Source organism: Cupriavidus sp. USMAHM13, assembly GCF_001854285.1.
Taxonomy (GTDB): domain Bacteria; phylum Pseudomonadota; class Gammaproteobacteria; order Burkholderiales; family Burkholderiaceae; genus Cupriavidus; species Cupriavidus malaysiensis.
In genome coordinates this window covers 2202140-2259810 of the sequence record NZ_CP017752.1, presented here as the reverse complement: position 1 = coordinate 2259810, position 57671 = coordinate 2202140, and the positions used below count along the sequence as shown (strand labels likewise).

Annotated in this window: 49 protein-coding genes, 2 pseudogenes and 1 riboswitch (2 of these 52 running past the window's edge); of the genes and pseudogenes, 42 read left to right on the top strand and 9 right to left on the bottom strand. The window is 65.8% G+C overall.

What is annotated here, in order from left to right:
* Both BKK81_RS28230 and BKK81_RS28225 read left to right on the top strand, forming a co-directional pair.
* Positions 1–907 carry the 3' portion of an alpha/beta fold hydrolase gene (locus BKK81_RS28230; RefSeq protein WP_071019761.1) on the top strand. 65 nt of this gene lie to the left of the window's left edge, so only the last 907 of its 972 coding nucleotides appear in the window; its start codon lies beyond the left edge, outside the window; the stop codon is at positions 905–907.
* Positions 908–1068: 161 nt separating this feature from the next.
* Entirely contained in the window at positions 1069–1953 is an 885-nt protein-coding gene (locus tag BKK81_RS28225) for an MBL fold metallo-hydrolase (protein ID WP_071022490.1), read from the top strand.
* A gap of 56 nt (positions 1954–2009) precedes the next feature.
* Here BKK81_RS28225 and BKK81_RS28220 read toward each other — a convergent pair whose 3' ends face one another.
* Positions 2010–4142 (bottom strand): sigma-54-dependent Fis family transcriptional regulator, encoded by a 2133-nt coding sequence (locus tag BKK81_RS28220; RefSeq protein ID WP_083384788.1) that lies wholly within the window; start codon positions 4140–4142, stop codon positions 2010–2012.
* Between the two features lie 321 nt (positions 4143–4463).
* On the opposite strand from BKK81_RS28220, the gene pedF reads away from it, so the two are divergent.
* The 11 genes from pedF (at position 4464) to BKK81_RS28165 (ending at position 14194) form a co-directional block, all read left to right on the top strand.
* Positions 4464–4952, top strand: a complete 489-nt coding sequence (pedF, locus tag BKK81_RS28215; RefSeq protein WP_071019758.1) for a cytochrome c-550 PedF — start codon at positions 4464–4466, stop codon at positions 4950–4952.
* Between the two features lie 104 nt (positions 4953–5056).
* Complete coding sequence (locus BKK81_RS28210; RefSeq protein WP_071019756.1) at positions 5057–5497, top strand: thioesterase family protein; 441 nt, start codon at positions 5057–5059, stop codon at positions 5495–5497.
* Between the two features lie 364 nt (positions 5498–5861).
* Positions 5862–7427 (top strand): L,D-transpeptidase family protein, encoded by a 1566-nt coding sequence (locus BKK81_RS28205; protein ID WP_083384786.1) that lies wholly within the window; start codon positions 5862–5864, stop codon positions 7425–7427.
* 73 nt (positions 7428–7500) lie between these two features.
* The gene (locus tag BKK81_RS28200; protein ID WP_071019750.1) at positions 7501–8067 is read left to right on the top strand and encodes a YcbK family protein; all 567 of its coding nucleotides are present in this window, start codon (positions 7501–7503) and stop codon (positions 8065–8067) included.
* Between the two features lie 390 nt (positions 8068–8457).
* Complete coding sequence (locus BKK81_RS28195; protein ID WP_231908114.1) at positions 8458–9699, top strand: amine dehydrogenase large subunit; 1242 nt, start codon at positions 8458–8460, stop codon at positions 9697–9699.
* Positions 9696–10289: a MauE/DoxX family redox-associated membrane protein gene (locus tag BKK81_RS28190; RefSeq protein WP_071019748.1), complete on the top strand. Its 594-nt coding sequence runs from the start codon at positions 9696–9698 to the stop codon at positions 10287–10289. Before BKK81_RS28195 ends, BKK81_RS28190 begins: the two co-directional genes overlap by 4 nt.
* Positions 10290–10357: 68 nt before the next feature.
* The gene (mauD, locus tag BKK81_RS28185) at positions 10358–10945 is read left to right on the top strand and encodes a methylamine dehydrogenase accessory protein MauD (RefSeq protein WP_071019746.1); all 588 of its coding nucleotides are present in this window, start codon (positions 10358–10360) and stop codon (positions 10943–10945) included.
* A 19-nt stretch (positions 10946–10964) separates the two neighbouring features.
* Positions 10965–11480, top strand: a complete 516-nt coding sequence (locus BKK81_RS28180) for a methylamine dehydrogenase light chain (RefSeq protein WP_071019744.1) — start codon at positions 10965–10967, stop codon at positions 11478–11480.
* On the top strand, positions 11477–11974 hold the full coding sequence (locus tag BKK81_RS28175) for a c-type cytochrome (protein ID WP_083384496.1): 498 nt from the start codon (positions 11477–11479) through the stop codon (positions 11972–11974). Before BKK81_RS28180 ends, BKK81_RS28175 begins: the two co-directional genes overlap by 4 nt.
* Position 11975: 1 nt before the next feature.
* Positions 11976–12413 (top strand): cytochrome c, encoded by a 438-nt coding sequence (locus BKK81_RS28170; RefSeq protein WP_071019742.1) that lies wholly within the window; start codon positions 11976–11978, stop codon positions 12411–12413.
* A gap of 326 nt (positions 12414–12739) precedes the next feature.
* Complete coding sequence (locus BKK81_RS28165) at positions 12740–14194, top strand: amidase (RefSeq protein WP_071022487.1); 1455 nt, start codon at positions 12740–12742, stop codon at positions 14192–14194.
* Between the two features lie 139 nt (positions 14195–14333).
* Here the strand turns inward: BKK81_RS28165 and BKK81_RS28160 are convergent, their stop codons facing one another.
* Complete coding sequence (locus BKK81_RS28160) at positions 14334–15323, bottom strand: AraC family transcriptional regulator (protein ID WP_071019739.1); 990 nt, start codon at positions 15321–15323, stop codon at positions 14334–14336.
* Positions 15324–15560: 237 nt separating this feature from the next.
* Positions 15561–15671, top strand: a riboswitch (SAM-I-IV-variant riboswitch).
* Positions 15672–15725: 54 nt separating this feature from the next.
* On the opposite strand from BKK81_RS28160, the gene BKK81_RS28155 reads away from it, so the two are divergent.
* The 3 genes from BKK81_RS28155 to BKK81_RS28145 all read left to right on the top strand — a co-directional run bounded on the left by BKK81_RS28155 (position 15726) and on the right by BKK81_RS28145 (position 18082).
* The gene (locus BKK81_RS28155) at positions 15726–16094 is read left to right on the top strand and encodes a hypothetical protein (protein WP_071019737.1); all 369 of its coding nucleotides are present in this window, start codon (positions 15726–15728) and stop codon (positions 16092–16094) included.
* A 381-nt stretch (positions 16095–16475) separates the two neighbouring features.
* Positions 16476–17498, top strand: coding sequence for a D-alanine--D-alanine ligase family protein (locus BKK81_RS28150; protein WP_071019734.1), 1023 nt, complete (start codon positions 16476–16478; stop codon positions 17496–17498).
* A gap of 32 nt (positions 17499–17530) precedes the next feature.
* Positions 17531–18082 (top strand): shikimate kinase, encoded by a 552-nt coding sequence (locus BKK81_RS28145; RefSeq protein WP_071019731.1) that lies wholly within the window; start codon positions 17531–17533, stop codon positions 18080–18082.
* A gap of 72 nt (positions 18083–18154) precedes the next feature.
* On the opposite strand, the gene BKK81_RS28140 is transcribed toward BKK81_RS28145, so the two are convergent.
* From BKK81_RS28140 to BKK81_RS28125, 4 genes are all read right to left on the bottom strand, one after another.
* A complete protein-coding gene (locus BKK81_RS28140) occupies positions 18155–18457 on the bottom strand; it encodes a hypothetical protein (protein ID WP_071019729.1) in 303 nt (100 codons plus the stop codon).
* A 649-nt stretch (positions 18458–19106) separates the two neighbouring features.
* The gene (locus BKK81_RS28135) at positions 19107–19607 is read right to left on the bottom strand and encodes a TPM domain-containing protein (RefSeq protein ID WP_071019726.1); all 501 of its coding nucleotides are present in this window, start codon (positions 19605–19607) and stop codon (positions 19107–19109) included.
* Positions 19607–20458: a TPM domain-containing protein gene (locus tag BKK81_RS28130; RefSeq protein ID WP_071019724.1), complete on the bottom strand. Its 852-nt coding sequence runs from the start codon at positions 20456–20458 to the stop codon at positions 19607–19609. The genes BKK81_RS28135 and BKK81_RS28130 overlap by 1 nt, the downstream gene beginning before the upstream one ends.
* Positions 20455–21027 carry a LemA family protein gene (locus BKK81_RS28125; RefSeq protein ID WP_231908247.1) on the bottom strand — a complete coding sequence of 191 codons (573 nt, stop codon included), beginning with the start codon at positions 21025–21027 and terminating at the stop codon, positions 20455–20457. Before BKK81_RS28125 ends, BKK81_RS28130 begins: the two co-directional genes overlap by 4 nt.
* A gap of 258 nt (positions 21028–21285) precedes the next feature.
* Here BKK81_RS28125 and BKK81_RS28120 point away from each other — a divergent pair, with 258 nt between their 5' ends.
* From BKK81_RS28120 to BKK81_RS37125, 10 genes and pseudogenes are all read left to right on the top strand, one after another.
* Positions 21286–22470, top strand: a complete 1185-nt coding sequence (locus BKK81_RS28120; protein ID WP_083384494.1) for a methionine adenosyltransferase — start codon at positions 21286–21288, stop codon at positions 22468–22470.
* 175 nt (positions 22471–22645) lie between these two features.
* On the top strand, positions 22646–25105 hold the full coding sequence (locus BKK81_RS28115; protein ID WP_156811470.1) for a heavy metal translocating P-type ATPase: 2460 nt from the start codon (positions 22646–22648) through the stop codon (positions 25103–25105).
* 561 nt (positions 25106–25666) lie between these two features.
* Positions 25667–25927: a DUF2933 domain-containing protein gene (locus BKK81_RS28110; protein WP_071019716.1), complete on the top strand. Its 261-nt coding sequence runs from the start codon at positions 25667–25669 to the stop codon at positions 25925–25927.
* Positions 25927–26592 carry a methyltransferase family protein gene (locus BKK81_RS28105; protein ID WP_071019714.1) on the top strand — a complete coding sequence of 222 codons (666 nt, stop codon included), beginning with the start codon at positions 25927–25929 and terminating at the stop codon, positions 26590–26592. The genes BKK81_RS28110 and BKK81_RS28105 overlap by 1 nt, the downstream gene beginning before the upstream one ends.
* A gap of 35 nt (positions 26593–26627) precedes the next feature.
* Positions 26628–26894: a DUF5676 family membrane protein gene (locus tag BKK81_RS28100; RefSeq protein ID WP_071019711.1), complete on the top strand. Its 267-nt coding sequence runs from the start codon at positions 26628–26630 to the stop codon at positions 26892–26894.
* A 152-nt stretch (positions 26895–27046) separates the two neighbouring features.
* Positions 27047–28984, top strand: a complete 1938-nt coding sequence (gene ftsH, locus BKK81_RS28095; protein ID WP_071019708.1) for an ATP-dependent zinc metalloprotease FtsH — start codon at positions 27047–27049, stop codon at positions 28982–28984.
* Positions 28965–29768 carry a polyphosphate kinase 2 gene (ppk2, locus tag BKK81_RS28090; protein WP_071019705.1) on the top strand — a complete coding sequence of 268 codons (804 nt, stop codon included), beginning with the start codon at positions 28965–28967 and terminating at the stop codon, positions 29766–29768. Before ftsH ends, ppk2 begins: the two co-directional genes overlap by 20 nt.
* Before the next feature lie 43 nt (positions 29769–29811).
* On the top strand, positions 29812–32226 hold the full coding sequence (locus tag BKK81_RS28085; RefSeq protein WP_071022484.1) for a heavy metal translocating P-type ATPase: 2415 nt from the start codon (positions 29812–29814) through the stop codon (positions 32224–32226).
* A gap of 10 nt (positions 32227–32236) precedes the next feature.
* The gene (locus BKK81_RS35710; protein ID WP_156811469.1) at positions 32237–32905 is read left to right on the top strand and encodes a hypothetical protein; all 669 of its coding nucleotides are present in this window, start codon (positions 32237–32239) and stop codon (positions 32903–32905) included.
* 118 nt (positions 32906–33023) lie between these two features.
* Positions 33024–33233 (top strand): annotated as a pseudogene (locus tag BKK81_RS37125) (DUF3141 domain-containing protein); the annotation flags it as partial.
* A gap of 491 nt (positions 33234–33724) precedes the next feature.
* On the opposite strand, the gene BKK81_RS28070 reads toward BKK81_RS37125, so the two are convergent.
* On the bottom strand, positions 33725–34261 hold the full coding sequence (locus tag BKK81_RS28070) for a hypothetical protein (protein WP_071019698.1): 537 nt from the start codon (positions 34259–34261) through the stop codon (positions 33725–33727).
* Between the two features lie 589 nt (positions 34262–34850).
* Here BKK81_RS28070 and BKK81_RS34675 point away from each other — a divergent pair.
* Positions 34851–35687 (top strand): helix-turn-helix transcriptional regulator, encoded by an 837-nt coding sequence (locus BKK81_RS34675; RefSeq protein WP_071040060.1) that lies wholly within the window; start codon positions 34851–34853, stop codon positions 35685–35687.
* Between the two features lie 27 nt (positions 35688–35714).
* Here BKK81_RS34675 and BKK81_RS28065 read toward each other — a convergent pair whose 3' ends face one another.
* Positions 35715–36302, bottom strand: a complete 588-nt coding sequence (locus tag BKK81_RS28065) for a LysE family translocator (RefSeq protein ID WP_071019695.1) — start codon at positions 36300–36302, stop codon at positions 35715–35717.
* Positions 36303–37207: 905 nt separating this feature from the next.
* Between BKK81_RS28065 and BKK81_RS28060 the strand changes: the two genes are divergently transcribed.
* From BKK81_RS28060 to BKK81_RS28010, 11 genes are all read left to right on the top strand, one after another.
* Positions 37208–39232, top strand: a complete 2025-nt coding sequence (locus BKK81_RS28060) for a sigma-54-dependent Fis family transcriptional regulator (RefSeq protein ID WP_197523991.1) — start codon at positions 37208–37210, stop codon at positions 39230–39232.
* 343 nt (positions 39233–39575) lie between these two features.
* Entirely contained in the window at positions 39576–40658 is a 1083-nt protein-coding gene (locus BKK81_RS28055) for a 2,3-butanediol dehydrogenase (RefSeq protein WP_071022476.1), read from the top strand.
* Between the two features lie 77 nt (positions 40659–40735).
* On the top strand, positions 40736–41962 hold the full coding sequence (locus BKK81_RS28050; protein ID WP_231908112.1) for a hypothetical protein: 1227 nt from the start codon (positions 40736–40738) through the stop codon (positions 41960–41962).
* A gap of 304 nt (positions 41963–42266) precedes the next feature.
* Complete coding sequence (locus BKK81_RS28045; RefSeq protein WP_071019690.1) at positions 42267–43277, top strand: thiamine pyrophosphate-dependent dehydrogenase E1 component subunit alpha; 1011 nt, start codon at positions 42267–42269, stop codon at positions 43275–43277.
* Positions 43278–43307: 30 nt separating this feature from the next.
* Entirely contained in the window at positions 43308–44381 is a 1074-nt protein-coding gene (locus tag BKK81_RS28040) for an alpha-ketoacid dehydrogenase subunit beta (RefSeq protein WP_071019689.1), read from the top strand.
* Positions 44378–44629 carry a lipoyl domain-containing protein gene (locus BKK81_RS28035; RefSeq protein WP_071019686.1) on the top strand — a complete coding sequence of 84 codons (252 nt, stop codon included), beginning with the start codon at positions 44378–44380 and terminating at the stop codon, positions 44627–44629. Before BKK81_RS28040 ends, BKK81_RS28035 begins: the two co-directional genes overlap by 4 nt.
* On the top strand, positions 44626–45363 hold the full coding sequence (locus BKK81_RS28030; protein ID WP_071019685.1) for a 2-oxo acid dehydrogenase subunit E2: 738 nt from the start codon (positions 44626–44628) through the stop codon (positions 45361–45363). Before BKK81_RS28035 ends, BKK81_RS28030 begins: the two co-directional genes overlap by 4 nt.
* Positions 45363–46133, top strand: a complete 771-nt coding sequence (locus tag BKK81_RS28025; RefSeq protein ID WP_071019682.1) for a lipoate--protein ligase family protein — start codon at positions 45363–45365, stop codon at positions 46131–46133. The genes BKK81_RS28030 and BKK81_RS28025 overlap by 1 nt, the downstream gene beginning before the upstream one ends.
* Before the next feature lie 122 nt (positions 46134–46255).
* A complete protein-coding gene (locus BKK81_RS28020; RefSeq protein WP_197523990.1) occupies positions 46256–46840 on the top strand; it encodes a gluconate 2-dehydrogenase subunit 3 family protein in 585 nt (194 codons plus the stop codon).
* Between the two features lie 80 nt (positions 46841–46920).
* Positions 46921–48495, top strand: a complete 1575-nt coding sequence (locus BKK81_RS28015; RefSeq protein ID WP_071019680.1) for a GMC family oxidoreductase — start codon at positions 46921–46923, stop codon at positions 48493–48495.
* A gap of 123 nt (positions 48496–48618) precedes the next feature.
* Positions 48619–50583: a sigma-54-dependent Fis family transcriptional regulator gene (locus BKK81_RS28010; protein ID WP_071019678.1), complete on the top strand. Its 1965-nt coding sequence runs from the start codon at positions 48619–48621 to the stop codon at positions 50581–50583.
* A gap of 226 nt (positions 50584–50809) precedes the next feature.
* On the opposite strand, the pseudogene BKK81_RS28005 reads toward BKK81_RS28010, so the two are convergent.
* Positions 50810–51001: pseudogene (locus BKK81_RS28005) on the bottom strand (transposase); the annotation flags it as partial.
* Between the two features lie 1159 nt (positions 51002–52160).
* Between BKK81_RS28005 and BKK81_RS28000 the strand changes: the two are divergent.
* The 4 genes from BKK81_RS28000 to BKK81_RS27985 form a co-directional block, all read left to right on the top strand.
* Positions 52161–52559, top strand: coding sequence for a hypothetical protein (locus tag BKK81_RS28000; RefSeq protein WP_071019675.1), 399 nt, complete (start codon positions 52161–52163; stop codon positions 52557–52559).
* Between the two features lie 187 nt (positions 52560–52746).
* Positions 52747–53031 (top strand): type II toxin-antitoxin system Phd/YefM family antitoxin, encoded by a 285-nt coding sequence (locus BKK81_RS27995; RefSeq protein WP_071022466.1) that lies wholly within the window; start codon positions 52747–52749, stop codon positions 53029–53031.
* 308 nt (positions 53032–53339) lie between these two features.
* Positions 53340–54452, top strand: coding sequence for a hypothetical protein (locus BKK81_RS27990; RefSeq protein WP_071019673.1), 1113 nt, complete (start codon positions 53340–53342; stop codon positions 54450–54452).
* 510 nt (positions 54453–54962) lie between these two features.
* On the top strand, positions 54963–57671 hold the 5' portion of the coding sequence (locus BKK81_RS27985; protein WP_071019671.1) for a UPF0182 family membrane protein. The gene runs 48 nt beyond the window's last position; 2709 of the gene's 2757 nt are visible here — the first part of the coding sequence; the start codon lies at positions 54963–54965; its stop codon lies off the right edge, out of view.

The following is a 57671-nucleotide window of genomic DNA, read 5'->3' as shown; positions in this document are numbered from 1 at the left end:
CCTGCACGTGCGCCTGCTCGGCCCGCCCGGCGGCACGCCCTGGCTGGTCCTGCACGGCGGGCCGGGCAGCGGCTGCGCGCCGTCGATGGCGGACTGGTTCGACCTGGCCCGCCACCGCGTGGTGCTGCCGGACCAGCGCGGCGCGGGCCGCTCGCGCCCGGCCGGCTCGCTCCGGCGCAACACCACCGGCGCGCTGCTGGACGACCTGGAGCGGCTGCGGCGCGCCCTCGGCATCGAGCGCTGGCACGTGGCGGCCGGCTCCTGGGGCGCCGCGCTGGCCCTGGCCTACGCCGCCCGCCACGCGCCGCATGTGGCCGGGCTGGTCCTGCGCGGCAGCTTCCTGACCGGGCGCGACGACATCCTGCGGCTGTTCAGCGCGCGGGCGCGCGGCGCCTCGATGTTGGCGCCGCGCGCCCATGCTGCGGCGCACACACGGCTGGGCGCGGCACAGGCGCAGCTGCTTGCGACAGTGCAACTGTTGCAAAACGGAACACCTGTCCAGCAACGGGACACCGCGTGGCGCTGGCGCCGCGTCGAAGCCGGCCTGCTGGCGGGACGGCCGGCGCGGCGCTCGGACGGTGCGGACCGTGCCGGCGCGCGCTCGCTCGCGGCCAGGCGCGCCGAACGCGCGCTGTGCCGCAAGTACCGCATCCAGGCCCGCTACCTGCCGCGCCGCTGCGGCCTGGGCAAGGCCGCGCTGCTGCGTGCGGCGGCGGCGGTCGGCGCGCAGGGCATCCCGGTCACGCTGCTGCACGGCACGCGCGACCGCGTCTGCCCGCCGCGCAATGCCGAGCGGCTGCGCCGCGCCATCCCGCAGGCCGAGCTGTGGCGGATCGCGGGCGGACACCTGGCGCAGGGCGCGATGGCCGAGGCGCTGGGCCGGGCCATCCGGCGGCAGTCGGCATGACGGGGCCGGCACTCCCACGCCGGCGCTGGCTGGCGCAAACCCCGGCGCTGGTCCTCGGCGCATGGCTGCCGCCGGCCGCTACCGCGCAGGCCGCACAGCCCGCACGCCACGCCGGAAGCGGGTCCGGCCTGCCCGCACCGGCCTCCGTCGCCGCGGCGGCCATGCCGCCGCTCGCGCTGCGGCCGTTCGGCCCGGGTACCTGGGTGGCCGAGGCCGTCAATGCCGAGCCCGCGCGCGCCAATGCCGGCGCGGTGGTCCCCTCGCTGGTGGTGCTGGCCGGCGACGGCGTGCTGGTGGTCGATCCCGGCCCGCACCTGCGGTGGGGCCGGCGCCTGCTGGCGGCGATCCGCCGGCTGACGCCGCTGCCGGTGCGCTGGGTGGTCAATACCCACGCCCATCCGGAGCATGTGCTCGGCAACGCGGCTTTCGCCGCGCTGCGGCCGCGCCCCGTCTTCGTCGCCTCGCCGCAGACCGCCGCCCTGATGCGCGCGCGCTGCGCGGCCTGCCTGGACCATCTGCGCGCCCTGCTTGGCGCCGGCACGCTGGCCGGCACAGGCATCGTGCTGCCGGCGCCCGCGCTGCGCGATGGGGCGCGCTTCGCCACCGGCTCGATCGATTGGCGCGTGCGCGTCTTCGCCGACGCGCACAGCCCGAGCGATACCGTGCTGTACGCGCCGGCCAGCGGCCTGCTGTGCGCCGGCGGCCTGGCCACACGCCAGCGCGTGCCGGACCTGCGCGAGGGCAGCCTGGCCGGCTGGCAGGCGGCGCTGCGCGAGCTGCTGGGGTGGGAGGTGCGCCGTGTTGCCGGCGCCGGGGTGGGCACGCCGGCGCAGACGCTGGCGCCCACGCTGGCCTATCTCGATGCCCTGGAAGCGGATATCGCGCGCGCCTGGCGCAGCGGCGGCGATGCTGCCGACGCCGCCCGCGCCGTGCCGGGAGACGGCTTCCGCCACTGGCGCGGCTTCTCGCCGCGCCACGCGCTCAATGTGCAGCGCGCCTGGCTGGAACTGGAAGACCGCTACCTGCGCGAGGCGCCGCCGGGCTGAGGGTGCCGGCGCAGGACGCGCTCACGCCGAGGAGAGCTCGGGCCGGCTAGCGGAGCTCAGGCGTCCGGCCCGCCGCCGCTGCCGGGGTCGGTGCCCGGATCGGCACCCCCCGGCTGCAGCAAGCGTGCCGCCTCGCCGATCTTGCGGTAGACGGTGTTGCGCGAAATGCCGAGGGCCTTGGCGGCGGCCGAGATATTGCCGCCATGCGCGCGCACCGCGGCCACCGTGGCCAGCGCCTCGACTTCGGCCAGCCGGGTCGGCGTGGCGGCAGGCGCGGCAGGCGCGGCCGGCGCGGCGGACGTGGCGGCCGCCGACGGCAAGCCGAAAGCGGGCGCGGCCGGCTGAGCGGCCAGGCCCCCCGGCCCGGCGGCCACGGCCTGCCCGGCGCGCGCCTGGCGCTCCTGCCAGTCTTCCAGGAAGTCGTCCGGCAGGTGCGACTCGTCGATCTCGTCCTCGCCCGCCGCCATCAGCCGTGCCGTGTTCAGCAGGTTGCCGAGCTGGCGGATATTGCCCGGCCAGTGGTAACTGCCGAACATCCGCATCACCCCCTCGCCCAGGCGTTCCGGGCAGGCCGGCGTGCGGTCCTGCGCCAGCAGCCGGGTGGCGATGGCGGCCAGGTCGGTGCGGTCGCGCAGCGCCGGCAGGCGCACCACCAGGCCGTTGAGCCGGTAGTACAGGTCCTCGCGGAAACGCCCCGCCGCCACCTCCTCGCGCAGGTTGCGGTTGGTGGCGCACACCAGGCAGAAGCTAACCTGGATCACCTTGCTGCTGCCCAGCGGCGTCACCGCGCGCTCCTGCAACGCGCGCAGCAGGCGTGCCTGCAGATGCAGCGGCATATCGCCGATCTCGTCCAGGAACAGCGTGCCGCCGTTGGCCAGCAGCATCTTGCCCACCCCGCCCTTCTTGCGCGCCCCGGTGAAGGCGCCTTCCTCGTAGCCGAACAGCTCGGACTCGATCAGCGTCTCCGGGATCGAGGCGCAGTTGACCGCCACGAAGGGGCCTTGCCGGTTCGGGCTGTCGGCATGGATGGCACGTGCCAGCAGTTCCTTGCCGGTGCCGGTCTCGCCCAGGATCATCACCGGCACCTCGCGCCCGATGACCTTGCGCAGCTTGCCGATCACCGCGTGCATCTGCGCGTCGCCGGTGTCCAGGCCGGCCAGGCCCTCGGCCGCCTGCGGCACCGCAGGCGCCAGCCGGCGCGGCATGGCCGGCGGCACTTCGCTCACCGCGGTCGCCACGCCGGCCGCCGCGGGATCGGTCGCGAGGCGCGCCCCCGACACCGCCTCGGAGCGCTTGTACTGCACCCGCGCCCACACCTTGACCCCGCTCGGCAGGCGCAGCGCCAGCGCGCCGCCGTGGGCCGCGCGCAGCGCGTCGAACAGTTCCGACATGGCCACGCCGAACAGCGAGGGGAAGGTGTGCACCTGCAGCGCCCCCAGCGACAGGCCGAGCTGGAACTGGCCGCTGCGGTTGGCCGAAAGGAAGCGGCCGCCCGGCGTGAACGCCGCCAGCCCCTCGACGATGGTGCCGAGGAACTCCTGGCGCGAGTGGAAATGCACGCACACCATGTCCTGGAAGGCGTTGCCGAACAGCTGGTTCTCGATCATCTGCGCCGACATCCGCACCAGCGCCATGGTGTGCTTGTGGAAGCCGCGATGGTCACCGGAGACGTCCAGCGCGCCGGCGGTGCGGCCGTAGGGATCGACGATGGGCGCGCAGGAGCAGGTCAGGAACTGGTTGGCCTGCAGGAAGTGGTCGCCGGCATGGACCAGGGTCGGCCGCCCTTCGGCCAGCGCCGTGCCGATGGCGTTGGTGCCCTTGCTTTCCTCCGACCACACCGCGCCGGCGCGCAGCGCCACCTTGTCGGCCTTCTGCAGGAAATCGTCGTCGCCCAGCGAATGCAGGATCAGCCCCGAGGCGTCGGTCAGCATCACCATGCTGTGGGTGTTGACGATCTGGTCGTAGAGCGTCTCCATCACCGGCAGCGCGTGGGTATACAGCGACTGGCTGTGGGCGATACCGTCGCGCAGTTCGCCGGCAGCCGCCTGGCCGTAGTCGGGCGCCTCGTAGCGCCGCAGCCCATAGGCCTCGGAGCGCTGGTGCGCCTGCGCGATGGTCTCCGTGGGCGTGCCGTCCCAATCCGGGACGGTGCCACCGCCGGCCGCCTGGCCGGCCGGGTGGGCAGTCATCATGGCATGGTCTCCTTCTCCTGTTCGGTTCGCCCGCGGTCTGTGCGCGCGGGTCGCCGGCGGCGCGCCTGGGGCGCCTTGCCGCCGCTTGTACCCCACTTGTTCCGGGGTACTGTTGCATGGTGAAGCAAGAGGCTTGCCAGCGTGTTCCATTTCGGGGCACGCCGGCCGTGCCCGCCTGTCACGATGCGGTGCAATATCCTACCGCGCCGGGCCCTCCGACCCTGGTATGCCATTTGCAGATAGGTCCGCCAACACCGCGCGAGCGGCGAGTACCTATCGAAAACAAGACAGAAACCAACCAAAACGGAGGTGACACCCATGGCCCGACCGCATCGATTCCGCCCCTGGCTGCGCGCGCTGGCGCTGGCCGGCGCCGCAGCCGCGCTGCCCGCCCTCGTGCAGGCCCACGGCGACGTGGTCCCGCAGGCCGTCGATATCGGCACGCTGCCGCAGCTCGGCGCGGAATGGAAGCCGGACAATCCCTATCGCAGCGGCGCCGCCCACAAGGAAGCCTTGCATATCGGCAGCTCGGCCTACAACCAGAACTGTGCGCGCTGCCACGGGCTGGAAGCGGTCTCGGGCGGCATCGCGCCGGACCTGCGCGCACTCGACACCGACTGCACCTCGCTGTCCGATCCGGCCAAGAAGCAAGCCTGCCGCAGCGAGATCGACCAGTACTTCTCCACCACGGTACGCCAGGGCCGCACCCGCGACGGCCGCGTCTACATGCCCCCCTTCGAAGGCACGCTGTCGCAGGAGGCGGTGTGGGCGATCCGCACCTATATCGAGTCGCGCGGCGCGCCCTGAGCGCCGACCGGCGGGCGCGGCGGCGCCCATCGACTATCATAGGGCCCCCGCGGCCGCGCCTCACCGGTGGCGCGGCCGCTTCCGTCTTACCCGTATCCATCCCAATGGCCCGCCTGCAGCTCGACTTTCCCGCAGAGCAGTTCTGCTACGACACCCACCTGACGGTGCGCGTCACCGACATCAATTCCGCCAACCACCTGGCCAACGACTCGATGATCTCCATGATCTCCGAGGCACGTGCCCGCTTCCTGCATGATTTCGGCATCGGCGAGATCCAGGGGGAAGGCGTCGGCATCATCGTCACCGACCTCGCCACCACCTACCGCAACGAGGCCCATGCGCGCGACCAGTTGCGCTTCGAGGTGGGCGTGATGGACTTCAACAAGTACGGCGGCGACATCATCTTCCGCATCACCCGCCCGCGCGACGGCGCGCTGATCGCCATGGCCAAGTCGGGCTTCGTCTTCTTCAACTACATGCAGAAGCAGGTGGTGCCGATGCCCGAGGCCTTCCCCGGGCGCTTTCCGCGCGTCAACTGGGTGTGAGGCCCCGGCCGGGCAGCGCGGCACCGCCACGGCGGCTTGACGCACATCAAGCCGTCGCGCCGGAGCGGTCCGCCGCGCGCGCTGGCGCGACCGGCGGCGGCCGACCCCGGCGGTACACTATCGTTTCCTCCCCGCAGTGATCTGCCGCCGCGCCTGCCCTGCCTGCCGGAGCGGCCCATGCGCCAGCGCCGGGGAAGCCGATGGAGAAACGATGCCTTGCCCCGCTGTCCTGCCCGCCACCCTGCCTGCAGTCCTGCCCGCCACCCGCCACGCGCGTCACCCCACGCCGCCCCGGGCACCGCGCCGCGCCTTCGCCCGGCGTGTGCTCGGCGCCTGCCTGCTGGCCTGTGCCACGGCCTGGGCCATGCCGCCGGCGTTTGCCAGTGCCAGCGACAGCGCAGGCAGTGAGGCCGGCGCCACACCGTGGTTCACGCAGGGAAGGCCGAGCGATGCCGCCCTGCAGGCGGTGGATGCCCTGGCCGGCGCCGCCGCCGACGGGCTGGATGCGAGCGACTACGATGCCGAGGGCCTGCGCCGCGCCGTGCGCGAGGCGCGCGATGGGGCGCCGCTGGCGGCGGATGCCGCCGGCGCGCTGGACGCTTCGCTGACGCGCGCCATGCAGCGCTACCTGTCCGACCTGCACGACGGCCGCGTCGATCCGCGCCAGGTGCACGCCAATTTCCCCCATGCCGCCGGCGACACCTTCGATCCCGCGGCATCCCTGCGCGAAGCGCTGGCACACCAGCGCCTGCCCGAAGCCTTGCATGCGGCCGCGCCAGCCTTCCCGCTCTACCCGGCCCTGCGCCGGGCCCTGGCGCACTACCGCGCGCTCGCCGGCGATCCCGCCTTCGCGGCGCCGCTGCCGGCGCTGCCCGGCGGCAAGCTGGCGCCAGGCCAGGCCTATGCCGGCAGCGCCGCGCTGGCACGGCGGCTGGAAGCGCTGGGCGACCTGCCCGCCGGCACGCGCGTGCCCGCGCGTTACGAAGGCGCGCTCGTCAACGGCGTCAAGGCCTTCCAGGCGCGCCACGGCCTCGACGCCGACGGCGTGCTCGGCGGCGGCACCCTGGCCCAGCTCAACACGCCCATGGCCACGCGCGTGCGCCAGATCGAGCTGACCATGGAGCGCCTGCGCTGGACCCCGCTGCTCGACGCGCCGCGCATGATCGTGGTCAACGTGCCCGAGTTCGTGCTGCGTGCCTACGAGGTCCACGACGGCCAGGTGCAGGTCAAGGTACAGATGAAGGTGATCGTGGGCAAGGCGCTCGACACGCGCACACCGCTGTTCAAGGAGGACATGCGCTACATCGAGTTCAGCCCGTACTGGAACGTGCCGCGCTCGATCGCCCGCGCCGAGACCATCCCGCGCATCCGCCGCGACCCTGCCTACTTCCAGCGCCAGGGCTTCGAGTTCGTCGGCGGCGACGGCCGCGCCGTCACCACCTTGTCCGACGCCAATCTCGACGCCGTGCTGAACGGCCAGATGCGCATCCGCCAGCGGCCGGGCCCGCAGAACGCGCTGGGCGACATCAAGTTCGTGTTCCCTAACAACGACAATATCTACCTGCACCACACGCCCACCGTGCAACTGTTCCAGCGCGGCCGGCGCGACCTCAGCCACGGCTGCATCCGCGTCGAGGAACCGGTGGCGCTGGCGCGCTTCGTGCTGCAGGACATGGCCGGCTGGGACGAGGCCCGCATCCGCCAGGCCATGACCAAGGGCCAGTCGAACACGCTGCGGCTGCAGCAGCCGCTGCCGGTGGTGCTGGCCTACGGCACCGCCATCGTGCAGGAGGACGGCCGCGTGATGTTCCTGCCCGACATCTACGGCCTCGACCGCCTGCTCGACCAGGCCCTGCGCCAACATTCGACGCGGCGCATGGCGGCCGGCAAGCTCGCGCCGAGGCAGCGCAGCCTGGCAGTGCGCAACTGACCGTACACTACAGACAGCGCGCTACCGAGCCGGCCCCGCACGCCGGCACATGACCCCCACAGGAGTCCCGCCCATGTCCGACCCCGTCCACCCCCGCCGCCGCTTCCTGCACCGCGCCGGCGCCGCCGCGCTCGCCACCGGCCTGCTGCCGCTGGCCCCGCAGCCGGCGCTGGCCGCGCTCGCGGCCCTGCCCGGCGCCCACGCGCTGTCCTTCGACAACCTGCACACCGGCGAGCGCCTCTCCACCGTCTTCGCCATCGGCGACACCTTCGTGCCGCAGGCGCTGCAATCGCTCAACCACCTGCTGCGCGACCACTACTCCGGCCAGGTCGGCAATATGGACCCGCAACTGTTCGGCCTGCTGTTCCGCCTGCGCCAGGCACTCGGCACCGACGAACCCTTCCAGGTCATCTCCGGCTTCCGCAGCCCGGCCACCAATGCCCGCCTGCGCCACACCGGCGGTGGCGGCGTGGCCAGGCGCAGCCTGCACATGGACGGCCAGGCCATCGACATCCGCCTGGCCGGCGTGCCGCTGGCCGAGCTGCGCGACGCCGCGCTGTCGCTGCAGGGCGGCGGCGTCGGGTTCTATGAGAAGGAGCAGTTCGTCCACGTGGACACGGGACGCGTGCGGGCCTGGTAAGCTGCCGGCCGCCCTTGCCACCTCCCGGCCTCCTGGCCGGCGGACCTTCTGGTCGCCGGGTTGGTCGCCGGGTTGGTCGCCGGGTTGGTCGCCGGGTTCCCCGGGCGCAGGCCCTCGGCCGCGCCGCCATTGCCGAAAACGGATGACCAGCGTGATGCGGCACGCCCCATGCCAAGGCAGCGGCACGCGCCGCACCTCCACCGTACGCGCACCGGACGTGCACCGGCCGCCTGATCCGCCACCCCGCGCCGCACACCTGCCGCGCCCGCGCTGAAACGGCGCCGGCAGCGCTCCGTACAAGTCCCGGTCCCCGCCTTGCCGATTCCGGCTCACGCCGGCAGCGCGCCCCTCCCTAGACTGGCTCCCATCCCGCCTCGACAGGAGCCCGCCGTGAAGCACCCCAGCCGGGCGCCAGGCCGCACGAACCGCATGCCATGGCGCACCACCCGCCCCCGCCGCCGGACCACCGCCTCGGTCCTGGCCGGCGCCGCTTTCACCACCCTCGCGGCACTCGCCGCCGTCTGCGGCGTCCCCGCCGCGTGCGCCGAGGACCTGCCGCCGGAGACGCTCACCGTCACGCAGCTGCCGCCGGCCGATGCCGACCGCCTCTATATCTCCGACGTGGCCTTCCGCCACATGGTGGACGGGCGCCTGCACGTGGTCGACGGCAAGCGCATGAAGTACCTCGGCCTGGTACCGACCGGCTTCGGCGGCCAGGCCGTGCTGTCGCCGGACAAGCGCACCCTCTACGTGGTCGCCACCTACTACCCGCGCCTGTCGCGCGGCGAGCGCGCCGACGTGGTCAGCCTCTACGACGCCGACACCCTGGCCTACCGCAGCGAGATCGTGATCCCGCCGCGCCACGCGCAGTCGCTGCCCTACCGCGGCATCATCGCGGTCTCGGCGGACGGACGCTTCCTCTACGTGCAGAACGCCACGCCCGCCACCTCGGTCAGCATCGTCGACCTGCAGGCCGGCAAGCTGGCCGCCGAAGTGCCGACCCCCGGCTGCTGGGGCATCTACGCCACGCCGGCCTCCAGCCAGCGCTTGCGCACCTTGTGCAGCGACGGCGCCATGCTCACCATCGAGCATGACGCGCAAGGCCAGCCGGCCGGCCAGAAGCGCAGCGCGCGGCTGTTCGACCCGCAGCAGGACCCGGTCTTCCTGCATGCGGAAGCCATCGGCGACGCGCTCTACTTCGTCTCCTTCCACGGCAATGTCTATCGCGCCGACCTGTCCGGCGAAACGCCCGCCTTCGACCCGCCCTGGTCCCTGCTCGGCAGCGCCGATGCCAGGCGCGGCTGGCGCCCGGGCGGCTACCAGCTGTTCGCCGTGCACGCCGCCACCCGGCGGCTCTTCGTCGGCATGCATCCGCGCGGCCGGGAAGGCTCGCACAAGTCGCCGGCCGACGAGATCTGGACCGTCGACCTGGCCAGCCACAAGCGCCTGGCGCGCGCCCCGGGCCAGCACGCGCTGGCGCTGACCGTCACCCAGGAAGCGCGCCCGACCCTGTACGCCCTCGACGCCACCACCTCCGGCGTGGTCGCGCTCGACCCGGCGCAGGGGCTCAAGCCGGTCGCGCGGCTGGACGGCGTAGCCGAGAACCCCCTGCGCGTGGAGGCCCACCAATGAATGCCGCCGCCCTGCTGGCCGACCCCATCGTCGCCGCCGCCTGCCACGCCGCCGCAGCCCTGGTGCTGGGCCTGTCGGTGGCGCCCAAGCTGCGCGACCTGGCCCGCTTCCAGGCTGCCTTCGCCGCCTATGGCCTGCTGCCGCCGGCCTGGACGCGCACCGGCGCGCTGGCCTTTGTCGCGGCCGAGGGCGCCGCCGCGCTCGGCCTGGTGCTGCTGCCGCAGAGCCCGGGCCCGGCCCTGGCCGGGCTGGCGGTGGCCGGCCTCGCCACTGCCGCGGTCGCCGTCAACCTGGCGCGCGGCCGGCGCGAACTGCGCTGCGGCTGCGGGGCGGCCGCCGACAGCATGCCGATCTCCGGCGCGCTGCTGGCGCGCAACGCGGGCCTGCTGGCCGTGCTCGCGGCGGCGGCGGCCTCCACCAGCAGCAGCCTGGCCGGCGCGGCCGGCATCAGCGACGTGGCCGGCACCGGCATGGCGCGCGCGCTCGGCACGCTCGACTGGGCTGCCGCCGCCTTCTGCGCGCTGGCCTTGCTGCTGCTGTGGCTGGCTGCCACCCAGTTACTGGTCAATGCCGGGCGCGCGCGCGGCTGACGCCGCCGCGACGCCGGACGTCCCCGCTTCCTTCCACTTCAAGCATCACGCATCAAGCCGAGTTCACCATGACCGCTCTCGTTATCGCCAATATCGTCTTGTGGATCGCCGTGCTGGCGCTGCTGTTCGGCCTCTACGCGCTCGCGCGCCAGGTCGGCATCCTCTATGAACGGGTCGCGCCGATGGGCGCGCTGATGATCGACGCCGGCCCGCGCGTGGGCCAGCCGCTGGCACGCTTCGACCTGCAGGACGTGCGCGGCGATGCCGTCGCCGTGGGCGGCGCGCAGCCCGCCAGCACGCTGCTGTTCTTCCTCGCGCCCACCTGCCCGATCTGCAAGAAGCTGCTGCCGGTGCTGAAGTCGATCGCCGCCAGCGAGCGCGCCTGGCTGCGCATCGTGCTCGCCTCCGACGGCGAGCAGCCCGAGCACCTGGCCTTCCTGCGCCAGGCCGGGCTGGCCGAGTTCCCCTACGTGCTGTCCAAGGAACTGGGCATGCACCTGCAGATCGGCAAGCTGCCCTACGCCGTGCTGCTCGACAGCGCCGGCACGCTGCGCGCCAAGGGGCTGGTCAACTCGCGCGAGCAGCTCGAAAGCCTGTTCACCGCCATGGACCTGAACGTGGCCTCGGTGCAGCAGTTCCTCGAAACCCACGCCTGACGGCACGGAGACATTTGTGATGTGGTTCGACCGATGGATCGAGCGCCAGGCCCGCCGCACGGCCCAGCGCACCAGCCGGCGCAGCGCGCTGGCCACGCTGGGCAAGGCCATGGTGGGCGGGCTGGCGCTGCCCGTGCTGCCCTTCGACCGCAGCGCCCACGCCGCCGCCGCGCATGGCGCGCGCCCCGGCAAGGGCGTGGACGAGACCTCCTGCGACTACTGGAAATACTGCGCCGTCGACGGCTTCCTGTGCGCCTGCTGCGGCGGCAGCTCCACCAGTTGCCCGCCGGGCACCGAGCCCTCGCGCGTGTCCTGGGTCGGCACCTGCCGCAACCCGGCCGACGGCAAGGACTACATGGTCAGCTACAACGACTGCTGCGGCAAGACGACCTGCGGCCGCTGCGAGTGCAACACCAACGAGCGCGAGCGCCCGGGCTACAAGCTCGGCGTGCACAACGACGTCAACTGGTGCATGAGCAACAGCAGCACGATGTTCCATTGCACCACCTCCATCATCCTCGGAGTACAGGAATGACGCGCTTCACCCGGCTCGGCGCCCTCACCGGCGCTGTCCTTCCCACTCTCCTCCCCGCGCTGCTGGCCGCGCTCGCCGCCAGTCCCCTCGCCGCCACCGCCGCCACCGCCGCCCCCGACGGCAAGGCCCTGTTCACCGCCAACTGCGCTGCCTGCCATAACGCGGACGCCTCCGGCATCGCCGGCGTGGCCCCGCCGCTGGCCGGCGCGCTGCGCGAGCGGCTGGCCACGCCCGCCGGCCAGGCCTACCTGGCCAATGTGGTAGTGCATGGCCTGGCCGGCCCGATCGAATCGCAGGGGCAGTCCTATAACGGCATCATGCCGTCCTTCGCCACGCTGCCGGACGACGACCTGGCGGCGGTGCTGGCCTGGCTCGGCACGCAGAACGGACAGGCCGCGCCCAGCGTCGGGGCCGAGCTGCTGGCCAAGGCGCGCGCCGAGCGCAAGACGCCCGGCGCGGTGCGCAAGCTGCGCGATGGCGCCACGGCACGCTGACATGGCGAGCGCCGCGCCGCGCCGCGCACGGGCCCGCGCCGCGCTGCTGGCCGCCGCCGCGTGCGGCCTGCTGGCCGGCCCCGCGCACGCCCAGGAGCGGCTGCCGCGCGCCCAGGCCAACTACCTGCTGCACTGCTCCGGCTGCCACCTGCCCGACGGTGCCGGCAAGCCCGCCGCCGGTATCCCCGACATGCGCGCCACGCTGCCCCGGCTGCTCGCCTCGGCCGCCGGGCGGGCCTTCGTGATCCAGGTGCCAGGCACCTCGGGCTCCGACCTCAGCGATGCCGAGATCGCCGAACTGTTCAACTGGATGGTGCCGGCCTTCGGGCCCGGCGTGGCCTCGCCCGGCTTCACCCGGCAGGAGGTCGCCCGCTACCGCCACGATCCGCTCGACGACGTGATGGCGCGGCGCGCGTCCATCCTGCCGGCGCCCCGCTGAAAGGCGCGGCCATTCCAGCCGGACTTCCACGCCGCCCCTGCCGACCGATTCATCACCGCCCCCAACCCCTTCCCGGATACCGCCCAATGACCACCCCCGCCGCCTCGCCCCGGGCAGTTGCCTCGGATACCCCGGATGCCTCGGATACCCTGGGCACCGCCACCGCCCCGGCACCGCCGCAACCCACCCGGCGCCAATGGCTGGGCCGCCTCGCCGGTGCCGCGCTCGGCACGGCGGCCGCCGGCGCCACGGCCGCCGTGCCCGGCGCCGATGACCACGCAGCCCCGGCGCCCCGCGCCGGCGCCACCCCCGACCCCATCGTGCTGATGCCCGCCTGGCAGCTCTCGCGCGAGATCGCCGCGCGCCGCGTCTCCTGCCGCGAAGTGATGGCCGCCTACCTGACCCATATCGACCGCGTCAATCCCGTCGCCAACGCCATCGTCGCCCGCCGCGACAGCGAGCTGCTGCTGCGCGAAGCGGCTGCCGCCGATGCCGCCCTTGCCTCCAGCCAGCGCGCCGGCCAGCGCCCCGGCTGGATGCACGGCATGCCGCAGGCCCCCAAGGACCTGGCGCTGACGCGCGGCATCCGTACCACCTTCGGCTCGCCGATCTTCCGCGACAACGTGCCGACCCAGGACGCCATCATCGTCGAGCGCGCGCGCCGCGCCGGCGCCATCCTGCTCGGCAAGACCAACACCCCCGAGTTCGGGCTCGGCTCGCAGACCTTCAACCCGGTCTACGGCGCCACCCGCAACCCCTACGACCCGGCCCGCTGCGCCGGCGGCAGCAGCGGCGGCGCGGCCGCCGCGCTGGCCCTGCGCCTGCTGCCGGTGGCCGACGGCAGCGACTTCGGCGGCTCGCTGCGCAACCCCGCCGGCTTCTGCAATGTGTACGGCATGCGCCCGTCGATGGGCCGCGTGCCCTACGGACCGACACCCGAAGTCTTCCTGCAGCAGCTCGGCTACGAAGGCCCGATGGGCCGCACCGTGGCCGACGTCGCCCTGCTGCTCGCCACCCAGGCCGGACCCGACCCGCGCACACCGCTGGCGCTCGAGCGCGACCCCGCGCTGGCCGCGCTGACCCCCGACAACGTGCAGGCAGCGCTGGCCGCCGACCTCAAGGGCAAGCGCGTGGCCTGGCTGGGCGACTGGAACGGCTACCTGCCGATGGAAGACGGCATCCTGCCGCTGTGCGAACAGGCGCTGCAGGCCTTCCCCGCCTTCGGCGTGGCGGTCGAAGGCATCGCACCGCCCTTCGCGCCGGAACGGCTGTGGAAGGCCTGGCTCACGCACCGCCACTTCCTGGTCGGCAACGGCATGCTGCCGTTCTACCGCGACCCCGCCAAACGCGCGCTGCTCAAGGCCGACGCCATCTGGGAAATCGAAGGCGCGCTGCAGCTGAGCGGCAACGACGTGTACCACGCCAGCGTGGAGCGCAGCGCCTGGCTGGACACCCTCGACCGGCTCTTCACCCGCTTCGACTACATCGCCGTGCCCACCGCGCAGGTCTTCCCCTTCGATGTCAACCAGCCGTGGCCCAAGTCCATCGCCGGCCGGCCGATGGACACCTACCACCGCTGGATGGAAGTCGTGTTTCCGTGGACCCTGTCCGGCTGCCCCACCATCAGCGTGCCGGTCGGCTTCGGCAGCAACGGCCTGCCGATGGGCATGCAGCTGATCGGGCGGCCGCGCGGCGACCTCAGCGTGCTGCGGCTGGCGCGCGCCTATGAGCAGGAGCGGGACTGGGTGGGACGGCATCTGCCGCGGGCGATGCTGGGGTAGCGAGCAAGGTCGCGCGGGATGGCTTGGTGGAGTAACGGCCTGATGTGGATACGGCGAGGGCAGCCATCGCCAGCGCGACCCAGCTCGCTTGATGCTAGCGCCTGCAAGATCCGCCCGGCAACGCCGCCAGCCCTCACCCTCAACGCGGCCGCGCCAGCGTCTGCGATGGCAACTCGCCGAAGAACTCCCGATACTGCGCCGCAAAGCGCGGCAGGTGATGAAAGCCGTAGCGCGCCGCCACCGCTCCCACGGAATCCGCGGTGCCGGCGCGCAGCGCCAGCCGCGCGCCGTTCATGCGCACCGCGCGCACGAAGTCCAGCGGCGCCAGTCCGGTCACCTCATTGAAGCTGTACTGCAGCGTGCGGCGCGATACCCCCAGCCGCTCGCACAGCGCCAGCACACTCCAGCCGGCTTCGGGCGCGGCGCGCACCATGTCGTAGGCGTCGGCCACCAGCCGTCGCCTGACCGTGGGCGTGGGCAGCGACTCATGCGTGCGGTCACCGTCGGCAGTCAGTGCCGTGGCGGCCGCCAGCAGCAAGGCATCGCGCATCGCGCTCTCGACGAAGCGGTGACGGAACACCTCGGTCTCCAGCGCCGCGGTGCCCAGCACCGACAGCAGCGCCGCGCGCAGTTCCGCCGCCACGCCCGGACGCAATTGCCGCACCGGTGGCAGTTGCGCCACCGTCACCGGTGCGCCGCCGGCCAGCGCGAGCGCGTGCTGCAGCGCCGGCAGCGGCAGGGTCAGCCCGAGCAGATCGAGTTCGCGCGGGGTGCGCATGGCCAGGGCCTTGCCGTTTCCGGCGGTCAGCAGCCCCGCGCCACGCATCGCATAGCCGTGGAACCAGCCGCCATCGCACTGTGCATGCGGCAGCGCCAGCGACAGGTAGCCGCGCATCGCCTCGCCCTCTTCGAGCAAGGCCTGCGAGGTCTGTTCGCGGAACACATGGACATCGCCGAAGGCAGCCTGCTGCACCTCGGCGCGGAAGGGGCCCGGCGTGAGCTGCTGGTAGCGCTGCTGCCAGCCGTCGAGTTCGGCCGCGGCGGCCTGCACGTCGTCCGCGACGAAGCGGCGCAGGCCGCGCGCGGCCCGTGACGGCGGGGGCGCCGAAGGGGACGGGGTGGGCTTCATGGAAATGTCTGCCTGGGGTATCGGCCCTATGCTGTGGCCTGTTCCGGCGCCCGTCACGCATCGGTTCCGGCCGGCGTGCGGGCACTACGGGGCCAGTGTAGCGAAACGGCTCCGCCACGCAAGCGGGGCAATCCCATGCCGTCGCGCCGACGACGCAAGCGCCCGCCGCGGCCACCGATGTGGTGCCCAGTGCGGCACCCGCCCCTTCCGCCGGCCCCGCGCCGTCTGCTATAGTCGCCCCTGCATCCAGAGTTGGTACCCGACGGTACCAACGCCAACCTGCCTCTCCCGGGCAAGGTGGTTGCCTCAAGGCGATGCGGCCGATGGTCGGCAACGAAGCGGGAAGCGGCATGGCGCGCACCGGTTCGAGTGATCCTTACAGTGATCCAATTGCGAGCAGCTATGCAGCAGACACAATCCTCCTCCCCCTGTCCCATTGCGGACACCTCGAGCTCCACCCCCGGCAAGACCGCCTGCACCACCGGCACGGAATTTCCGCCAGCGGGCGACCAGTTGGTCCACATCCTGCACATCACTTCGGTACCCGATCACAGGGTCGTCGATGACGTCTCCGGCCGCATGACAGCCTGCGGCGGCACCGTCGACGGCTGGCGCGTGGTGCGCAGCGGCCCGCTGCTGGCCCAGGAGGTACGCCTGCGCGGCGTCAGCCAGGCCTGTGCGCGCGCCGTGCGCGAGGAGCTGCTGGCGCTCGACGAGGTGCTGCGGATCCGGCTGGAGCACCTGTACCTGCGGCGCGGCCGGCCGGCCTGAGACACTCCAGGCCGCCCGCCCGGACGCGCCAGTGTCCGGGCCGCCTCGATCCCGGTCGCATGCACCCAGTGGCAAGAAGCGCCGGTAAGGCCTCGCCTTGTGGGCACGATTGAAAGCCAAGCAAATGCTTCAGTATCCAGCCAACCGGCCGCAATCCGCGTGGCACGCACTGACGGCCGGAAAGCGACCATTGCGACAGCCGTCGTGCTGTCGGTTGTCACGTCCATTGCAGTCTCCTGCCCGAATCAGGGAAACTTTCGGCCGCGGCAACGTCTGAGCCATGTCAGAGCCTGACGGTGTCCGACGCATCGGCCGTCGACCCAGTCCCGCCCCTGCCCGCCACCGGCACGGGCGGCCCATCATTGCGAGAACCCAGCCCCCATGCCAGATAGCAAACTGAAGGTAGCGGTACTGTTCGGCGGCACCAGCGAAGAACGCGAAGTCTCCATCGCCAGCGGCGCGCAAGTCATCCAGGCCCTGCGCAGCGCCGGCCACCATGTGCTGGCCGTGGAAACCTCGCGCGGCCTGCTCAGCGACGAAGACGAAGTCCGGCTGCTGAGCGCCAAGGTGGACGAGGCCCCGCCCGCCTCCGACGCCCTCGCCGTGCTGCGCTCGGCCGAAACCAGCCTGATCCGCACGCCCGCGCTGGCCGACGTCGACGTCGTCTTCCTGGCCCTGCACGGCGGCACCGGCGAAGACGGCACCGTGCAGGCCATGCTCGACCTGGCCGGCATGGCCTACACCGGCAGCGGCCACCTCGCCAGCGCCATCGCCATGGACAAGGACATGTCCAAGCGCCTGTTCGTCGCCGCTGGCGTCGCCACGCCGCGCTGGCACATGGGCCCCTGCCCGCCCGAAACGGTGGCGCGGGACCTCGGCTACCCCCTGGTGGTCAAGCCCAACCGGCAAGGCTCCACGGTCGGCCTGTCCATCGTCCGCAGCCCCGACGCCCTGGACGCCGCCATCCAGCACGCTGCCCGCTTCGACCGTGAAGTCATGCTCGAACAATTCATCGCCGGCCGCGAACTGACCGTTGGCGTACTCGGCGACCAGGCCCTGGCGGTCGGCGAGATCCTGATCGAACCCCAAGCCGTGTTCGACTACCGCGCCAAGTACCAGCCCGGCGCCGTGCGCGAGATCTTCCCCGCCGACCTGCCCGACGCCATCACCGCCGCCGCGCAGGACGCCGCGCTGCGCGTGCACCGCGCGCTCAAGCTCGACGGCTACAGCCGCACCGACTTCCGCCTCGACGCGCAGGGCCGCCTGTGGTGCCTGGAAGTGAATTCCCTGCCGGGGATGACGGCGACGAGCCTGCTGCCGCAGTCAGCGGCGGCGAGCGGGGTGTCGTTTGCCGAGTTGTGTGAGCGGATCTGCCGGGCGGGGATAGCGCGGCGACGGGGATGACAGCGTTCCGGCCGCCGCCGCCGGAGAGATCAATGTTCCCTGTCGCACATCTGATCGGGCCAGGAGGGGCCGGCAAGAGCACCATCGGCGCGGTCCTGGCACGCCGGCTGAACTGGCGCTTTGTCGATCTGGACCAATGCTTCTTGTCATGGCACGGCCATATCGGCGGCCTGATAGATCGCCACGGCTACGCCGGATACGCAAGACGCAATATCCAGCTGTACGCCGACCTCAGGCATCGCGTGGCCGAGCCCATGGTCTGCGCGCTCTCGTCCGGGTTCATGACGTATCCGTCGGACATTGCGCCAGCCTATCCATCCATCCGCAGCAGCATCGAGTCCGATGCACGCACCGCGCTCTTGCTGCCCGCCCTCGACCTGGAGAAATGCACCAGCCTGATCGTCGCGCGGCAATTGTCCCGAACCTATCTCAAGGCAAGCGCGGAAAGCGAGGCCAGGAAAATCCGCGATCGGTTCCCGCGCTTGATGGCACTGAACTGCGCGCGCTTTGTCAGCGAGGGACCTGTCGATGCGATCGCGGCCTCGATTGAACGGTTTATCCGGGATTCGTTGGCACGGGCTTGAGCCGCGTAGCCCGGACTGAGCCCCAGACGGGCATGCGGAGGCCAGCACGCCGCTGGCTCCCTTGCCCGGATTTCAACCGTCTTCGGAAACGCCGCCCGCCCCGCCCTGTGCGGCCAGTTCACTCAGTACCAACGCCTCTTGCGCCAGCCCGATGGCCAGCGACAACACACGCAACTGGATTTCGGGGTTCAGGTCGCCGAAGATGCCCGACTCCGCGCTATCGCGCGCCAGGAACAGCAAGGCATAGAGCTGCGCCGACTTCTCCGTGGCCTGGCTCAGCGGCGACTCGCAAGGGATGCGGGTGTGCAGGTGGATGTTGGCGTTACGGTGTTCGGCGGTCAGGCCGTGGCGGGTGTGTTGGCGGGGGCTGGTCATTGCGGGCCTCCCTCGTCCTGGACCTGAGGCTTGGCGCGAATGGGCGTGGAAGGCGCGATGCCAGGGAACGCAGCGAAGTGGAACAAGAAGCGGAGCATGATGAGATCTCCCGAATTAGCGGTACTCGGTACGCTCTCCGAAATGCCGATGCCTGGAGGTGGAGAGCGACCATTGGAAAGGCCGCTCTGGAGCGGCCGTCCGCCTTCTTGTTCGGACTGCCAAACCCGGTCGCGGTGGTTGCCGTGACGGGCTGGGTATATCGCGGGATGGGCCGTTTGGCGCTTCACATGCGTTCGCATCGGCTGGATACTATGAATTTGCAACCGCGAGAGTATTCGCATCTAGCAGGTAAGTTGACGCCTTTCCCGATCTATAGCCGGGAGCGGTGCGCACGCTGCCAAGCTGGCACCGGCGCGCGGCAAATTTGCGTACTCGGCGACCAAGGGCAATCGGCCTTCTTCGATAGCAGTCGTCTTACATCGGCGATCATCAACAATGCATGCTGCAGAGAAGCCGACAGATTGATTGGCTGCTTGCGGCCAGTTACGGTCATCTGTCGAAAGCGATCCTATGACCGTTGTGAGTCTGGAATGCGACACACGTCGCTCCCCCACGGACCTCACACCTGTACCAGGCTCTTCACCGCAACCTACGGAATCACTGGCGTGTTGAGCAATTCATCCGTGCCGCCAACGCCAGTGGGAAAGTGTGTTGCCAGAAGGCTTCCGATGGCCTCTATGCCCCGAAGCACTCCCTGCTTGAACTCGTTCCGGCGAAAGGTGTCCTCCATCTGCCGGCAAATGGCGTCCCACTCTTCTTGCTTCACCCTCGCATGGATGCCACGGTCAGCAACAATCTCAACGCTGCGGTCTGCCAGCAGCAGGTAAATCAAGACGCCATTGTTGTGTTCGGTATCCCAAACATGTAGATGCGAAAAAACCTCGATGGCACGCTCACGCGCCGTGAGCCCCTTGCTTAGCGCTGCAAAGCTCAGCGCCCCCTCTACGGCGAAGCGCAGCTGTCCGATGTGAGTAGACTCGCTGGTCGCGATGGCCTGCTCGATTGCGAGCAAGGTTTCGTGCGGGAAGGTCCGCCTGACTCGCCAGTGCGTCATCAGCAGATGTCGCGCCATGCGCTGAAGGTTCGCCATCACCATTTTCCCGAGGCGCCGCCGCCGCCAAAGCCACCACCGCCGCCACTGAAGCCGCCCCGTCCAGACCCGCCACCGAAGCCGCCACGGCCGCCGATTCCCCGAAAGCCCATATGGGAACCGCCAAACATCGTAAAGACGAGCGCGATAGCGCCAGCCATGACGCCGACGGCGATTGCTCCGGAAAGTACCCAGCCAATAATGCCGACCACGCCCCCGGTGGCAACGGCACCTGGTCCTCTGCCCAGGAGGGAACGCAGCACACCGCCCACTACGAGCGTCAGCACTAGGATGACCGGCAGGAATTGCCTCACCGAGTCATCGCCGCGCTCGCCTCTTGTTCGCCTCGTTGGGGGTAACGGCTCGCCGTTGATGACACCAATAATGCGTTCGACGCCAGCCGTGACGCCGCCATAGAAGTCCCCCTGCTTGAAGCGGGGAACGATGTCATCGCTGATGATGCGCTTGCTCATCGCATCGGTGAGGACACCTTCAAGGCCATAACCGACCTCGATACGCATCGTTCGGTCGTCTTTCGCGATGATGAGCAGGGCTCCGTCATCCGCTCCTTTACGCCCGAGTTTCCATTTCTCGACCACGCGGATGGAGTATTGCTCAATGACTTCGGGTTGCGTGGTCGGAACCATCAGCACGCCTATCTGACTTCCCTTCTCGCTCTCGAAGGCTTGCAGCCTTTGTTCGAGGGCAGCCCGCTGTTCGCTTGTCAGCGTGCCGGTCAGGTCAGTTACGCGGGCCGTGAGGGCGGGAACGGCGATGTCCGCCGCAGCGCCCAGAGACACCGAAACGAGCAAGACCAGGAACAAGCCTTTGGCAACCGCAAGCCATTTCACTTGGCACCCCCAGGCGCGCTGGCGGGAGCCCCACCGAAGTCAACCTGGGGTGGCTTGGCTATCGCCGTTTCGCTTGCAACCGTAAAGTTGGGCTTCTCCTTGTAGCCAAAAGCCATTGCCGTCAGGTTGGAGGGTAGCGAGCGCACGGTCACGTTATAGGCCTGCACCGATTGGATATACCGGTTTCGCGCGACGGTTATCCGATTCTCGGTACCCTCGAGTTGGGACTGCAAATCCCTGAAGCCAGCATCAGCCTTCAACTGCGGATAGTTTTCAGAAACCGCCAGGAGCCTCGACAACGTTCCGGACAACTGCTGCTGTGCGGCCTGGAACTGCGCAAATGCCTTCGGGTCGTTCAGGGTCTCGGGTGTGACCTGAATGGTGCCAACCCGAGCTCGCGCCTCAGTTACCTGCGTCAGAACCTCACGCTCATGGCTGGCGTAACCTTTCACGGTGTTCACCAGGTTTGGCACCAAGTCAGCACGGCGTTGGTACTGGTTCACCACCTCCGACCAGCTTGCCTTGACCTGTTCATCCTGAGTTTGAATGGTGTTGTAGCCGCATCCCATCAGACTTATCAGGAGTATTGCCGCCAGTACCAACCATAGCTTTCGCACGAGACTTCTCCTTCCTTTTGCTGCCAGCGCCTGCGGTCCCGGCATTTAAGTGAGGGTACGCCCATCGCAAATCGGGTTTTCATCACACATCCTAGGTCGCGCGAAAGGCCGATTGCTTGATTTGCCTCAACAGCGGCGGCGGACGCCGGGGCGACCATGGGCGTGGCTACATAGAATGGCGATATGGTGCCTTTGTGATTGGGGTGAGTGATGCCGGCCGCCGAGAACATTGCGATTTCCGTCTCAACTGCGCCGTTGCAGTGGATGGGACAAACTGAGATGTGCGAGCACAAAGGCGTCGGACACCCGGACAGCCTTTGCGACGGCGCCGTCGAGGCTGCGGCCCATGCCCTGTGTCGCGCGTACCTTGAGGCTTATGGCGCAATCCAGCATTTCAACCTCGACAAGGCGCTACTCATTGGCGGCATAAGTGCGCCGAAATTCGGTGGCGGGCAACTCCTGCGCCCGATGCGGTTGATGGTCTCGGGCCCTGTCACCGAACTGCCATCTGCCAAGCCTGACCAAATCGTTGAGCAGGCCATTCGCGACTACTTCGTGGCCTGCTTAGGCAGGGCCGGCGACGATATCCGGGTAGAGCCCATACTCCGCCCTTCGGCCCCAAACCTCCGGCGCGTCACTGGCACAACATCCGTCCCGCTGTCGAATGACACTTCTTTCGGCATCGGGTATGCGCCACTTTCCAGCCTCGAGAAGGCTGTGCTCTCAGCCTCGCAGTTACTCCGCTCAAGTGATTTTGAGGCTTCTTTTCAGGCGGCCGGACATGATTTCAAAGTCATGGGCAGTCGACTCGATGGGCATCACCGTCTCACCATCGCGCTGGCGTTTGTTGACCGCTATATACGCGCGGTCGATGAATACTTCACTGTGAAGGGCCAGATTGCGTCATACCTTACGGACCGCATCGAACCGGCGGTTGAGATTGCCATCAATACCCTGGACGACAGCGATGCCAGTAATGAAAGTGGAATCTACCTGACCGTCACAGGCATGAGCGCGGAGCATGGCGATGACGGCCAGGTGGGTCGTGGAAACCGGGTCAACGGCTTGATTACCCCGTATCGGCCAATGTCCTTGGAAGCAGCAGCGGGAAAGAACCCGGCATCGCATGTTGGCAAGCTTTACAACGTGCTCGCCCACCGGTTGGCTGCGCGCATCGCGGCGGACATGGACGGCGTCAACGAGGTTGTGGTGCGGCTGCTGTCCGGCATCGGCCGCCCAATCGACCAGCCGCAACTGGCAGCCATCGATGTTGTAGCCGAACAGGGGCTCTCGCCGACTCAGCAACAGGAAATCCGTGAGCTACTCCGGCAGCAGCTGGCCAACCTTCCCACGTTGGTCAGGGAACTGGCGACAGGGACGATTCCCGTGTTCTAAGGCCTTCTCGCCTGCCGGCAGCCATCACTAAGGCACCATTTTCGAGCATCGCCCTCTTTGAGAAGGCGCGGCAATTCGCATTCCTTGATTGACGTCAATAAGCAAGTTCCCCGAAGGACGAGACTATTGAGGTAAATCCTGCCTTCCAGCCGCCAATCGCCCCGAGGAGGATGGCATGTCGACCAGGTCCGCTACCCCTACGGTTGGAGAAGAATCCACCATCATGGGTGGGCACGCGCCCCAACCGACAAGTCACCTGGATACTGCTCGCCAGCAAAACGTGCGCGACCCTGTTTGTGGCATGGAAGTTTCTCCCGGGGAAGCGGCCGCCAGTGCGGAAGTCGACCACAAACGCTATTGGTTCTGCTCCAGCCACTGCCAACAGGCGTTCCTCGTCAACCCGGCCCGATACATTCGGCCGCCGCTCGCCGAAGATACCCCAGGGGGCGCAAGCATTTCTCCGCCCCCCACGGCCGTACTCCCAGCGACCACCGCCGGTGCCAAGCAAACCGCCAAGGACCCCATTTGCGGAATGATGGTGGACAAGGCGACGGCCCTGTCCGCCGAGCGTGGCAACCGCAAGTACTACTTCTGCAGCGAAAGTTGTCTACGGACTTTCGAATCGCCAGAGAGCGAGTTGAAGGCCATGAAGACACGCGTGACGATTGCCCTCACGGGCGTCCTCGCGCTCGCTGTGCTGCGCGCGGGTGCCTTCCTGGCCCTGGCAGCCGGCGCCACCCTGCTGACGTGGGCACCGATTCCGGCTCTGCCTTGGTTCACGTGGGGCATGTGGCTGTTCTTGTTGGTCACGCCAGTGCAGTTCATTGGCGGCTGGAGCTTCTACAAGGGCGCGTGGAACGCCATCCGAACCCGCAACATCAACATGGACTTCCTCATCGCATTGGGGACGTCCGTCGCGTATTTCTACAGCGTGGTGGTGCTGTTCTTTCCAGCCTGGCTGCCGGTCAAGGTCGAGGAGCGGGACGTCTATTTTGAGGTGTCGGCGGTAATTATTGCCTTCGTGCTACTTGGCAAGTACATGGAGGAAATTATCAAGAAGAAGTCGTCGGCAGCGGTACGGCGCCTGCTCGACCTCCGTCCGGCCGTCGCGCATGTGTTGCGTGATGGGAAGGAAGTGGAAATCCCGGCCGAAAGCATCATGGTCGGAGAGGCGGTTGTCGTGCGCCCGGGGGAGAAGATTCCCACGGATGGCAAGGTCATGGAGGGTGAGTCCAGCATCGACGAGTCAATGTTGACCGGCGAGTCGATGCCCGTTGAGAAGAAGCCTGGTACTGCCGTCATAGGCGGCACCCTGAACCGCAGCGGCGCGTTTACGTTCCAGGCGACAAAGATTGGCGCCAATACCGCGCTCGCCCAGATTATCAAGATGGTCGAGGACGCCCAGGCCAGTACCGCGCAGATTCAGCGGCTGGCGGACCAGGTCACCGGTTACTTCGTGCCCGCCGTGGTTTCCGTTGCCATGTTGGCCCTGGTGGGTTGGAGCGTCGCGGGGCACTTCCCCCATGGACTGCTCGCGTTTGTGGCAGTTCTGATTATCTCTTGCCCATGCGCCTTGGGCGTTGCGACACCTGCCGCCCTGATGGTCGGTGTGGGAAAGGGCGCCGACAATAGCATCCTGATACGCGGCGGCGAAGTACTGGAGCGGGCCGAGAAACTCACAGCAGTTGTCTTTGACAAGACGGGTACGATTACACGAGGCGAGCCGACCGTCACCGATGTCATCTCATTGTCGAACCATGAGGAATCGACGCTATTGACCTTGGCTGCCGCCGTCGAAAGCGGGTCTGAACATCCTCTGGGCGAAGCCATCGTGCGGGCTGCCCAACATCGCGGCCTCGCCATTCCCAAGGCAACCGGCATCACCGCCCTGTCTGGTATGGGCATACAGGGGCAGGTCGACGGGCAACAGACCTGGCTCGGAAATCGACGGCTGTTTGCGCGCCAGGGAATTTCGACCTGTGACGCTGAGTCGGTGCTGCAAAGGCTCGAGGCCGACGGGAAGACCGCCATGCTGGTAGGCGCTGGTAACACGCTGCTTGGCATAGTCGCAGTGGCCGATACGGTGAAGCCAGAGGCCACCGAGGCTGTCGCCGCCTTGAGGGCACGCAACATCAAAGTGGTGCTGCTCAGCGGGGACAACCGTCGGACGGCGGAGGCCATCGGCCGGCAAGTCGGCATAGACAAAGTGATTGCTGAAGTCATGCCGGAAGACAAGGTCGAAACCATTCAGGCCTTGCAGAAGCAGGGCGAAGTCGTGGCGATGGTAGGTGACGGCGTCAATGATGCACCGGCACTCGCAGCGGCGGACATCGGTATTGCCATCGGCTCTGGCTCGGACGTTGCCAAAGAGACGGGAAGCATCATCCTCATCCGCGACGACGTCCGTGATGTGGTGGCATCCATCGAGCTTTCGCGTGCCACGATGCGCAAAATCAAGCAGAACCTGTTCTGGGCGTTCATCTACAACACCGTTGGCATCCCAGTTGCTGCGTTCGGACTATTGAACCCCATCTTTGCGGCAGCGGCCATGGCGCTGTCCTCATTGAGCGTCGTGGCGAATTCCGCGTTGCTCAAGCGTGTACGGATTGGCCAGGCCAGTAGGGAGGTGATATGAAACATACTGTCGCATGGATTTGCGCGGCGCTAGCAACGCTGCTTGCCATCGTCGTCGTGCACTGGTTCGGTATATCACCACTCACGCTACTGGTCGCAATTCTTCTACTCTCCTGCCCAGTCGTCGTAGTGTGGGTCAGCTGGCGGCTTTCCCGTCAGTGCGAATGTGACATTCAACAGGCCGTGGAGCGCGAGCGCAAGGCCAGAGGCAATCCTTGACGAGGAGGACTTCACCATGAACTGGCTCTCGCAGAATCTGACGTGGCTCCTGCCTAGCGAATTCGCATCGTGACCTTGATAGCGTGGCAGCGATTCACGAGCCATCGAACCAATCAACGGTGCGCAACGCTACACAACGCAGGAGTACAGCTCCGCTGCCCGTGACCCCGTCACCGGCAATAAGGTGGAAACCGCGCACGCCATTACGGCGAACTTTGAGGGACACACCTTCTTCTTCGAATCCGAAGCGTCGCGCACGGTATTTCGACAAGACCCCTCACGGTACATTCATCGGCACCACCACCACGGTTGCTGCTAAACAATTCCCGAGTCGGAGGCAGGTATGAATCACCAACATAGCAGTCACGAGCATCCAGACGATACGGAGCGGAAGATTTCTCGCTCCAGGCTGGTCTCGATTGGCTTTCTCTTGGTGATTGGCTACTTCCTCTGGACGGAGCACCGGGCGCACGTCATTCAGTTCCTGCCGTTCCTGCTCCTGGCAGCGTGCCCGTTGATGCATTTCTTCATGCATCACGGCCATGGCCACGGTCACGGGCAGCGCGACGAGCGAAACGACATGGGCCAAAAGGGAGAGCGATGATGGAACACAACGCGCAAAACGGCTACGGCCTGTGGTCGCTGGTGATTATTAACTCGGCGGTGTTCCTCATCTTTGCGTTCAGCTTTACCAAACCGAAGACTGCTCGGGACTGGCGCTCCTTTGGAGCCTTCTCGGCGTTCATCGTGGCGCTCTTCACCGAGATGTATGGGATTCCCCTGACCATCTATCTACTGTTGCCATGGCTGTCTGCAAAGTTTCCCAGAATCGACTTCCTGTCCCATGATGCCGGCCATCTTCCGGAGATGATTTTCGGCTGGCAGGGCAATCCCCACCTGGGACCCTTCCACATCGCCAGCGACATCCTGATTTTCGGCGGATTTCTCATGCTGTCTGCGGCGTGGCGAGTCTTGTACAAGGCTCAGCAGGAACACACCTTGGCCACCACTGGGCTCTACGCTCGTATGCGGCATCCGCAGTATGTGGCGTTCATCCTGATTATGTCGGGATTCCTGCTGCAATGGCCCACGATACTCACGTTGGCGATGTTCCCCATCTTGGTCTGGATGTACGTTCGCCTTGCCCTAGCCGAGGAGCGGGACGCACTGGCGGAATTTGGACAGGAATATGAGGCATACCGGCGCAGAACTCCTGGTTTCATCCCGCACTTTGGAGATGGGGAGACGCCTCGGACCAGGCCTCACTGAGGCTTGGCTGGAAGCCGTTGCAATTGGAGGCTGCCATGAATCCCTTCAAAACTGGTGTGACGTTGTCAGCTACGGTCGTGCTCTTCTATGCCTTATGCACGCTCGTCTGGATGGCAGCCCCCGAGCCCTTCATGAACTTCATGAACGCGCTTTTTCACGGGCTTGATTTCCGACGCCTGCAGACTGGCGAATCGGTGTCCTGGTGGTCAGTCATCTACCCGGCCATTGTGTTTGCAGTCTGGTTTTTTGCCGCCGGCAGTTTCTTTGCCTGGCTCTTTAACCCCCTCAGGAGTGACCGCTGACCCACAGATGGCATTGACGGTAATGGAACTCTCACCAGGGTCTGAACCCTTGGTGTAAAGCCGGCTCGTTGTTGACGCCGGATGGGCTCGGTGGTCGTGCAGACAGCACTGGTCGCCGAGCTTTTGATTGACCACAAGATGAAAAGGCCCCCATGGAACCGCGTCAACAGTTTTCCCTTTGGTACATACTCGCGGCGGTCACGGCGATGCTTATCTTTCAGAGCGTCTTCCCTCCCTCTCACGTCGAAACGCTGCCGTACAGTGATTTCAAGGTCTTGTTGAAGGCTGGCAAGGTCAAAAATGTCACCCTCGGGGAGGGTGACATCACCGGAACGCTGAGCACCGATGGCATCGAGAATCTACTTCCCAAGCAACAGGTCGACGAAATGCTGCAGCAGGGAAAGGGAGACCACGCATTCTCGGCAGTCCGCGTCAATGACCCCAATCTGGTCCAGGAACTCGAAGCGGCAAAAGTGCGCTTCGTGGGCCAAGCAGACAACAAATGGATTGGCGTTCTGCTGTCATGGATAGTCCCCGCGCTGCTGTTCTTTGCCATATGGAGCTTTCTCATCAAACGAGTAGGCGCTAGCGCCGGCGGCATGATGGAAATTGGCAAAAGCAAGGCCAAGGTTTACATGCAGAAAGAAACAGGCGTGACCTTTGCCGACGTTGCAGGCATCGACGAAGCAAAGGAAGAGCTCGCAGAAATCGTCAACTTCCTGAAAGACCCCCAGCGCTACCGGCGCCTTGGCGGCAAGATTCCCAAAGGGGTATTGCTGCTTGGGGCACCGGGCACCGGCAAGACGCTGCTGGCTAAGGCGGTCGCGGGCGAAGCCGGCGTTCCATTTTTTAGCATGAGCGGCTCGGAGTTCGTGGAGATGTTTGTCGGCGTTGGTGCAGCGCGTGTTCGCGACCTCTTCAACCAGGCCGAAACCAAGGCCCCCTGCATCATCTTCATCGATGAACTGGATGCGCTCGGCAAGACCCGGGCGCTCAACGCGGTGTCCGGCAACGACGAACGCGAACAGACGCTGAATCAGTTGCTGGTCCAGATGGACGGCTTTGATACCAACAAGGGCGTCATCATCATGGCTGCCACCAATAGGCCTGAAATCCTGGACCCCGCGCTGTTGCGCCCCGGGCGGTTTGACCGCCACGTCGCGCTGGACCGCCCTGACCTGAAGGGTCGCGAGCAGATTCTCAAGGTACACGTCAAGAATGTCGTCCTTGCACCCACTGTCGAGCTGACGAAGCTAGCAGCCCGCACACCTGGCTTTGCTGGCGCCGACCTCGCCAATCTCGTCAATGAGGCCGCGCTTCTCGCTGCCCGCAAGGGCAAGGATGCGGTGGACATGACAGATTTCGATGAGGCACTTGACCGCATCGTGGGCGGACTCGAGAAGAAGAATCGCGTAATGAATCCGCAGGAGAAGGAAACCATTGCCTACCACGAGGCCGGCCATGCCATCGTGGCGGAATCGCGGCCACATGCCGACCGGGTCTCCAAGGTCTCCATCATCCCGCGAGGCGTAGCCGCCCTGGGCTACACCCAGCAGACCCCGACAGAAGACCGCTATCTCCTGAAGCAGAGTGAACTGCTTGACCGGCTCGATGTACTGCTTGGCGGGCGCATGGCCGAGCAACTTGTCTATGGAGACGTCTCAACCGGGGCACAGAACGACCTCCAACGTGCCACCGACATGGCTCGGCAAATGATTACGCAGTTTGGCATGAGCGAGCAGCTTGGGCTTGCCACTTACGAGGATATGCGGAATCCGCTCTTCAACGACGCGGGCGTCATGCCTCGTGACCGGAAAGAGTACAGCGAGGAAACCGCCCGGACTATCGATGCGGAGGTCCGAAAGATTCTCGGTGACGCGAGCCAGCGGGTGAAGCAGACGCTGCTGGCGAATCGGCACAAGCTTGATGCGCTGGCGAAGCTACTTCTCGAACAGGAGGTCGTAGACCGGTCTACCCTGGAGCTGCTGCTCTCCGAAAAAGTCACCCCGCTGACCTCTGGGAAGTCCCACCCAGCCGCGCCAGAGGCGCCAAATTCTCGGAAGGTGAACCATGAAAACGAAGGCAAGTAGCAAGAGCGCTACTACCGAGATAAGCGCCATCTCCCATGAGACCTACGAGGAGAATCTCCACCTGCTTCAAATCGAACTGGTCAAGCTACAAAAGCACTTCATTTCCTGCAGCGACCGGATTCTGGTGATTTTTGAAGGCAGGGACGCCGCTGGGAAGGACGGCACCATCAAGCGCATTGTCGAACATCTCAGCCCGCGTGAAACCCGCGTTGTCGCGCTTGGGAAGCCTTCCGACCGTGACCGAGGCTCATGGTATTTCCGGCGCTATACAGCCGAACTCCCGGCCGCCGGCGAGTTCACCCTCTTCAATCGCAGTTGGTATAACCGGGCGGGCGTGGAACGCGTGATGGGCTTCTGCACCGACGCCGAGGTTGAGGAGTTCATGGCAAGCGTTCCGGAGTTCGAAGGGATGCTGGTGCGCTCGGGAGTTCGTCTTATCAAGTACTACCTGGACATCAGCAAGCCCGAACAGAAAAAGCGCATCGAGGAGCGCCGCCGAGACCCGCTAAAGCAGTGGAAAGTCAGTCCCATTGACGAGCAGGCGGTGGCACTGTGGAAGAAGTACAGCAAGGCTCGCAATGAGATGTTTGCTCGGACCAGCGACATCGTGCCATGGAACGTCGTGCGTGCCGACGACAAGCGCGTCGCGCGCCTCAGTGTCATCAAGGATTTGCTGACGCGCCTGCACTATGCGGACAAGGACGATGAGCTGATTCGGCCTAATCCTGAAGTTGTCTTCCCTTACGCGGAGCAACATCTGCTGAGCGGGGCGATTGCGAAGTGAACCGGTAGCCCAATGAGACCTGTGAACTACGTGGATGGATGAGATGAAGACCAGCATCATTGAAGTTGGAGGCCTCCTTTCCGTTCTCAGCGCTCACGGGGTGGAGAAGCGCCTCACCAGCTTGCCCGGTGTCGTCAAGGCAGAGGTCAACTGTGTTTCGGGCAGCACGACTGTTGAGTACGACGACGCACTAACCAGCCTGAGTGAAATCAAGGCAAGGCTGGACGAGTGCGGCCATCATTGCCATGGCGAACTGGTGCCACGGCATACTTGCACCCCGGAAGACCCTCCGGCAGCCGTTGCGACGGGAGTTGATAGCAGGCCAGCCAGGACAGCAGCCAGGCTGGCAGCGCTCGGCAGACACGAGGACCATGTCCACGCGGCGAAAGCGCAGGCCCATGCGACACATGACCAGATGGCCCACGACATGGGACATGGCGCCGGCATGGACATGACCGGGATGGTTCGCGATATGCGAAACCGCTTCTGGATTTGCCTGGTCTTTACGATTCCCATCTTTCTCTACGCGCCGATGGGGATGCAGATTCCCATGCCAGCTCCGCCGTTCGGCCTGGGCATGAACCAGTGGCTGTTCCTGCTGGCGAGCGCAGCCATCCTGTACCCGAGTTGGCCCTTCTTCGTGTCTGCGTGGCGCGCCCTCCAGGACGGAACGCTCAACATGGCCACGCTGGTTGTCCTTTCCGTCGGAACGGGCTATCTGTTCAGCGTCGGGGCGACTTTTTTCTTTACCGGGGAGCAGTTCTATGAAGCCTCGGCCGTCCTGCTGGTATTTATCCTGCTGGGACACTGGCTGGAGATGCGAGCCCGTGCCGGTGCATCGGACGCTATCCGTTCACTGATGAACCTGGCTCCCCCCAAGGCTACGGTACTGCGTGACGGTCGAGAGGTGGGAATTCCGACTGCGGAAGTGAAGCTGGGGGACGTCGTCATCATCCGTCCAGGCAGCAAGATTCCGGCTGACGGTGAGGTCATCGACGGCAGCTCGCAAGTGGACGAATCGATGTTGACCGGCGAGTCTCTACCCGTGAGGAAGGGGCCGGGGGACAGCGTCATCGGCGCGACGATTAACAAGAGCGGCAGCTTTCGCTATCGGGCGACCAGAGTCGGAAGTGACACTGCACTGGCGCAAATCGTCAAGCTGGTGCAGGAGGCGCAGAACTCCAAAGCGCCAGCACAACTATTGGCCGACCGTGCCTCTCAATGGCTAGTGCTCGCGGCCCTTGCCATCGGCATCACAACGTTCGTCGTGTGGTACTGGTGGTTAGGCCAGACCGTTCTGTTCTCCCTGACGCTCACGATTACGGTCTTCGTCATCGCCTGCCCCGATGCGCTCGGGTTGGCGACTCCGATGGCGGTGATGGTTGGAACAGGCCTTGGCGCGATGAACGGCATTTTGTTCAAGAATGCCTCAGCCTTGGAGGAAGCGACCAAGCTGAATGTCGTTGTGTTCGACAAGACTGGCACCCTGACTATGGGGCAACCGGAGGTCGTGGAAATCTTCGCGCCGCCGGAAGTGGACGCGTACGCCATGCTCGGGCTGGCCGCCTCTGTCGAGCAAGCGTCGGAACACCCACTCGCCCAGGCCATCCTCAAACGTGCCGGTGCACTGGCGAGGCCCGTGGCCACCGGTTTCACAAATGTCGATGGCATGGGGGCCACAGCCGACATCGACGGGAAGCCCGCGCTCCTCGGTAATCGGAAGCTCATGGCTACTTACGGCGTAGATATGAACGGCCTTACTGAGAAGTCCGACCTGATGCAAGGAGCTGGCAGAACGGTCATTCATGTTGCGCATGGCGGCAGACTGATTGGCCTGATTGCCATCGCCGATGCTCCGAGACCGACCTCAGCTGCAGCAATCAAGAAGTTGCGCGAGCGCGGCGTGCAGGTGGCGATGCTGACGGGGGACAACAAGGCCACTGCCGAGCGCATTGCGGCTGACTTGGGCATTGAGTTAGTGCTGTCAGACGTGTTGCCTGGGCAAAAGGCTGAGAAGGTAAAGGAACTACAGGCACAGGGCAAGAAGGTTGGTATGGTGGGGGACGGTATCAATGACGCACCTGCGCTGACGCAGGCCGATGTCGGATTCGCCATTGGCGCTGGCACTGACGTGGCAATGGATAGCGCCGACATTGTTCTGATGAAGAGCGACCCGTTCGACGTGGTGGGAGCCATTGAGCTGTCGCGCGCTACGCTGCGTAAAATGCACCAGAACCTCTGGTGGGCGGTTGCCTACAACCTTATTGCCTTTCCGTTGGCCGCAGGTGTCCTATACCCATTCACCCTGAGTCCAGCGATTGCGGCAATTTCCATGTCCGGCAGCTCCGCACTGGTCGCAATCAATGCGCTGTTGCTCAAGCGTACGAAGCTGGCCGGTATCCGCGTCGCGTCGCAGTCGGTATCACCCACGGATGTACCGGCGCCTGTTGGTGGCTGAGCAGAGTTACATGGCCGAGAATACAGAACGCCACGTGGCCAGGTCATCGGGGAACGGAAGTGCCCGACGTCTGCCGGCGCATGCGAGGCATGCAAAAAAGCTCAGCCGGCTAGTTTTTCCAAGTTTCCTCGAATTTCTGGCGACGCGGGCGGACCAGGCAATTTATCCCTTCGTGGTCGGTGGGCTGGCCTTCGTCGCAACGCTCAGTATGTGTGTCCCCGTGGCCCCCCTGGTAGCGGCTTCGGTGCTGCTTAGCGCGCGGCGATGGAAGGCCCTCGCGTTGTGCGCCGCTGTCGGCAGCGGGGCTGCGGCGCTCGTGCTCTATGTGGTCTTCCACGATCTCGGCTGGGAGAAATTGCTTGGCTATCTCCCCGAACTCACACGCTCGGCCAGATGGGTGCAGATTGCAGCCTATACGGAGGACTATGGGCTCCTTGCATTGGTGGCAATCGCGGCGTCACCTCTGCCGCAAACACCGGCGCTCGTCTTCGTCGCGCTGGCAGAACTCTCTCCGCTGGCCGTGTTCGGCAGCATTCTCGGCGGAAAACTTGCGAAGTACGGTGTGGTTGCTTGGCTTGCCGCTCGCGCCAGAGACCCTCTGCAGGGTGAAATAGTAGAAATGATGACGTCAATGGGAAGGAATAAGGTGCCCCATGGCCGAAGACACGATTCGACGTAAGGGACGCCCGGCGCGCTCCTCCTCAGTTACTGTATCTTCTGAGATGCAGATGACCTCGCCCTTCACTGCTGAGACGCCGCATACGGCAATTGCGAGGGATATGGTCAACCGGTGGTGGGACTATGCGGCTGACGTTGCTCAGCACTGGACGCTCTTCGTCGACGTCCTGATGCAACGTGCCAACAATATGCTGGCGCACGAAGAGGCCGGTCTTCCGCCATTGCTGCATTTCGATTACGAAATGTTGCTCGATGGCAGAACGTTTGAGCGACCAGCCAACTATGCCTTGCTCCGCATCACTCGCTGTGGCACGGACCACCCGGAGGAGCGCGTACGTTCGCGCTTGCCGCAACGCCATGGGGCGCGGAGTGGCTGAAGTGGGCACATCCCATGCGCTGGACCTGCTATGCCTGGTCTGAGCGGTTCCAGCCCTGGCTTTCACCAATCGCAGCTATGGCGGACGAAGCAAGGTCGGCCCGCGTGGAATCGACGGAAGTGAACGAGTGGCGTTCTCGGCTCGTCGACGGCTGCCAGGGCGGAAGCGGGCAGCGCGAAGGCGATGGCAAGAGCCGTCCCTCTGCATGTCTGCCCGAGTTTCATTGGACAACCCCTCTGCTGGACAGAAGGGAGAGCTTCCATGACAGACCCCTCATCAAACGCCACAGCAGGAGCATGAGAACAACACGCGTGACAAAACGAAACACGGGCAAGCAACAACAACTATCTGGCTGCGGACTACAGTTTATCGAATGTCAGGCGGACCTCGAAGTGCCGCATCTAGCCTTCGCCCCGCCAACGGACCGGAGCTGTATGCCTCGGTTACTTGCCCATCATCCCACCCGGGCCCATCCCAGTGCCGGGACCCATGCCGCCGCCCATCATGCCTTGATTGTCCATCATCATTGGCATCACTTCCTGCATAAAGGCCATGTGCTGGCCCATCATGTCGTGACACATTTGCATCTGGGCCGGCGTGGCTTGGCCTTTTCCCTTGCTTGGACCAGCCATTCCCATTCCCATCATGTCCTTTTGCATGATGGACATGGCGTCCTGCATGACTTTGTTGCGTTCGGCCATTAGTGCCTGACGCTCTTCCGGTGTATTGGCTCGCGACAGCCGCTCGCGGATAGCACGAAGGTGGGCGACCTGTGCGTCGAGGTCAGCGTTTCCCGTGGCTTGGGGAGCAGCCGCCGGGGCGGCTGCCGGTGCGGGCTTCTTAACCGGCTTTTTGGCTTCCTCCTTCGGGTGGTGCTGCTCGTGCTCCGCGTCCGTCGATGGCGAGGCGGAGAAGACCGCAGGCGCCCAGGCAAGAGTGGCGGCGGCGAGGAGGATGGGAAGGCGGCGGATGTGGACCATGCTAAAGCTCCTCATGTCTAAGGAAGACAATTTACTATGGACTATGCGCCACGTGTGTGCCACCAAATTGACAGGAATCAACCAAAATCCTGCGTTCGACCGCTGGGCAACCGAGAGTATTTGGGACGACCGAGCTATCTCTTGTTGATTTGCACTGAATCCTGACCCACCCCCGGCAGGTTTTTGCATCGAATGTTGACTCACGTATAGAACACTTGCCCGCTTGGGAACGAGCGGGAGTTCGGAGTGATCGACGTGGCCATACTGAGCATCATTCGACGCTGGCATCTTCGCGACCAGATCCCGCTGCGCGAGATCGCCAGACGCCATGGCCTCGTCATCCACGGTGCGGCAGAACGTAGGCGGTATGACCGCTCTCCCAGCCACTACTGCCGTTCGGCTTGGATACGCCGAACGGCAGAGACGGGTCGGGAGCCGTCAAAGGCCGTCGCCGATCGTCGAGAGAAGAGCTGGCGGCGGAGATCGGCCAGAAGCGGCCGGCCGACATCCCGGGCCATCTGGGCACCGTGCTCGACCGAGGATGCGTTACAGTACCCAATGCCAAGCGTGGACATAGCCGCGAATCCAGATGAACAGTGTGCCCCTTACGGTCAAAGAGACAATAGCCCCGACGTTCTGGCGCGATGAAACGCTGCCGTTTATCGAGGCTCGTTCAATACAGGGCGGTCGCCAGGTTTGCTATGCAAAACACGCGCATGACACGTTCTCAATCGGTGCGATCACGGGCGGCCGCAGTACGTATCTCAACGGGAGAGTCCAGGAGCACGTGGGTGCCGGCGCAGTGGTGGTCATCAACCCGGAAGATGTCCACGCCTGCAATCCGATCGACAATCAGCCATGGTCGTATCGCATGTTCTATGTGAACGTTTCTTGGCTGATGGATCTTCAGCATGAACTCGGTTTCAGTCACAACTGCGGCTTTCGTGCGTTTTCGACCACCATGACGACTCGGCCTGACCTGTATGCTGGGTTGAATCGCCTATACGCCGTATGCACCGACGAGCACGCAGACCATCTGAAAAAGCATAGTGCGGCGCTCACCTTCTTTTCGGAAGTGCAGCAAACGCTGAGCCCGGCCCCTGCATTGACTGGGAGCCCGAATCGAAAGCTCGTCCGCGCGGCGGAATACATACGAGAAAACTGCACGCGCTCGCTCAAGCTGGCGGAGATCTGTGCAGCAGCAGATCTCTCTGCGTCCTATCTGATCCGCTCTTTTAAGGATCGCTACGGCATGACGCCTCACGCGTACCTTATCAATTGCCGTATCGAATACAGCCGGTCAGAGCTCAGGCGGGGGCGAGCCATCGCCGATGTCGCCATTGAAGCGGGATTCTCCGATCAGGCCCACCTGCAACGGACTTTCCGGCAATTTGTGGCGGCCACGCCTCGCCAGTATCGTGGTTGAGCCCCAGGGCGTGGCCGAGCCAGCCGCCTATGCCTGAAGCAGGTAGACGGCGCTGCCCGCAAGCAACAGCGCCATCAGGCGATTGAATAGCCGGACCCGCTTGGGATCGCTCAAGTATTGACGCAAAAATGATCCTGCATATGCCCAGCAGGCAATCGATCCATAGCAGATCACGAAATAGACTACCGTGAACTGCCAGACCAACATGCGGTCGCCGTTTGCTGCGTATGCCCCCATGCCCGCAAGGGATGCTAGCCATGCTTTCGGATTCAGCCACTGCATCGCTGCTCCGGAGAGCAACGACGGACCTTTTGTTGCCTCCTCCGCTCCGAGTCGCCCGTCATCGACGGCGAGCTTGTAGGCCATGTAAAACAGAAACGTTACCCCGGCCCACTGAATTGACTTCGTCAGATACGGCCAATGACTCTGGATTTCGTGTAATCCCAACCCGGTCAGCAAGAGCAACAACGTAAAACCAATGGTCGCTCCCGTAACATGCCGCATGCTGGCGCGTAGTCCATGCTGAGCGCCTGTACTCAACGCAACGATGTTGACGGGCCCGGGAGAAATCGATGCAGCCAGGGCAAAGGCGCTCATGGAAAGAAGATGGCTCATCTATTGCCTTCGATACGCTCGTTGAGAAATCACAGAGCCCGAAGGTATAGCGGGATGGGACCGCACGTATTGAAGAAAATTACCCTTTGCTTTCCGTAGACCGACCGCTTTTTGCAACTGTGGCAGTCCATTTCGGGTCGGTAGCCGCCATCCGGCATCGAGAGTGCCGCTGGTAGCTGGCCGAAACCTTGCACGACTCGCGCCAACTGAAGATTCGTTCCAGATCTCGGCCGCCCGGGACTCAGGTCGCTTCGACCGTGACCTCACGCAATGGCACCTTGAGCGACCGGCCATCTTCCAATCGAATAATGGCCTCAGGCGCTGCCTTCCTGCTGCCCGGCGCGATCGTCCAGCACCCTTGGACGGGGTCCCTACCCCGACTCACTAGCGCGAGCCGGCACTGCGGGCCTCTTTGCTTGTATTCAGGCGTCCGCATGTCCGCATGCCTTGGGCAAGCCGCACCTCCTCTGCGCCGTACCTTGTGACCAAGATGATCTCGGTGTCATCGTCGGTGATATCACTCAGCATCGAGGGCGGGCTTCGGCTGCCGCTTCCGCTGCCGCCGGCATGCCGGCGGGCCAGGCGAGATGGCGTGGCGCCGGGGAGCGCGGGAAGGCGCGGAGGTGGCCTATCCTTTCTGACAGGAATACCAATGATAATGGTCCGTATTAGTAACAAAAGCCGGAAACTTTTACCATGAAGACGACCGCGTGGCGGTGCCGCGCGCGCTTCGCGTGCTGCAATGCGGTGTGATTGCCAGCGCGGGATATGCTAAAAAGGCGGGCCGTGTGCGATGCGCGGGCGAGTACGACGGGACTCTCGCGTCCGGCACGGCCGGTATGGACTGGCGGATGCGGACGCCGACGCCCCGGGCAACAGGAGTTATGCATGTCGAGGAAGCGGAAATGACCCAGTCCTATGCACTGCAACACGCGCGGCGCGTCTCATCCGTGGTCGACCAGGCGTCATTCAACGAGGCTGCAGCGCAGGCGCGCCTGTTCCGCTCCTGGACCCGCTCGCTCAATACCTTCCGGCTGGACCCGGGCAATACGTCCGGCCCGCGCGTCATCAGCGCCGCGGAGCTGAAGGACAGGCGCAGCAGTGCCGAGGCCCTGCTGCGCTTCTCGAACCCGGTGGTGGAGCGGTTGCACGGCATTGTCGGCAAAGCGGGCTATTGCGTCCTGGTGGCCGACGCCGATGGCGCCCTGATCGATTTCCGTGGCCAGGAAGACCGCCGCAAGGAATACCGGCAGCATGGGCTGTATCACGGCCGCTATTTCACCGAGGACTCCGAAGGAACCAGCGGGGTGGCCTGCGTCCTGGCCGACAAGGAACCCATTACCGTCCACACCGAGGATCACTTCAGGGCCGCATTCACCTGCCTGACCTGTACCGCCGCGCCCATTATTTCGCCATCCGGCGAATTGACCGGCGTACTGGACGTATCGGCCGTGCGAAACAGCGAGAATCGCGACTCGCAGGAATTGATCTACGCCTGGGTATGCCAGGCGGCGGAGATGATCGAGAACGCCTGCCTGCTGCACGATACCAGCCATCTGTGGACGCTGTACCTGCACCGCAGCCAGGACTACCTGAGCCTGCACCCCGAATTGCTGATTGCATTCGACGATGCCGGAAACATCGTAGCGATGAACCGGCAGACAAAGAGCATGCTGAGCGCGCTATACACCGCGATACCGGCGAACGTCCAGCATCTGTTCGACCTGAATGCCGGACAGGTCATCGACCTGAACAATGGCATGGAGATGTTCCCGTTGCGGCTGACCCGCGGCGCAGGACGCTTCTTTGCAAGCCTGCGCCCGCCCCGCCAGGCCCTGCGCACGATTTCGCTGTCGCCGGAACACCCGGCCGCCGGGCACGCTCCCCGTGCTCTTGCCAGCGATCATCTGGTCATCGGCGACCCGCAATTCTCGTCGCATCTCGCCCGCGCGCTCAAGATCGTCGACCGGCGCATTCCCATGCTGCTGCAAGGCGAGACGGGAACAGGCAAGGAGGCGTTCGCGCTCGCCGTCCATCGCGGTTCGCTGCGTGCGTCGCAGGCATTTGTCGCCGTGAACTGCGCGGCGATCCCGGATACGCTGATCGAAAGCGAGCTGTTCGGTTACGCGGAAGGGGCATTCACCGGCGCCAAGCGCAAGGGGCTCAAGGGGAAGATACTCCAGGCGCACGGCGGCACCTTGTTCCTCGATGAGATCGGCGACATGGCTTTGCCGCTGCAGACCAGGCTGCTTCGCGTCCTGGCGGAGAGCGAGCTGGTACCGCTGGGCTCCGAGCAATCGGTGCGGGTCGACATCAACCTGATCTGCGCAACCCACAGGGACCTTGCGCGCATGGTCTCCGACGGTACCTTCCGGGAAGATCTCTACTATCGCCTGACCGGCGCGGTGTTCCGGCTGCCTCCCCTGCGCGATCGCTCCGACCTCGACGAGCTCGTCGATTTTTTCCTCGCGGAAGAAACCGAAGCGCACGGCAGCCGCCCGGCGCTGTCCGCCGAAGCGCTGGCATGCATCCGCCGCTATCGCTGGCCCGGCAACGTACGGCAGCTGCGCATGGCGTTGCGGTACGCATGCGCGCTGGCTGCGGCCCCCGGCGTCATTGCCGCCGAACATCTTCCCGATTATCTGCGCTGCGCCGCGGATGGCGCCATGGCGGCACCGCAGCCGGTTAGCCCGCCAGTCGCGCCACAGGCGTTCGACAGTGCCGGCCTGCGCCCCGGCGAGCATCTCGAACGGGAGCACATCGTGCAGATGCTCGCCTGCCATCACTGGCGCGTCAAGGAAACCGCCAAGGCCCTGGGCATGAGCCGCGCCACCATCTACCGCAAGATGGCCCGATACAAGATCGTCTATCCGGGTTCGGCATCCTTGCCGGGGTCTGCGCCCTCATCTCAGGCGGACGAGGCGGACTGAGGCACGGTGTCTCACCGGACCGAGCCAAGCCGTCTCATGCCGGCGGCCCGCAGCTCGCCGGGCCGTCGCCGGCATCTTGCTGTATCGCAGCGATAAACGCGCGCGGCCAGCGGTTCACCACGCCGGCGCCTGACGCAGCGCCACACTGCACCGCAGCATACCCAGCGCCTGCGTCGCCCGCCCTCGTGCGCTGTGCTCACTGGCATGGTTCATGCGATTTCCCTGCTGCACGAAGGCCATGCCAGGCATGAACCAGCGCCCCCCGCATGGCCTGCGTCGTCCCCCCCACAATTACGATGGAGACACAACCGTGAGCAACGAAGATTCGGTGCATCAGTCCAGCATGAAGGCCGCCGTATGGCGGGGTCGCCACGATGTGCGCGTCGAGGAAGTGCGCGTTCCGGACAAGCCCGCCGAGGGATGGGTAAAGATCCGCGTGCATTGGTGCGGCATCTGCGGGTCGGACTTGCATGAGTATGTCGCGGGGCCGGTCTTTATCCCGGTCGATCATCCCCACCCGCTCACCGGCCTGAAGGGGCAATGCATACTCGGTCACGAGTTCAGCGGCGAAATCGCGGAGCTGGGTGCAGGCGTCACCGGTTTCCAGGTCGGCGAACGCGTCACCGCGGACGCCTGCCAGCATTGCGGGAAATGCTATTACTGCACCCATGGCCTGTACAACATCTGCGAGAACCTCGCGTTCACCGGCCTGATGAACAATGGCGCATTCGCGGAATACGTCAACGTGCCGGCGGAGCTGCTCTACAAGCTGCCGGAGAACTTCCCGACCGAGGCAGGCGCGTTGATCGAGCCGCTGGCGGTAGGGCTTCATGCCGTGAAGAAAGCCGGCAACATCGTCGGCCAGACGGTGGTGGTGGTCGGCGCCGGCACCATCGGCCTGTGCACGATCATGTGCGCGAAGGCGGCCGGCGCAGGACGCATCATCGCGCTCGAAATGTCGTCGGCGCGCAAGAAGAAGGCGCTCGAAGTCGGTGCCAACGTCGTCATCGATCCCAAGGAGTGCGATGCGATCGCGGAGGTCAAGGCGCTGACCGGCGGCTATGGCGCGGACGTGTCCTTCGAGTGCATCGGCAACAAGGCCACGGCGAAGCTTGCCATCGACGTGATCCGCAAAGCCGGCAAATGCGTGATGGTGGGGATTTTCGAAGAACCCAGCGCGTTCAATTTCTTCGAGATCGTATCGACGGAGAAGGAAATCATCGGATCGCTCGCCTATAACGGCGAATTCGCCGACGTGATCCGCTTTATCGCCGATGGCCGCATCGACGTGCAGCCGCTCATCACAGGGCGGATCTCCCTCGCCGACATTGTGTCGCACGGCTTCGAAGAGCTCGTCAACAACAAGGACGGCAACGTCAAGATCATCGTCCAGCCGATTGCCAGCCGGCCGGCTTTGACAGCCTGACGCCCTCTCGCTCCGACGGGCCGCGTTGACCGACGCGGCCGCCCCCTCCCCATCCCACCGGTATGCGAGCCTGCGCGATGCACCATCGCGCATCGGGCATCGGGCAGCGCGCGCGCCTCGCGTGCCGGGCTTTCATCGTACTGGACATGCCGGTCATGGAACCCCTCAGCCCCAATATCGAAGCTCAAGACACACCAGCGCTCGCGCCTGCCGGATTCGCGCTGCGGCCATTGGCATTCTCCGTGGCCGTATTCCTGATCGTGCACGCCGTCAGCCTTGGCGTATGGCGCCTGTTCGCGGACCCCAGGCAGGCCGTCTGGCAGTATGCTCCCCAGCCGTTCGGCATGTACCTCTTCTGGGGCATCCTGGTGCTCGTTTTCATCGGTTTCAACTTCGGCATGGCCGGATTCTCGGCGTTGAGGCAGCCCCTCCGGGGCTGCCTCGCCACCATCGTGACGCTGGCGCTGTCCTTCGCCCTCCCCGCCGTACTCGTCTACGGCTACGGCGAACTCGATCCGGCATTCAGCGCCATCAACGGCGCCGGCTATGGCGCGGCCGGCCTGATCGTGCTGATCGGATTCTACGGCTTCGGCATACTGGCGACGGGCATGGCCGGATGGCCGTGGTCCGGCAGCGGCCTGAGCCCCGCGGCCAGCGGCCTTGCGCAACTCGCCGCCGGCGCCTGCCTCACCGGCCTGGGCTATTTCCTGCTGATCTACCCCGGCATATCGACCGCCACCACGCCGCATGCGATCCTGCTGCCGCTGCCGGTAGCGATCGGCTGGTTCTATTCGGTCATTGTGGCGTGGCTGGCGACGTTCCTGATCTTCGACAACTGGCCGTGGAGCCGGCTGAGCCGTAAAAGCCATATGGCACTTGCCGCGCTGGGCGGCAACATCCTGCTGGGCACGGCGCTCTATGCCGTGCATCTGGCCTTGCTCAGATGGGTGCTCATCCCGCCCGGCGCCGTCGAGAAGATCGGCGCGATGCTCCCAAGCTGGCCTGCGCAGCTGGGCGTATGGATCGCCTTCTGGCTGATCTTCTGGGCCAACGTCGCCGGCAACTGGCCCAACCGGTTCGGCGCCGGCACCAACCGGGCGATACGCGCCGCATCGTGCTGGGGACTTGGGCTGATCTCCTTCCTCGCCTATACGCGATGGTTCGCCGGTGCGGTGCTCCATGAAGCGGAGATCGTCCCCGGCTTTGGCGGCGATCCGCTTACGTGGGTCGATCTACTCAACTACGTCATGCTGATCTACGCGGTCTATTTCGAGTTCTACGGGCTCTCGAAAAAGACGGGCTGAAGCGCCCTCCACCGGCCTCATCGGCGCCCGGCGTGGCCTTGCCCTGCCCCGGCGGCGGCAGCCGCTTGCGGCGACAGATGTCCCGCCCGATGCGACATCTGTCTCGCCGCAAGGCGCGACAGATGTCTGCCGCGGGCCCGCCGGCAGGCCTGCCTTTTCCTCCCGCATCCCGCCTCCGGCAAGGCCTGGCGGGATGCGCCGCGCCGCGCGCCGCGCATCCCGGCCGCGCTGGCACCACTCTTGCGATCAAGGCTTGTCCGGCACCGCAGCCGGCCGCTGAAACGAAAGCAAGAGGAGACCCCGAATGGAACCCACCCCAAGCCATCTTCTGTGGATGTACGAGAAGATGATCGAGATCCGGCAATACGAAGAGACCATGGCCAAGGTCTACCTGGAAGGCAAGCTGCCGCCGAGGATCCAGAAAGGCCTGGCCTTCGATATCGGCGCCGGCCCGGTGCCGGGCGAGATGCATCTCTCGGCCGGGCAAGAGCCGGTGGCCGTGGGCGTATGCGCGCACTTGCGCCCGGAAGATACCGTGGTCGGCGCGCACCGCTCGCACCACTTCGCCATTGCCAAGGGCGTGCCGCTCGATGCCATGACCGCCGAGATGTTCGGCAAGGCCACCGGGCTCGGACGCGGCAAGGGCGGCCACATGCACCTGTTCCATCCCGAGACCAAGTTTTCCTGCAGCGGCATCGTCGGCGCGAGCTCCCCGCAGGCCTGTGGCGCCGCGCTGGCGGCGCGCAAGCTGGGCAAGGACTGGGTGGCCGTGTCCTTCTTTGGCGAAGGCGCGGCCAACCAGGGCTCGTTCCATGAGTCGCTCAATCTGGCCGCGCTGTGGAAGCTGCCGGTGGTGTTCGTCTGCGAGGACAACAAGTACGGCATCTCGGTGGAGAAATCCGCCTCCACCTCGGTGCCTTCCAACGACGTGCGCGCCGCCGGCTATGGCATGCCTGGCGTGCTGGTGGAGCGCAACGACGCCGTCGCGGTGTACCGCGCCGCCGGCGAGGCCGTGGCACGGGCGCGCCGCGGCGAAGGCCCCACCCTGATCGAAGTCAAGACCGACCGCTATCTCGGCCACTTCCAGGGCGACCCGGAAACCTACCGCCCGCGCGACGAAGCCAAGACCCTGCGCAGCGCCGACCCGATCCACGCACTGGGCACTTCGCTGCGCGCCAGCGGCCTGCTCGACGACGCCGCCGAAGCCGCCTTGCGCCAGAGCGTCTCGGACCGCATCGAGGCCGCCTATGCGTTCGGCCGCAACAGCCCCTACCCCGCGCCCGCAGAAGCGCTGCAACACGTCTTCGTCCAGTAAGACCCGCACCCGCATAAACAGGAGACCAGCATGCAAACCGCACAGAGCGCGTCCCATGGCACGCGCACGCTCACCATGGCCCAGGCCATCGCCGAAGCCATCGGCCAGGAAATGGAGCGCGACTCGCGCGTCTTCGTGATGGGCGAGGACATCGGCAAGTACGGCGGCATCTTCAGCGCCACCACCGGCCTGCTGGACCGCTTCGGGCCGGATCGCATCATGGATACGCCGATCTCGGAGACCGCCTTCATGGGCGCGGCCATCGGCGCCGCCGCGGAAGGATTGCGCCCGATCGCGGAACTGATGTTCGTGGATTTCTTCGGCGTGTGCTTCGACCAGATCTACAACCACCTCGCCAAGAACACCTATATGTCCGGCGGGCGCGTGGGCCTGCCGGCGGTGGTGATGACCGGCATCGGCGGCGGCTACAACGATGCCGCCCAGCATTCGCAATGCCTGTATGCCAGCTTTGCCCACATGCCCGGCATGAAGGTGGTGGTACCGTCCAACGCGTACGACGCCAAGGGCCTGATGACTCAGGCCATCCGCGACGACAATCCGGTCGTGTTCTGCTACCACAAGGGCATCATGGGCCTGTCGTGGATGTCCTACTTCGAAGGCAGTACCAATGCCGTGCCGGAGCAAGCCTACACCATTCCCTTCGGGCAGGCACGGGTGGCCCGCAGCGGCCGCGACGTGACCATCGTCACGCTCTCGCAGATGGTGCAGAAATCGCTGCTGGCGGCCGAGCAGCTGGCGGCCGAAGGCATCGATGCGGAGGTGATCGACCTGCGCACCATCGTCCCGCTCGACCGCGAGACGGTGCTGCGCTCGGTGGCCAAGACCGGCCGCCTGCTGGTGGCCGACGAAGATTACCTGAGCTTCGGCCTGTCCGGCGAGATTGCCGCCGTCGTGGCGGAAAACCTCGACAGCGTGGCGCTGCGCGCGCCGGTGCGGCGCCTGGCGGTGCCAGACGTGCCCATCCCCTTCTCGCGCCCGCTCGAGCAATTCGTGATTCCTCAGGTCGACACCATAGCCGCGCAGGTCCGCGCCCTGGTGCAGGACCGCCCCCTTTCCTATCAACTGAAGCGAGAAGCAGCATGACCGACGTAACGATGGCCGACACCGTCTGGCAGGACGTGGAAGACGGCACCGAAGCCCTGTTGCAGGAATGGCTGGTCAAGCCCGGCGATGCGGTCAGCGCGGGCCAGCCGCTGGGCGTGGCCGAGCTGGTCAAGACTACCCATGAAATCGTCGCGCCCGTGGACGGCATCGTCGCCGCGCTGGCAGTGGCGGCGCAGGACACGTTCGGACGCGGCGCCGTGCTCGCCCGGCTGGAGCCGAGATCATGAGCCACAGTCTCGCTTCCGTGCTGAGCGGGCCGGGCGCCGCGGCAACGGCCGACGCCGGCGACCGCCTCATGCTGCCCCTGACAGGCATGCGTGGCGCCATCGCCCGCAATATGAGCGCCGGCTGGGCCGTGCCGCGGGTGGCGCATTCGGTCGAGGTGGACGTGACCCTGCTGGAACTGGCGCGCCACACCATGCAGAAAAACGTGGGGCCCGAGTGCAAGATCACCCTGACGGCCTTCGTGCTGCGCGCCGTGGCGCTGACCCTGCGTCAGCATCCGCGCCTGAACGCGCGTGTGCTGGAGAAGGAGATCGAGCTGATGCCGAACATCAACCTCGGCCTCGCGGTCAGCCTCGACGAGGGCCTGATGGTGCCGGTGCTGCGCGACGTGGATACCAGGACGGTGGCGGAAATCGCGGCGGAGAGCCGCGCCCTGGCCGCCGGCGCGCGCGCCGGGACGCTGCCGGCCGGCGCCTACCAGCGCGGCACCTTCACCGTGACCAACCTGGGCATGACCGGCATCGACAGCTTCACGCCCATCCTCAATGTGCCGCAGGCCGCCATCCTCGGCGTGACGCGCGTGGCCAAGCGGGCCGTGGTCAAGGACGACTGGATCGCGGTGGCGCCGATGATGGGCCTGCACCTCGTGTTCGACCACCGCGCGGTGGACGGCTATCCGGCCGCGCGCTTCCTGACCGACCTCAAGACGCGGCTGGAAACCGTGGAAGGCCTGTGATGCTCGCCCCCGCCTTCCTCGCCAGCGGCGCAGGCTGCACCGAAGAACAAGCCTGGAACCGGGCCCGCCTGGCGGAGCCGGTGCTGCGCCCGGCCGTGCGCCTGTGGACCTATGCCGCGCCAGGCATCGTGCTGGGCTGCGCGCAGTCATCCATGCGCGAGCGCCTGACCGGCTGCGCCACCCCGGTCGCGCAGCGGGACTCGGGCGGCGGCGCCGTGCTGACCGGTCCTTGGATGCTGTCGGCTTCGATCGTGCTGCCCGCCGGCCACGCGCTGGTCGGCACCGGTACGGTGTCGAGCTACCGCTGGCTGGGCGTGCTGCACGCCGGGCTGCTGCGCGATCTCGGCATTGCAGCCTACGCGGTGCCGCCGGAGGAAGTGCGGCTGGCCCCGCCGGCGGATACGCTGAAGTGGGCGTGCTTCGGTGGGCTCTCGCCCTGGGAGGTAGTGGTGGGCCAGCGCAAGATCGTCGGCCTGGCGCAGGTGCGCCGGCGTACCGGCGTGCTGCTCACCTCCGGCACGCTGATCGCAGCGCCCGATTGGCCGCTGCTATGCGCCGCGCTCGGCGGCGATCCCGCCGATGCCGACCGCCTGCGCGCCTGCACCACGTCCTGCGCCGAACAACTCGGCACGCCGTTGATGGCCACGGTGCTGGCCGAGCGGCTGCACCACATGCTGATCGACGTGCTCGGCGAGCCCTGCCACGGCCGCCCCAGGGCACGCCCGGCGCCGGCCTTCGGCCCGCCGCACGCCGTGCCCAGCCCGTGCTGAATGGCACCGCCCCACAAGCCGCGACAAAGCGGCGGGAGGTGGCCGCCGGCAACAAGCAATGAGCGGGACAAGGAGCGGACAACGTCCGCGCCGCGGTCCCACAACGAATGGAGACAAAACAGATGAAATCCCCGCAACCTGCCGGCCCCGGCGCCGGCACCACCATGCGTACCCTGCGCAAGCAGCCCACCGTCTCGCGCCGGGGCTTCCTGCGCGGCGGCGGCCTTGCCGCGATCGGCGTGACAGTCACGCCGGCGGCGCTGGCCCAGCCGCCGCGCGAAGCCATGACGGCGCCGTTCCGCGCGCTTGGCCCGGCCACCGCGCGCACGCTGGTAGCCATGTCGCGCGACATCTTCCCCCACGACAAACTGTCCGACCGCTACTACGTCGATGCCATCGCCCCGCTGGAGAAATCCGCCGCCGGCGACAAGGCCACGCGCGCCCTGCTGCAGCAGGGCGTCGCCGCGCTGGATGCGGCGGCACGCGAACGCTTCGGCCGTCCCTACGGCGAACTCGCCAGGGAAGGCGACCGCGTCGCGCTGCTGCAAGCCATCGAGACCACGCCCTTCTTCCAGAAGGTGCGCGGCGAACTGGTCACCGGCCTCTACAACAACAAAGCAGTGTGGCCCCTGCTGGGGTACGAGGGTTCATCCTGGGAGAAAGGCGGCTACCTGCACCGCGGCTTCGACGATATCGACTGGCTCTGAGCCGCCGGCACCGGCATTCCCCCCGACAAGAAGCCGCCCGGGCTGCGGCAAGCCCCCCGGAGCGGCGCATGGAGACAAGCATGGCAACGAAGTTCGACCTCAAAGACGACAGCGTGGTCGTCATCATCGGTTCCGGCGCGGGCGGCGGCACGCTCGCCAACGAACTGGCCCAGCGCGGCATACGCAGCGTGATCCTCGAAGCCGGCAAGCACTTTACGCAGGCCGATTTCGAGAACGACGAGTGGGAGATGTTCAACAAGATCTCGTGGCTGGACAAGCGCATCTCGGCCGGCGGCTGGCATCACACCAAGACCTACCCCAACCTGCCGGCCTGGATCGTCAAGGCCGTGGGCGGCTCCACGGTGCACTGGTCCGGCGTGGCGCTGCGCTTCATGCCGCACGACTTCCACAACCGCAGCACCTATGGTGCGGTGAAAGACGCCAACCTGATCGACTGGCCCATCACCTACGACGAACTCGCGCCGTTCTACGATCGCGCCGAGAAGAAGATGGGCGTGACCACCACCGCCGCCTCCGGCCTGCCGGCGCTGCCGGAAAACAACCACTACAAGGTGCTGGCGGCCGGCGCGCACAAGATCGGCTACAAGGAGATCGTGCGGCCGATGGCGGTCAACTCGCAACCCTATGACGGCCGCCCGGGCTGCATGCAGATCGGCTTCTGCATGCAGGGATGCAAGATCGGCGCCAAATGGTCCACCCTCTACACCGAGGTGCCGCGTGCCGTGGCCACCGGCAAGGCGGAATTGCGGCCGCAATCCATGGTGCTGCAGATCGAGCACGACGCCGCCGGCAAGGTCACCGGCGTGCTCTATGCCGACGAGCACGGCCGGCGCCAGTTCCAGCGCGCGCGCGTCGTCTGCGTGGCCGGCAACTCGATCGAATCGCCGCGTCTGCTGCTGAACTCGGCCAGCAGCAAGTTCCCGCAGGGGCTGGCCAATTCTTCCGGCCAGGTTGGCCGCAACTACCTGAACCACACCACCGCGGCAGCCGTGGCGATCCATCGCAAGCCGGTCTATATGTACCGCGGCACCGCGCTGGCGGCGGTGGTCTCGGACGAAGCCCGGCTCGACACGAAGCGGGGCTTCTTCGGCGGCTATCACCTGGAAGGACTGGCGCTGGGCCTGCCCTTCACCGCCGCCTTCATGAAGCCGGGCGGCTGGGGCCGCGAAGTCTCCTCGGCACTGGAAATGTACGACCACATGAGCTGTGTCTGGGTCTGCGGCGAAGACCTGGCGCAGGAGCGCAACAGCATCACCCTGCACGCCACCGAGAAGGACCAGTACGGCCTGCCGGTGCCGATCGTGAGCAAGACCGACCACCCCAACGATGCCGCCGTGCGCGCCCATGGGCTGGCCCAGTTCCGCAAGATGTCGGAGGCGGTCGGCGCCACCCGCGTGATCGACATGCCCCCCTACCCCGCCAGCCACAATATGGGCACCAACCGCATGAGCGCCAAGGCCAGCGACGGCGTGGTCAACCGCTGGGGCCAGAGCCACGACATCCCTAACCTGTTCGTCTCCGACGGCAGCCAGTTCGCTTCCAGTTCGGCGTCCAACCCCACCCTGACCATCGTGGCGCTGGCGATCCGCCAGGCCGAGTACATCGCCGGCGCGCTGCAACGGCGCGAACTCTGAGCCGCGCCGGGTGGCCGCCCGCCGCATTGCGGCAGGCGGCCAAATCGATTAGCGTAGAGCCAGCGCTGGGCCGGGCATCCGATCGCCGCCAGCCCCCCACATGAACCGCCCAAGGAGACAACCGTGCTGCAACAAGCACACCGGGCACATATCGAGCGCCTGCTCGCCTTTGCGCAGCAGCCCGGCGCGGCCGAGGGCACGATAGAGCGTTCCTGGCTGCGCTGCTTCAACGACTATGGCCTCGACCCGAGCCGGCCGGTGCCTGCGTATATCGTGGAGGCGCAGCGCCTGCGCGAACACAAGGACCAGATCGAGGATTTTCTCGGCGTGGCGCGTACCGGCATGGAGCAGCTCTACAAGCGCGTCTCCGCCCTCGACTGCGTGCTGCTGCTGACCGACGCCCACGGCGTGACCGTGGACTTCATCGGCAACGACCACCGGGACCACGAGCTCAAGCGCGCCGGGCTCTACCTCGGCGCGGACTGGAGCGAGCCGCGCGCCGGCACCTGCGCGGTGGGCACCTGCATTGTCGAGCAGGCGCCGGTGACCTGCCACCAGACCGACCACTTCGACGTGTCCCATATCACGCTCACGTGCAACAGCGCGCCGCTGTTCGATCCCACCGGCGGCTTCCTGGGCGTGCTCGACGTCTCCGCGCTGAGCGCTCCGGCGCCGCGCGAAGGACAGCACCTGGCGCTGCAGATGACCACCATGTATGCGCAGATGATCGAGGACGCCAACTTCCTGCGCTACTTCCGCGACCAATGGATCCTGCGGCTGGGCTCGACCTGGTCGCTGGTGGACGTGGACAGCGAGATCATGGTCGCCTTCGACGCCGACGGCGTCATCCGGGGCATCAACAGCGGAGGCCGGCGCAGGCTGCGGCTGGCCGACGCCGCCGAAGGACACGGCGGCAAGCCCCTGGATCTGCGCGGCCACCTGCTCACCGAAGTCTTCCGCGAAGACATGAGCGAGCTCTGGCGCATCGCCCACGCCGGCATGTCGTCCGAGCGCACCGCGGTGCGCACCCATGACCACGGCTTGTACTACGCCACCGCCATCGCGCCGCGCGGCGCGCCGGGCCGGCCCTCGGCGCCCGGGGCCCAGCCGGCGCTGCCGAGCGCGGAGGCAAGCGCCGCGCTGGACGCGCTCGGAGCGGGCGACCCGCAGATGCAGCGGCTGATCCTGCAGGCCAAGCGGCTTGCCAACAAGCCGCTCAATATCCTGGTGCATGGCGAAACCGGCACCGGCAAGGAAGTCCTGGCCAAGGCGCTGCACGCCGCCAGCGAGCGCCGCGGCAAATCCTTCGTCGCGGTCAACTGCGCCGCCATTCCCGAATCGCTGATCGAGAGCGAGTTGTTCGGCTATTCGCCGGGCACCTTCACCGGTGCGCGCAGCAAAGGCATGCGCGGCCTGATTGCGCAATCCGACGGCGGCACGCTGTTCCTCGACGAAATCGGCGATATGCCGCTGCACCTGCAAAGCCGGCTGCTGCGCGTGCTGTCCGAACGCGAAGTGATGCCGCTGGGCGCGGAGAAACCCATCCCGGTAGACCTGCGCGTGATCGCCGCCTCGCATCGCGACCTGCGCCAGCTGATCGCCGAACAATGCTTCCGCGAAGACCTCTACTATCGCCTGTGCGGCGCCACCTTGCACCTGCCGGCCCTGCGCGAGCGGCGCGACAAGGACTACCTGATCGCGCGCATCGCCGCAGAAGAGGGCCAGCAGCTGGACATGCGGGCCGAACTGGCGCCCGCCACGCTGGCCCTGCTCCGCGCCTACACCTGGCAGGGCAATGTGCGGCAATTGCGCAATGTGCTGCGCTTCGCGCTGGCCATGAGCGACAACGGCTTCATCGACACCGACGCACTACCGCCCGAGATCCTTGAGGGCACGCAGGAAAACCCGGCAGAAGCCGCGCCGGCGGCCACGCGGCCGCTTCCCGGCAACGAACGCGAGGTCCTGCTGGCGGCATTGCGGCGGAACAAATGGCGCATTACGCAGGTTGCGGTTCAGCTGGGGATCGCGCGGGCGACGGTCTATCGGCAGATGGAGCGATATGGGATAGTTGCGCCCAATCAGCAGTGATATATTTTCAAGCTATTTTTATTTATTTTTTGTTTCATTTTTAAATTATTATGGACCTGATTTATGGCTGCAGGGACCTGACCAGCCGCTGAAGTACTCGCCGCGCAAGCGGTGAGGCCTCTCCCGCAAGGCTTGCGAGTCCACTATGTTTCACAATCCGGAAGCTGAGCGTCACAGCATCGACTTTTTCCGCATTTTTCGCCCATTTCCGGACTCATTACCGCGATCACTGGAACTGCGGACGGATTTCTCCCAGCGAGCGCATGCGCACGAGGTTGTAGGCGGCCATGCTCAGCACAAACATCTGATCGACTTTCTTCAGGCCGCGCACCATCACCTGACGCATGCGCCCCACGGTCTTGATCCAGCCAAAGCCCTGTTCGATCAGCTTGCGCCTTTGTTGCGAGACCGCATGCCCGGCGCCGCAACCACTGTCAGATTAGGACTAGTCTTTCACACGTCAATGTCCGTTTTCGATCCGCAAACGACGAGCCGACTGCGGAGCTTGAGCAGCTTAAGCCCTTCCTCCAGATTGCTGCGCAGACGCCCGAACGTCCATCGCTAACAGCGTCCCTTCGTTGGACCGTGCCATCTGGCGCCCCGAGGATCAAGCCCGACGCTTCTATAGATCAGCAGTTATCCGACCCGATGCTGGGGCCGGAGCAGGGCCTTGGCCGCCTCGGCAGACGACGCGCCCCACGCTCTCGACGTCCGTGCTGGCGAGCCGATATCCCACATTCCAGTGTCAAGAGCCGGTCAGGAAGGGAGCCAATCGCGCCGGCCTGCTCAGTCGCGAGACTGAGCAGGCCATACTCTGACAGCGTTTCCAGAGTTCGACATCCCTGGACATCTCCGCCCTCCCCATCCACTCGGACCACGGCGCTATTCATAACATTCAATTCATTGTCCCCACCTTAGAGTGCCCCCGACGCCCGGGGGATAAAGAAATGCTTCACCCCAATATAGAGTGACAGCCGCAACGTCAACCAACCCGTTGCTTATTCCGTCAGGGTATAGGGTCCCACACCTATACCCTTTTTTTGCGCTCAATTGATAATAAAAATGATAATTCATATCATTCTTCTTCCCATCCATCCTGATTGACCTTTCACGGCGCCGGCTCAATTGCCATCGGCATGGCATCGGGCCAGGAGACACAGCACCGGACGGATGGGCGCACCGCATCGCTTCAGGCTGGGCGAAGGCAGCAGAACATGCCACCTGCTCTCGCGCAATACGCTTCGGTTGCCTCTAGTCCAAAAAGACTACTTGAGCTTTTGACCCCATTACCTACGCTAAAGCCCGCCATGCGCTCGCCACGACAGACGGCCTGCGCAGAAGAGCAAATCAATGCCACTAAAACAAAACTGGGGTCATCGATATGACGGAACACATGCCCGGATCGCCTGGATGCGATAGTCGGCGCCATCTCTAAAGCCTCGGCTGCCGCCGGGCTTCCTGTTCTGCATCCACTGCTGGCGCCATCCGCCAAGGCTGCCCGACGCTTCATTGCATCGCCTTTGCCATCCCGAACAGCCGGCAGGACTCAGGCCGACCTCAGAAAAGGCAATCATCCAATGCAAGACGACACACCAGAGCATCAGCGGCTTGCCCTCGATTTCCATCAGCGCCATCTCAACTGGCTCCGCCTGGCAATCCGGCGTTATCGAGAACGGGATCCCGTGGCAAGCGTGACGCTGTCCGAGCCATACCGGGCGGGCTGGATCGAGTGGGAAGGCCAGACTTACTACTATGTTTGCGGCGTCGATGCACAGAGCATGCTCCGACTCGGCCAGGTTTTCTGCGCGGCTGCCCCGGGTACGCTCGCCCTGGTCGACCCGATAGCCTATCCCCCGCCGATCCTGGGTCTGTTTGCGCTGGGTCCCCCGTCCCTCTATTTCCGCTCAGCAAGGGAGCGGTCGCTCGACGCCGGCCCGGATCCGTCCGCCGGCCTGTCTGCCACGCATGGTATCTAGCAGCCACGACTCGTGGGGTTCGGGGTTCGGACCCCGGGCGCCATCTTCATCCGCTTCCGCCGCCCAGCGGCAGGTGTGACTGGACGATCTGCTGCTGAAGGAGAAGGCCATGCGCGCGGGCAGAATTGACGCCGGTCTGTTAACGGACTGTATCCAGTCCATCATTGCTATCCACAGGAGCCATGCAATGCGAATCGCGGATCACGTCAAACCGATCAGCTATCTCAAAAGCGAAGCGGCACAGATCGTCAAGGACCTCGCTGAGTCCGGTGAGCCATTGATCATCACCCAAAACGGTGAGGCCAAGCTCGTTGTGCAAGACGTGCGCAGCTATGAAACCGGCCGGCAGACGTTGGCGCTGCTGAAGATTCTGGCTCTTGGGCAAAAGCAGATCGAGCAGGAGATGTTTTCCGACATCGATGATGTGTTTGCCGAACTGGATGAACTGGATCGGCAAGAAGAGCGGCGCTGATGGCCCGGGCGGCCGACTACGCATCCCTCCCGCAAAGCAGCATCAGAGTCACGCAATCCACTTTGTATCCTAAAGAACACCTGGAAAGTGCCGTTAGATGCCCGGTAGTGCATCACAACGCACATACATTTCTTCGTTAGTTACCCTGCACTGGCAGGGGCTTCGTCTTTAGGGGCTGGGAATTGCATAACCTTTCGAAAACGGGAAACTTCAGGCTCGCAGCGTCGGCAACGATTGCGCTGGCGGTGTTTGCGCTATCCGCTTGCGGTGGCGGCGATAGTGGCAGTGGCAGCAGCAACACGGCCACCGTGAGCACGCCCAGCGCCGGCAGCAACGTGGTAACGCTGAGCGGCCAGGTCACTGACGGCCCGATCGCAGGCGCGAAGGTCTGCCTGTTCTCCAATGGGGTGCAGGCGAACAATGCCGCCGGGGATGCGATCTGCTCCAGCCAGACCGACGCTCAGGGTAACTACGTCCTGACCATTCCCCGCAATCTCGCTTCCGGCCTGCTGACGCTGATGGCCGCGAAGGGCACCGACATCCAGCTCGCCTCGACATTGGGCACCGTGGCACAGGTGTTGTCTGCGGCAGGATCTGCCGGCACGGTGACGCCGGCACAGCTGACCTCCGCCAATGTCACGCACATCACCACCGCGAATTTCGCGCTGGCCGACCTGGACCATGACGGCAAGGTCTCTCAAGCCGAACTCGATGCCTACTCGCCCGATTTTTCCGTAGTCCAACGGGCGGCGACAATCCTCCAGGCTTATATCGATGGCGGCCAGACTTCGCTCATCGGCGGCGCCACCAGCAACACGCTCGCGCTGGCTTCCGCAGTGGTACAGAGCAAGCCTTTGGGCACCACGGGCATGACCGCCGACGACTGGTTCAACGACCCCTCCAACGCGGCACGCATCCGCGCCGCGAATGAGGCCCTGAGCACGTCCCTGGCCAGCGACATGGCAGGAAAGTTCGTCGACTATCGCCTGACCAAGACCGTCACGCAGCAAACCATTCCGGCACCGATTTCCGTCAATGGCGGTGCGGCGACGCTTTACTGCAGCAGCGATCGGACGCTCAACAAGCCGATTTATATCGACATCAGCATCGCCTTCGATGCGGCGCGCAATATCGCATTGGTGCGATATCCCGACGATAATGGCCAGCCCGCCTACCTGACCGGCAGCTACAACGCCAAGAACGGCGCCATCAACCTCTACGAACTGCAACCCAAGGGCATTTCTTCGGTCCAGGGAAACGTGACCTTCTACGAGGAGGGCTTTACAAAGCACGTTGGCACGATTGACGCCACCGGGGCCATCGCCGGCACCTTCGAGGAGAAATGGGCGGAAACCTGGTCGCTCGATGCCAGCCGGCAGGAGTGCTCGGAGTCGGGCCCGTTTACGATCGCGAAGAAATAGCAAATTGCTGCATCGTTCCTGAAGGGAGGGGTTCCGGCCCCTCTCCCTTTTGATTCCGGGCCTGGAACGACGATGCCGGACCCAATGGCCCCAATGGCCCCAATGGACCCAATGGACCCAATGGCCGCAGCGGGTCCCGGGTCGCGGACTCAACCGCTCAAGCCGCGACCTCCAAGCGATCACCGGCATTTCCCGATTCGGCTCAATGACATCTCGGGCCAACGCCAACGCGGTGCGAACCCGGCACACGGGGTGCCAAGAGGCGCGCTCCAGGCAGCTCGTGAGCATGCAGACCCCGGCCTAGCCACCGCCACTCGCCCCCCCCTTCCCCCTTCCCCTCCCCCCAGGCCCCGCAAGATTTGGTACCCCACACCACACGCCTGGCCCGCCGACAGCCAGATCCCCGACCTAGAATGCCTGACGGGGTATCCGCACCTGCCCGCCGGATCCGTCACCTACGAGCGGCCGGCAGCGCGATAGCTCGCCAACGGTTGCAGCCAAGGAGAGGCAATGCGGTCGCCACGCAGATCCAGCGTGCGCCTGAAGGGCTATGCCATCGCCGCCGTAGTCATCGGCGGCCTGATCCTCCTCGCCCGCCTGGCAGATCTCCTGGTCGAGTGGCTGTGGCTTTCTTCGATCGGCTACGCCAGCGTCTTCCGGGTCATTCTCTCCGCCAAGGTCTTCTTGTTCATTGCCGTGTTCGCCATCTCGGCGGGCATCCTATGGGCGGCGGGGATGGTGGCGCACCATTTTGCGAGCGGGCCTCGCGTGCTGGCGCTGCACACCGGCTCCTCCGGACCGCCACGGTTCATCGGCATGCCCGGCGACGTGGCGGCACGCATTCCCTGGCGTGCCGCCCTTGCCGGCGCGGCCGTCGTCATCGGGCTGTTCATCGCCGACAGTGAAATGTCGCGCTGGGACCTGGCGCTGCGCTTCCTGCACCAGGTTCCCTTCGGCGAGCAGGACCCGATCTTCGGCAAGGACATCGGTTTCTACCTCTTCTCGCTGCCGCTTTATCTTGCCCTGAAGAACTGGCTGTACTGGTTGCTGCTCTGGAGCACGGCCATCGCTGCCGTGATTTATGGGATACGTGGCGATATCGTGCTTGGGCCGCCTGCCATGCGGCTGGCTCCCGCCGTGGCGGCGCATGGCTCGGCGCTGCTGGGCCTGTTCTTCCTGTTGAAGGCCTGGTCGTACTGGCTGGACCGCTATCTGCTGCTGTACGGCGATAACGGCGTCGTGGTGGGCGCCAGCTATACGGACATCCACGTCGAGCTGCCCGTGCTGTGGCTGCTCGCCAGCCTTGCCATCGCCGCGGCCTGCGCATCGCTGGCCAATATGCGCCGCCGCGACTATCGCGTGCCGGTCGCCGCGGTCTTGCTGGTGTCCGGCGGCTCTTTCCTGCTGGCCCTGGTCTATCCGGCGCTGTTCCATCGCTTCTATGTCAAGCCGAGCGAACTGGAACTGGAGGCGCCCTTCATTGCCCGCAATATCGCGCTGACCCGCAGGGCCTATGGCCTGGAACAGATCGAGGTCAAGCCGTTTCCCGCCGAGCAGGGACTGGATCTCGCCAAGATCGAGGCCAACCGGGCGACCATCGACAATGTCCGCCTGTGGGACGTGGCACCGCTGCTGGATACCTATGCGCAGCTGCAGGAGATCCGGACTTACTACAAGTTTCTCTCGCTGGACATCGACCGCTACCGCCTCGACAGCGGCTACCGCCAGGTCATGCTGTCCGCGCGCGAATTCGAGCCGGCCATGCTGCCGGCGAATGCCAAGACCTGGGTGAACCTGCATCTTTTGTTCACCCACGGCAGCGGCATCGTGATGTCGCCGGTTACCGAGAAATCAGCGGAAGGGCTGCCTTCCTTCTATCTGCGGGATATTCCGCCGGTGGCCGCCGGCGGTCCGCCGGTCGGGCAACCGCGCATCTATTTCGGCGAAGGCACACGCGACTACGTCATCGTCAAAGGCAGCGTGCCGGAGTTCGACTACCCGCAGGGCAAGGACAATGCCTATACCAGCTACCAGGGGCGCGACGGCATCGCCATCGGCGGCCTGGCGCGGCGCACCCTGTTCGCCTGGCAGCAGGGCGATGCCAACATCCTGCTGACCGGATACATCACCGGCCAAAGCCGGATCCTGATCCACCGCAATATCCAGGAACGGGTGCTGGCTATCGCGCCGTTCCTGAGCCTGGATCGGGACCCGTATATCGTGGCCAGCGGCGGGCGTCTTTACTGGATCCAGGATGCCTATACCACCAGCCGCTGGTTCCCCTATGCCCAGCCGGGCTTTGGCGAAAACTCCAACTACATCCGCAATGCGGCCAAGATCGTGATCGATGCCTATGACGGCGCCGTCGATTTCTATGTCAGCGATCCCGCCGACCCGATCGTGCGGACGTACCGGCGGATCTTCCCGGCCTTGTTCAAACCCCTGTCCGCCATGCCGGCGGATCTGCAGCGACATATCCGCTACCCCGAGGAGCTGTTCCGCATCCAGGCGCAGCTTTACGGCGCCTACCATATGGACGCGCCGGAAGTCTTCTATAACCGCGAGGATCTCTGGCAGTTCCCGCGCGCCCCGGCCGGCATAGACGGCACCAACGCTCCCGGCGCGCCCACCCCGCTGATGTCGCCCTACTACATGATCATGCGGCTTCCCGGCGAGGCGGACACCGAGTTCATCCTGATGATGCCGATGGTGCCCAGCCAGCGCGACAATATGATCGCGTGGCTGGCAGCCCGCTGCGATCCACCCGCATACGGCAAGCTCATCGTCTACGCCTTCCCCAAGGAGAAGCTGGTCTACGGCCCCTACCAGATCGAGGCACGCATCCAGCAGAACACCGAGATCTCGCAGCAGATCTCGCTATGGAACCAGATGGGCTCCCGCGTCATCCGCGGCCATCTCCTGGTCGTGCCGGTCGAGAACTCGATCCTCTACGTCTCGCCGCTCTACCTGCGCGCGGCGTCCGGCCAGTTGCCCGAATTGAAGCGCGTCATCGCGGCCTACGGCGACCGCGTGGTGATGGAAGACACCTTGGGCGAAGCCATCGCGGCGCTGTTCAAGGACAGCGCTCCGTCGGCACCATCCGCCCCCGGCCCGGCCGACGCACGCGCACGCGATGCGCTCGCCCACTATGACCGCGCCATCGAGAGGCTGAAGGCTGGAGACTGGAGCGGCTTCGGCGCGGAACTCGATGCGCTCAGG

Coding starts and splice junctions, on each gene's coding strand:
- BKK81_RS28000 (WP_071019675.1), top strand. CDS start 52,161: ATGCAAGACGACACACCAGAGCATCAGCGGCTTGCCCTCGATTTCCAT.
- BKK81_RS28065 (WP_071019695.1), bottom strand. CDS start 36,302: ATGAGCCATCTTCTTTCCATGAGCGCCTTTGCCCTGGCTGCATCGATT.
- BKK81_RS28155 (WP_071019737.1), top strand. CDS start 15,726: ATGCAGCAGACACAATCCTCCTCCCCCTGTCCCATTGCGGACACCTCG.
- BKK81_RS28105 (WP_071019714.1), top strand. CDS start 25,927: ATGGAACACAACGCGCAAAACGGCTACGGCCTGTGGTCGCTGGTGATT.
- BKK81_RS28220 (WP_083384788.1), bottom strand. CDS start 4,142: ATGACTGCCCACCCGGCCGGCCAGGCGGCCGGCGGTGGCACCGTCCCG.
- BKK81_RS28125 (WP_231908247.1), bottom strand. CDS start 21,027: ATGGGATGCGGCTACAACACCATTCAAACTCAGGATGAACAGGTCAAG.
- BKK81_RS28180 (WP_071019744.1), top strand. CDS start 10,965: ATGTGGTTCGACCGATGGATCGAGCGCCAGGCCCGCCGCACGGCCCAG.
- BKK81_RS28165 (WP_071022487.1), top strand. CDS start 12,740: ATGCCCGCCTGGCAGCTCTCGCGCGAGATCGCCGCGCGCCGCGTCTCC.
- BKK81_RS28040 (WP_071019689.1), top strand. CDS start 43,308: ATGCAAACCGCACAGAGCGCGTCCCATGGCACGCGCACGCTCACCATG.
- BKK81_RS28150 (WP_071019734.1), top strand. CDS start 16,476: ATGCCAGATAGCAAACTGAAGGTAGCGGTACTGTTCGGCGGCACCAGC.
- BKK81_RS28060 (WP_197523991.1), top strand. CDS start 37,208: ATGACCCAGTCCTATGCACTGCAACACGCGCGGCGCGTCTCATCCGTG.
- BKK81_RS28175 (WP_083384496.1), top strand. CDS start 11,477: ATGACGCGCTTCACCCGGCTCGGCGCCCTCACCGGCGCTGTCCTTCCC.
- BKK81_RS28190 (WP_071019748.1), top strand. CDS start 9,696: ATGAATGCCGCCGCCCTGCTGGCCGACCCCATCGTCGCCGCCGCCTGC.
- ftsH (WP_071019708.1), top strand. CDS start 27,047: ATGGAACCGCGTCAACAGTTTTCCCTTTGGTACATACTCGCGGCGGTC.
- BKK81_RS28100 (WP_071019711.1), top strand. CDS start 26,628: ATGAATCCCTTCAAAACTGGTGTGACGTTGTCAGCTACGGTCGTGCTC.
- BKK81_RS28135 (WP_071019726.1), bottom strand. CDS start 19,607: ATGGCGAACCTTCAGCGCATGGCGCGACATCTGCTGATGACGCACTGG.
- BKK81_RS28045 (WP_071019690.1), top strand. CDS start 42,267: ATGGAACCCACCCCAAGCCATCTTCTGTGGATGTACGAGAAGATGATC.
- BKK81_RS28050 (WP_231908112.1), top strand. CDS start 40,736: ATGCACCATCGCGCATCGGGCATCGGGCAGCGCGCGCGCCTCGCGTGC.
- BKK81_RS28055 (WP_071022476.1), top strand. CDS start 39,576: ATGAAGGCCGCCGTATGGCGGGGTCGCCACGATGTGCGCGTCGAGGAA.
- BKK81_RS28210 (WP_071019756.1), top strand. CDS start 5,057: ATGGCCCGCCTGCAGCTCGACTTTCCCGCAGAGCAGTTCTGCTACGAC.
- ppk2 (WP_071019705.1), top strand. CDS start 28,965: ATGAAAACGAAGGCAAGTAGCAAGAGCGCTACTACCGAGATAAGCGCC.
- BKK81_RS28140 (WP_071019729.1), bottom strand. CDS start 18,457: ATGACCAGCCCCCGCCAACACACCCGCCACGGCCTGACCGCCGAACAC.
- BKK81_RS28225 (WP_071022490.1), top strand. CDS start 1,069: ATGCCGCCGCTCGCGCTGCGGCCGTTCGGCCCGGGTACCTGGGTGGCC.
- BKK81_RS28035 (WP_071019686.1), top strand. CDS start 44,378: ATGACCGACGTAACGATGGCCGACACCGTCTGGCAGGACGTGGAAGAC.
- BKK81_RS28030 (WP_071019685.1), top strand. CDS start 44,626: ATGAGCCACAGTCTCGCTTCCGTGCTGAGCGGGCCGGGCGCCGCGGCA.
- BKK81_RS28025 (WP_071019682.1), top strand. CDS start 45,363: ATGCTCGCCCCCGCCTTCCTCGCCAGCGGCGCAGGCTGCACCGAAGAA.
- BKK81_RS28020 (WP_197523990.1), top strand. CDS start 46,256: ATGAAATCCCCGCAACCTGCCGGCCCCGGCGCCGGCACCACCATGCGT.
- BKK81_RS28145 (WP_071019731.1), top strand. CDS start 17,531: ATGTTCCCTGTCGCACATCTGATCGGGCCAGGAGGGGCCGGCAAGAGC.
- BKK81_RS27995 (WP_071022466.1), top strand. CDS start 52,747: ATGCGAATCGCGGATCACGTCAAACCGATCAGCTATCTCAAAAGCGAA.
- BKK81_RS35710 (WP_156811469.1), top strand. CDS start 32,237: ATGGCCGAGAATACAGAACGCCACGTGGCCAGGTCATCGGGGAACGGA.
- BKK81_RS28085 (WP_071022484.1), top strand. CDS start 29,812: ATGAAGACCAGCATCATTGAAGTTGGAGGCCTCCTTTCCGTTCTCAGC.
- pedF (WP_071019758.1), top strand. CDS start 4,464: ATGGCCCGACCGCATCGATTCCGCCCCTGGCTGCGCGCGCTGGCGCTG.
- BKK81_RS28205 (WP_083384786.1), top strand. CDS start 5,862: ATGCCGCCGGCGTTTGCCAGTGCCAGCGACAGCGCAGGCAGTGAGGCC.
- BKK81_RS28160 (WP_071019739.1), bottom strand. CDS start 15,323: ATGAAGCCCACCCCGTCCCCTTCGGCGCCCCCGCCGTCACGGGCCGCG.
- BKK81_RS28120 (WP_083384494.1), top strand. CDS start 21,286: ATGCCGGCCGCCGAGAACATTGCGATTTCCGTCTCAACTGCGCCGTTG.
- BKK81_RS28110 (WP_071019716.1), top strand. CDS start 25,667: ATGAATCACCAACATAGCAGTCACGAGCATCCAGACGATACGGAGCGG.
- BKK81_RS28015 (WP_071019680.1), top strand. CDS start 46,921: ATGGCAACGAAGTTCGACCTCAAAGACGACAGCGTGGTCGTCATCATC.
- BKK81_RS28070 (WP_071019698.1), bottom strand. CDS start 34,261: ATGGTCCACATCCGCCGCCTTCCCATCCTCCTCGCCGCCGCCACTCTT.
- BKK81_RS28115 (WP_156811470.1), top strand. CDS start 22,646: ATGTCGACCAGGTCCGCTACCCCTACGGTTGGAGAAGAATCCACCATC.
- BKK81_RS28200 (WP_071019750.1), top strand. CDS start 7,501: ATGTCCGACCCCGTCCACCCCCGCCGCCGCTTCCTGCACCGCGCCGGC.
- BKK81_RS28170 (WP_071019742.1), top strand. CDS start 11,976: ATGGCGAGCGCCGCGCCGCGCCGCGCACGGGCCCGCGCCGCGCTGCTG.
- BKK81_RS34675 (WP_071040060.1), top strand. CDS start 34,851: ATGAACAGTGTGCCCCTTACGGTCAAAGAGACAATAGCCCCGACGTTC.
- mauD (WP_071019746.1), top strand. CDS start 10,358: ATGACCGCTCTCGTTATCGCCAATATCGTCTTGTGGATCGCCGTGCTG.